The organism is Micromonospora sp. NPDC048830 (genome assembly GCF_043198215.1).
Taxonomy (GTDB): Bacteria; Actinomycetota; Actinomycetes; order Mycobacteriales; family Micromonosporaceae; genus Micromonospora.
Genome location: NZ_JBICUP010000012.1, coordinates 114,324 through 163,172, shown reverse-complemented (window position 1 = coordinate 163,172; position 48,849 = coordinate 114,324). Strand labels below are relative to the sequence as shown.

34 protein-coding genes and 4 pseudogenes (1 of these 38 cut by a window edge) are annotated in these 48,849 nt (G+C 73.2%); 21 read left to right on the top strand and 17 right to left on the bottom strand.

Going from position 1 to position 48,849, the window contains the following annotated elements; translation table 11 throughout:
* Window positions 1-209: 209 nt before the first annotated feature.
* Window positions 210-968, bottom strand: a pseudogene (locus ACGFIZ_RS13655) (TIGR02452 family protein); the annotation flags it as partial.
* A gap of 263 nt (window positions 969-1,231) precedes the next feature.
* Here ACGFIZ_RS13655 and ACGFIZ_RS13650 point away from each other — a divergent pair.
* Complete coding sequence (locus tag ACGFIZ_RS13650) at window positions 1,232-1,621, top strand: APC family permease (RefSeq protein ID WP_393419031.1); 390 nt, start codon at window positions 1,232-1,234, stop codon at window positions 1,619-1,621.
* Window positions 1,622-1,765: 144 nt separating this feature from the next.
* On the opposite strand, the gene ACGFIZ_RS13645 is transcribed toward ACGFIZ_RS13650, so the two are convergent.
* The gene (locus ACGFIZ_RS13645; RefSeq protein WP_393419041.1) at window positions 1,766-2,566 is read right to left on the bottom strand and encodes an ABC transporter permease subunit; all 801 of its coding nucleotides are present in this window, start codon (window positions 2,564-2,566) and stop codon (window positions 1,766-1,768) included.
* 80 nt (window positions 2,567-2,646) lie between these two features.
* Between ACGFIZ_RS13645 and ACGFIZ_RS13640 the strand changes: the two are divergent.
* From ACGFIZ_RS13640 to ACGFIZ_RS13625, 4 genes and pseudogenes are all read left to right on the top strand, one after another.
* Window positions 2,647-2,805 (top strand): annotated as a pseudogene (locus ACGFIZ_RS13640) (response regulator transcription factor); the annotation flags it as partial.
* 187 nt (window positions 2,806-2,992) lie between these two features.
* Entirely contained in the window at window positions 2,993-4,855 is a 1,863-nt protein-coding gene (locus ACGFIZ_RS13635; protein ID WP_393419029.1) for a serine/threonine-protein kinase, read from the top strand.
* Window positions 4,852-7,254: an FHA domain-containing protein gene (locus ACGFIZ_RS13630; protein WP_393419027.1), complete on the top strand. Its 2,403-nt coding sequence runs from the start codon at window positions 4,852-4,854 to the stop codon at window positions 7,252-7,254. Before ACGFIZ_RS13635 ends, ACGFIZ_RS13630 begins: the two co-directional genes overlap by 4 nt.
* On the top strand, window positions 7,251-7,892 hold the full coding sequence (locus ACGFIZ_RS13625; RefSeq protein WP_393419025.1) for a hypothetical protein: 642 nt from the start codon (window positions 7,251-7,253) through the stop codon (window positions 7,890-7,892). The genes ACGFIZ_RS13630 and ACGFIZ_RS13625 overlap by 4 nt, the downstream gene beginning before the upstream one ends.
* A 50-nt stretch (window positions 7,893-7,942) precedes the next feature.
* Here the strand turns inward: ACGFIZ_RS13625 and pepE are convergent, their stop codons facing one another.
* Together pepE and ACGFIZ_RS13615 are read right to left on the bottom strand one after the other, a co-directional pair.
* Window positions 7,943-8,683, bottom strand: a complete 741-nt coding sequence (gene pepE, locus ACGFIZ_RS13620; protein WP_393419023.1) for a dipeptidase PepE — start codon at window positions 8,681-8,683, stop codon at window positions 7,943-7,945.
* Window positions 8,684-8,729: 46 nt separating this feature from the next.
* Window positions 8,730-9,551 carry an IclR family transcriptional regulator gene (locus ACGFIZ_RS13615; protein ID WP_393419021.1) on the bottom strand — a complete coding sequence of 274 codons (822 nt, stop codon included), beginning with the start codon at window positions 9,549-9,551 and terminating at the stop codon, window positions 8,730-8,732.
* A gap of 163 nt (window positions 9,552-9,714) precedes the next feature.
* Between ACGFIZ_RS13615 and ACGFIZ_RS13610 the strand changes: the two genes are divergently transcribed.
* From ACGFIZ_RS13610 to ACGFIZ_RS13580, 7 genes are all read left to right on the top strand, one after another.
* On the top strand, window positions 9,715-10,722 hold the full coding sequence (locus ACGFIZ_RS13610) for an ABC transporter permease (RefSeq protein ID WP_393419019.1): 1,008 nt from the start codon (window positions 9,715-9,717) through the stop codon (window positions 10,720-10,722).
* Window positions 10,715-11,623, top strand: coding sequence for an ABC transporter permease (locus ACGFIZ_RS13605; protein WP_347667086.1), 909 nt, complete (start codon window positions 10,715-10,717; stop codon window positions 11,621-11,623). The genes ACGFIZ_RS13610 and ACGFIZ_RS13605 overlap by 8 nt, the downstream gene beginning before the upstream one ends.
* Before the next feature lie 75 nt (window positions 11,624-11,698).
* The gene (locus tag ACGFIZ_RS13600; RefSeq protein WP_393419017.1) at window positions 11,699-13,270 is read left to right on the top strand and encodes an ABC transporter substrate-binding protein; all 1,572 of its coding nucleotides are present in this window, start codon (window positions 11,699-11,701) and stop codon (window positions 13,268-13,270) included.
* 119 nt (window positions 13,271-13,389) lie between these two features.
* Window positions 13,390-14,715, top strand: a complete 1,326-nt coding sequence (locus ACGFIZ_RS13595) for a M20 family metallopeptidase (RefSeq protein ID WP_393419015.1) — start codon at window positions 13,390-13,392, stop codon at window positions 14,713-14,715.
* 2 nt (window positions 14,716-14,717) lie between these two features.
* Complete coding sequence (locus tag ACGFIZ_RS13590) at window positions 14,718-15,668, top strand: DUF1177 domain-containing protein (RefSeq protein WP_393419013.1); 951 nt, start codon at window positions 14,718-14,720, stop codon at window positions 15,666-15,668.
* Between the two features lie 50 nt (window positions 15,669-15,718).
* Window positions 15,719-17,494 carry an ABC transporter ATP-binding protein gene (locus ACGFIZ_RS13585; protein WP_393419011.1) on the top strand — a complete coding sequence of 592 codons (1,776 nt, stop codon included), beginning with the start codon at window positions 15,719-15,721 and terminating at the stop codon, window positions 17,492-17,494.
* Window positions 17,494-18,210, top strand: a complete 717-nt coding sequence (locus ACGFIZ_RS13580) for an AroM family protein (RefSeq protein WP_393419009.1) — start codon at window positions 17,494-17,496, stop codon at window positions 18,208-18,210. The genes ACGFIZ_RS13585 and ACGFIZ_RS13580 overlap by 1 nt, the downstream gene beginning before the upstream one ends.
* A 68-nt stretch (window positions 18,211-18,278) precedes the next feature.
* Here ACGFIZ_RS13580 and ACGFIZ_RS13575 read toward each other — a convergent pair whose 3' ends face one another.
* The 6 genes from ACGFIZ_RS13575 to ACGFIZ_RS13550 form a co-directional block, all read right to left on the bottom strand.
* Entirely contained in the window at window positions 18,279-19,025 is a 747-nt protein-coding gene (locus tag ACGFIZ_RS13575) for a hypothetical protein (protein ID WP_393419007.1), read from the bottom strand.
* Between the two features lie 215 nt (window positions 19,026-19,240).
* A complete protein-coding gene (locus ACGFIZ_RS13570; RefSeq protein ID WP_393419005.1) occupies window positions 19,241-21,166 on the bottom strand; it encodes a hypothetical protein in 1,926 nt (641 codons plus the stop codon).
* Window positions 21,163-24,921: a DUF5682 family protein gene (locus ACGFIZ_RS13565; protein ID WP_393419003.1), complete on the bottom strand. Its 3,759-nt coding sequence runs from the start codon at window positions 24,919-24,921 to the stop codon at window positions 21,163-21,165. The genes ACGFIZ_RS13570 and ACGFIZ_RS13565 overlap by 4 nt, the downstream gene beginning before the upstream one ends.
* A gap of 56 nt (window positions 24,922-24,977) precedes the next feature.
* Window positions 24,978-26,168 (bottom strand): AAA family ATPase, encoded by a 1,191-nt coding sequence (locus ACGFIZ_RS13560; RefSeq protein WP_393419001.1) that lies wholly within the window; start codon window positions 26,166-26,168, stop codon window positions 24,978-24,980.
* A gap of 50 nt (window positions 26,169-26,218) precedes the next feature.
* Entirely contained in the window at window positions 26,219-31,279 is a 5,061-nt protein-coding gene (locus ACGFIZ_RS13555; protein ID WP_393418999.1) for a hypothetical protein, read from the bottom strand.
* Window positions 31,276-32,133 (bottom strand): DUF4132 domain-containing protein, encoded by an 858-nt coding sequence (locus ACGFIZ_RS13550; protein ID WP_393418997.1) that lies wholly within the window; start codon window positions 32,131-32,133, stop codon window positions 31,276-31,278. Before ACGFIZ_RS13550 ends, ACGFIZ_RS13555 begins: the two co-directional genes overlap by 4 nt.
* A 398-nt stretch (window positions 32,134-32,531) precedes the next feature.
* On the opposite strand from ACGFIZ_RS13550, the gene ACGFIZ_RS13545 reads away from it, so the two are divergent.
* Window positions 32,532-32,984: a hypothetical protein gene (locus tag ACGFIZ_RS13545; protein ID WP_393418995.1), complete on the top strand. Its 453-nt coding sequence runs from the start codon at window positions 32,532-32,534 to the stop codon at window positions 32,982-32,984.
* A gap of 10 nt (window positions 32,985-32,994) precedes the next feature.
* Here the strand turns inward: ACGFIZ_RS13545 and ACGFIZ_RS13540 are convergent, their stop codons facing one another.
* Window positions 32,995-35,181, bottom strand: a complete 2,187-nt coding sequence (locus ACGFIZ_RS13540) for a glycogen debranching N-terminal domain-containing protein (protein ID WP_393418993.1) — start codon at window positions 35,179-35,181, stop codon at window positions 32,995-32,997.
* A gap of 396 nt (window positions 35,182-35,577) precedes the next feature.
* On the opposite strand from ACGFIZ_RS13540, the pseudogene ACGFIZ_RS13535 reads away from it, so the two are divergent.
* A pseudogene (locus ACGFIZ_RS13535) lies at window positions 35,578-35,691 on the top strand (hypothetical protein); the annotation flags it as partial.
* Window positions 35,692-35,766: 75 nt separating this feature from the next.
* On the opposite strand, the gene ACGFIZ_RS13530 reads toward ACGFIZ_RS13535, so the two are convergent.
* On the bottom strand, window positions 35,767-36,264 hold the full coding sequence (locus tag ACGFIZ_RS13530; protein ID WP_393418992.1) for an RrF2 family transcriptional regulator: 498 nt from the start codon (window positions 36,262-36,264) through the stop codon (window positions 35,767-35,769).
* 149 nt (window positions 36,265-36,413) lie between these two features.
* Here ACGFIZ_RS13530 and ACGFIZ_RS13525 point away from each other — a divergent pair.
* Together ACGFIZ_RS13525 and ACGFIZ_RS13520 are read left to right on the top strand one after the other, a co-directional pair.
* A pseudogene (locus ACGFIZ_RS13525) lies at window positions 36,414-37,646 on the top strand (globin domain-containing protein); the annotation flags it as partial.
* A 193-nt stretch (window positions 37,647-37,839) separates the two neighbouring features.
* Window positions 37,840-39,432 (top strand): sensor histidine kinase, encoded by a 1,593-nt coding sequence (locus ACGFIZ_RS13520; protein WP_393418990.1) that lies wholly within the window; start codon window positions 37,840-37,842, stop codon window positions 39,430-39,432.
* Between the two features lie 77 nt (window positions 39,433-39,509).
* On the opposite strand, the gene ACGFIZ_RS13515 is transcribed toward ACGFIZ_RS13520, so the two are convergent.
* Together ACGFIZ_RS13515 and ACGFIZ_RS13510 are read right to left on the bottom strand one after the other, a co-directional pair.
* Entirely contained in the window at window positions 39,510-40,340 is an 831-nt protein-coding gene (locus ACGFIZ_RS13515) for an ABC transporter permease (RefSeq protein WP_393418988.1), read from the bottom strand.
* 2 nt (window positions 40,341-40,342) lie between these two features.
* A complete protein-coding gene (locus tag ACGFIZ_RS13510) occupies window positions 40,343-41,281 on the bottom strand; it encodes an ABC transporter ATP-binding protein (RefSeq protein WP_393418986.1) in 939 nt (312 codons plus the stop codon).
* A gap of 272 nt (window positions 41,282-41,553) precedes the next feature.
* Between ACGFIZ_RS13510 and ACGFIZ_RS13505 the strand changes: the two genes are divergently transcribed.
* The 3 genes from ACGFIZ_RS13505 to ACGFIZ_RS13495 all read left to right on the top strand — a co-directional run bounded on the left by ACGFIZ_RS13505 (window position 41,554) and on the right by ACGFIZ_RS13495 (window position 43,919).
* On the top strand, window positions 41,554-42,576 hold the full coding sequence (locus ACGFIZ_RS13505) for an alpha/beta fold hydrolase (protein ID WP_393418984.1): 1,023 nt from the start codon (window positions 41,554-41,556) through the stop codon (window positions 42,574-42,576).
* A gap of 87 nt (window positions 42,577-42,663) precedes the next feature.
* Complete coding sequence (locus ACGFIZ_RS13500; protein WP_393418982.1) at window positions 42,664-43,221, top strand: TetR/AcrR family transcriptional regulator; 558 nt, start codon at window positions 42,664-42,666, stop codon at window positions 43,219-43,221.
* Window positions 43,222-43,241: 20 nt separating this feature from the next.
* Entirely contained in the window at window positions 43,242-43,919 is a 678-nt protein-coding gene (locus ACGFIZ_RS13495) for a hypothetical protein (protein ID WP_393418980.1), read from the top strand.
* Between the two features lie 119 nt (window positions 43,920-44,038).
* On the opposite strand, the gene ACGFIZ_RS13490 is transcribed toward ACGFIZ_RS13495, so the two are convergent.
* Window positions 44,039-44,212 (bottom strand): hypothetical protein, encoded by a 174-nt coding sequence (locus ACGFIZ_RS13490; protein ID WP_393418978.1) that lies wholly within the window; start codon window positions 44,210-44,212, stop codon window positions 44,039-44,041.
* Window positions 44,213-44,434: 222 nt separating this feature from the next.
* Between ACGFIZ_RS13490 and solA the strand changes: the two genes are divergently transcribed.
* On the top strand, window positions 44,435-45,598 hold the full coding sequence (gene solA / locus ACGFIZ_RS13485; protein ID WP_393418976.1) for an N-methyl-L-tryptophan oxidase: 1,164 nt from the start codon (window positions 44,435-44,437) through the stop codon (window positions 45,596-45,598).
* A 110-nt stretch (window positions 45,599-45,708) separates the two neighbouring features.
* On the opposite strand, the gene ACGFIZ_RS13480 is transcribed toward solA, so the two are convergent.
* On the bottom strand, window positions 45,709-46,881 hold the full coding sequence (locus ACGFIZ_RS13480; protein WP_393418974.1) for a S8 family peptidase: 1,173 nt from the start codon (window positions 46,879-46,881) through the stop codon (window positions 45,709-45,711).
* 236 nt (window positions 46,882-47,117) lie between these two features.
* Here ACGFIZ_RS13480 and ACGFIZ_RS13475 point away from each other — a divergent pair, with 236 nt between their 5' ends.
* Window positions 47,118-47,702, top strand: a complete 585-nt coding sequence (locus ACGFIZ_RS13475) for a suppressor of fused domain protein (RefSeq protein WP_393418972.1) — start codon at window positions 47,118-47,120, stop codon at window positions 47,700-47,702.
* A 139-nt stretch (window positions 47,703-47,841) separates the two neighbouring features.
* Here ACGFIZ_RS13475 and ACGFIZ_RS13470 read toward each other — a convergent pair whose 3' ends face one another.
* Window positions 47,842-48,849, bottom strand: partial view of a carboxyl transferase domain-containing protein gene (locus ACGFIZ_RS13470; protein ID WP_393419039.1) — the 3' portion only. The gene runs 4,461 nt beyond the window's last position; only the last 1,008 of its 5,469 coding nucleotides appear in the window; the start codon falls outside the window, past its right edge — the gene reads right to left on this strand; it ends in the stop codon at window positions 47,842-47,844.

Genomic DNA, 48,849 nt, shown 5'->3' with positions numbered 1-48,849 from the left:
GTTCTACCGGAGTCCCGCTGCCTCTCTACCGGCACCCTCCATCATGCTCAGGCAGCCCTTGACATCAGGCCCAACGCCTTAACTTCACGGCCTTGGGCTAAAGCCGGGGGTTTCCACGGAAGACATTCGATGACGAAGACCCTGTAAAGCTCGTCGGGGCTCTGTACTGTCGTTCCGCCGTGCGTGGCTTCGTTCTCGGGGGAGTGGCGTCAGGGCGACGTGGCGAGATGCCGGTCGGGCGCCGGTCGAAGGACACCGGCGAACGCGGCGTGGGTCGGGGTGGCGGGCTGGCGGTCGAGGACGGCGAACACGACCTCGTCGAACCACGGGCTGTGGCGCAGTGCGGCGGCGAACGCGGTGGCGACGGTGACCGGATCGTTGCCGAACACACCGCAGCCCCATGCGCCGAGTACGAGCCGGCGGTGGCCGTGCGTGGCGGCGACCTGAAGGATCCGCGTCGCCCGGCGGGACAGCGTCGCTGGCAGGTCCGGCAGGTGTTGTGGCTGGTTGCGCGCGAGCGCCGAGCGGTTGGGCGCGGCGGCGGTCAGGAACGACACCGGGTACGGCGTCGGCAGCAGGCTCCCCTTGTCGTCGCGGAACACCGGCACGGCAGGTGAGTAGATCACCCGGTCGCTGTAGGTCAGCTCGGGGTGGGTGCGGTGGTGGGTGTAGAAGTCGCCAGCTACGCGCAGGCACGGGTACAGCGCCGAGCTGCGGGCCAGGCTCTCCTCCTGGGCCTGGGCGCCGTTGAGGAAGCCGCCGCCGGGGTTACGGGCCGAGGCGAAGACCAGGCATGCGAGGTCGCCGCCGAGCCGGTGGGTCGCCGTCAGGGTCGACTCGTTGGTCACTTCGATCGTGGGCGTGACGCCGACCGGCGCGGGAACCGCCACATCCTGCTCGGGGAGGTACAGCCGGGTGCCGGCCACCGCCCGCGCGACCTGGGCGCCGATGACCACCTCGCCGTCGGCGGCACGGTAGGCGCTCCACCCGCGCCGTCCGGACCCGCACTTCGCCGCCGAGGCGGACGCGGCGCGGGAGGCCGGCGTGGACGTGGCCCTGGTCGACCACGACGCTCTGGCTCGTCCGGACGGAGTGGAGCCGGCAGTGGCCCGGGTGACCGGCGGTGGTGAGGCGGTCTATCGCGGCTGGATGCTGACCAGCGCGCAGTACGCGGCGTTCGCCGGTGCGTTGGCGCGGCGCGGGGTGGTCCTGCGCACCCATCACCGTCATCGTGGGCCTGGTGGTGGCCGTGCTCGCCGGGTTCATCCCGCTGGAGGAACTCGCCGAACTGGTCAACATCGGCACCCTTTTCGCGTTCGTCCTGGTCGCGGCCGCGGTCATCGTCCTGCGCCGCACCCGGCCGGACCTGCCCCGCGGCTTCCGCGTCCCCTGGGGGCCGGTCATACCGGTGCTCGCGATGGTCGCCTGCGCCGTGCTCATGCTGTTCCTCGCCGTCGCGACCTGGCTGCGCTTCTTCGCCTGGATGGCCCTGGGCCTGCTCGTCTACTTCCTCTACGGCCGTCACCACAGCCGGCTGGCCTCCGGTCGGCAGGACGGCCGGCGCATGCCCGACCAGCCGGACCTGACCGGGTTCGGCTCCGCGTCGCCGCCGCCGCGATGACCGCCCCCGCCGCCGCGATGACCGCCGCCGCCGTACCCGTCCGGTCGCCCGACACCGCGCCGATCGGGCGGCCCGACGGCGAAGCCCCGGTCGGCCCCGTGTCCGACCCGGACTTCGCCGTCACCTGGTCAGGGACTTCGCCGGTCAGGTGATCCGAGGCTGGATCCGCCAGAGGCCGAGGAGGGTCAGCAGCCCGGCGGCGAGGAGGTAGAGCCCGGACTCCAGGAACTGGAACGGCCAGTAGCGGCGGTGCGGCTGGTAGGTGATCTCGACGTGCAGGTCGAGGTCGCCGAGGCAGCGTGCGGCGGCGCCGAACCTGCCGGTGGCGGGGACGGCCGGGTCGTCCGGGGTGGAGAGGCAGTCGTTGAAGGTGCGGCTGTCGAGCGTACGACCGTCACGGGTACGCAGGTCGCTGACGCCGGTCACCCAGGCCTCCCGGACGGTGATGCCCCTGACCGTGGCGCCGTTGGTGATGCTGCCCAGGGCGCGTGCCTCGTTGATCGCGTCCTCGGTCATGGCCCTGTCGACGGTGAGCGGCGGCATCAGGTGCGGCCGGACCAGATTCGGCACCGCGAACTGGATCACGAGGATGGCCAGCACGGTCATCGCCATCGCCGGCACCGTACGCCGGGTGAGCAGCCCGACGACGGCGCTGAAGACGAAGGCGAACGCCGCGTACGCGAACGGTGCGACGTTGCGGGCGCCGAACACGATGGTGCTGAACCGGGCGTCGGCGACCGCGTCGACCGGGCTGGCCGCCCAGGTGAGCAGGAGGCTGGCCACGCCGGCGGCCGTCATGCTGCCGACGCCGACGACCAGCAGTTTCACGAGCAGCCAGCGGCGGCGGGTGACGCTCTGGTTCCAGACCAGCCGGTGGGTGCCGGCCTCCAGTTCGCGGGCGATCAGCGGCGCGCCCCAGAACATGCCGATGAGAGCGGGGACCAGCCCCAGCAGCGCGGCCAGGAAGAGCAGCAGGTTCTCGTAGTCGGCGGCGAACTGGGCCAGCGCCTGGGTGCAGTCGCCCTGCCCGGGGGCGTACCAACCGGGAGATCGCCGCCGAGCTGTTCATCTCGCTGAGCACGGTCAAGAGCCACGTCTCGGGGATCCAGACGAAGCTGGACGCCCGCAACCGGGTGGAGATCGCCGCGTGGGCGTGGGAGAACCGCGTCGTGGAGGGCGCCTGACGGGCGTCGGACCTCGCCGTCAGCCCGCAATGGACGGCCGCCGGCGGTCGGCTTCCTTTGTGGAACCGATCAAGCCCGTGCTCCCGTGGACCGCGTGACGTGGGGGGTGAGCAGGCCGAACTGCTGTCGTTCGGGGAGCAGGGGGGCGAACTCGAATTACGATTCATGATTTGGCACGATCATCATTGTGTCGGATGCGCAGTACAGCTACGTGGGACCGCCGGACGCGCCGGACCGGTATGAGCTGATCGAGCGGCGCGCCGCTGGTGGCGAGGGTGAGGTCTGGCGAGCTCGCGAGCACCACGGAGACGTGACATTTCCGTACGCGGTGAAGATCCTCCGGCTGCCGGCGGAGGACCGGACCGACCGCGGCCTGGAGGGCCTCCGGCTGCAGGCGGCGCTGGCGACCCAACTCGAACACCCGGCGCTGGTGAAGGTCAAGGAGGTCTTCGTCGGCCCGGCGCCGCATCGGGCCGGAGAGTCCACCACGGACACCGGACCCCGACTGTACTTCGTGATGAAGTGGATCGAAGGCCGCAGCCTCCAGGAGATGCTGGAGAGCGGCGGGGTACGCGGGTTGGACATCCTCGAGCCGCTCGAGCCGATCGCCGAGGCCATCGACTACCTGCACAGCGGCCAGGACACCGACGGCGTACCGGTTCTGCACCGGGACATCAAACCGGCCAACATCCTGGTCTCCGGCAGCGGGCGGGCCTATCTGGTCGACTTCGGCCTGGTCCGGCTGCGCAGCACCAGCGGCACCGCCCGGGTGTACGGCACGGCGCCGTTCATGGCACCTGAGTCCCTGGCCCGGGGTGAGTACACCCCGGCCACGGACCGTTACGCCCTCGGCGCGACCGTCTACTACGCGGTGACCGGCGAGATGCCGGTGCCCGGCGACGTCGACGGCATGACCCAGCGGCTCACCGCGTCACTCGGCCCGGGGCAGGACCGGGTGACCCGCGGGATCCTGTCGATGATCGCGGTGGCCGCCGAGCGCCGGCCGGCCGCAGCGGCGGCCTGGGTCAACGCGCTGCGCGCCGCACCGCCGCAGACCTCGATCGGCGCGGCACCGTCGCTGTCCCCGCCGCCGCCCGCCCCTGAGCCGTCGATCCACTCCCTGCCGCCCACCTCCGGGCCGTCGAGCTACCCGCTGCCGCCCGGCTCTCCGCTGCCGGCAATCTCCGGGCCGCCCGGCTTTCCGCTGCCGCCCACCTCCGGGCCGCCCGGCTTTCCGCTGCCGCCCACCCCCGGGCCGTCGAGCTACCCGCTGCCGCCCGGCCCGCGGCCGGCGGGGGCTCCGGTGCCGTCGGACTACCCGCTGCCGCCCGGTCCGGGGCAGTCAGGCTTCCCCGGGGCGCCCGGCCAGCCCCGGAAGAAGTCCAAGACCCCGATGATCATCGGAATCGTGGCGACGCTCCTCCTGGCCGCCTGCTGCGCGCCGGCGGTGTTGAACCTCGTCCGGTACAACCTGCCCGGCGATCTCGGTGCGAGTCCGACCCCCAGCGTCGACCGTGCCTCCCCGCCGCCCGAGGTGACCGCACTGGAGCCGGTGCTGCTGTCGGTGGCCGACGTCGGGTCCGCGATGAAGGTCGACCGCGAGTCGGTCAAGTCGAGCGCCACCACCAACCCGCTGCACAACGGCCTGAACAAGCTTGGGCTCTGCTCGGACGGCACCGTTCGCGGCGATGCGATCGGGGCGCACAGCAGCAACGGCTACTACGTGGCCACCGGACAGTACCCGTACCTCGGCTCGGCGGTCGCCGGCTTCTACGGCAACGCGGCCGATCCGTTCCTCGACGCCGTCCGCAAGACGGCCGAACGGTGCGGTTGGCGACCGTTCACGGTGCCGAAGCTGGGTGAGGAGTCGCTCGGGATCACCGTCAGCGGCTCCAGTGGCGTCTACGCGATGATCTTCGTCCGGTCGGGTCAGACGCTCTTCCAGGTCGCGATCCAGAACGACTACGAAGGTGGCAGCGTCCAGAGCGACCTGATCAAAATGGCGACGTCGATGGCCAAACGGCTGCCGAAACCCAAGACGAAGCGATGACCGCCTCCGAGGTGGGTGACGACGTGAGCGGCACGCTGCTGGTCGGCGTACCCGGCGGAGGCGGGGAGCGACGGGTCACGGCGGCCGGCGGGCCGTTGCGGATCGGCCGTGATCCCCTCTGCTCGATCGTCCTGGACGACCCGCGGGCCTCGCGGGAGCACCTGGAGCTCACCTACCGGGCCGGGCGGTGGCACCTGCGTGACCTCGCCAGCCGCAACGGCACGTTCCTCGACGGCCGCCAGGTGCACGAGCTGGAGCTCGCGGTCGCCTGCGCGGTGCGGCTCGGCAACGCCGACGACGGTCCGGTGCTCACCTTCCGTCCGGAAGGGCTTCCCGCCGTCCCGCCGACGGTGACCGGTCCGGCACCGCCGGCCCCGTCGGCCGGGGCGCCGCCGAGCGGGTCCGAATCCGCGGCCGAGCCACCACCTGGCGTACGATTCGCGCTGGGCCGGACCCCCTCGGCCAGCTACCCGACCGCGGACCGGATCCGGATCGGGCGGGCGCCGGACAACGACATCGTCCTCGACGACCTGCTTGTCTCCCGCTACCACGCCGACCTTGTCCGGGACGGTGCCGGGTTCCGCGTCGTCGACCTGGGTACCCGCAACGGCACGTACGTCAACGGGCGGCAGATCCAGCAGGCGGTGCTGAACGGCGGGGACCTCCTCTCGTTCGGGCACCACCAGATGGTGTTCGACGGCATCACGCTGCACGACTACGTCGACGCCGGCCGGGTGTCGCTGCGTGCCGAGGGGCTCGGTGTCACGGTCGGCGCGCGGAACCTGCTCTCGGGGGTCTCGTTCGAGCTGGACGAGTGCAGTCTGCTCGCGGTGGTCGGCCCGAGCGGTGCCGGCAAATCGACGCTGCTGGGGGCGCTGACCGGCAACCGCCCGGCGCAGGCCGGCACGGTGCGCTACCAGGACCGCGACCTCTACGCCGAGTACGCCGACCTGCGGCACCGCATCGGCCTGGTGCCGCAGGACGACATCCTGCACCGCCAGCTGACCGTACGCCGTGCCCTGCGCTACGCGGCCGGGCTGCGCTTCGGCGCCGACGTGACGCCTGCGGAGCGGGACCAGCGCATCGACGAGGTACTCGCCCAGCTCGCCCTCACCGCGCACGCCGACCAGCGCATCGACACGCTCTCCGGTGGACAGCGCAAGCGCACCTCGGTGGCGCTGGAGCTGCTCACCGAGCCCTCGCTGCTCTTCCTCGACGAGCCGACCTCCGGGCTGGACCCGGCGCTGGACCGCGATGTGATGCACGGGCTGCGCGAGCTGGCCGATCGCGGCCGGACCGTCGTGGTGGTGACGCACAGCCCGCTGCACCTGAGCGTGTGCGACCGGGTGCTGGTGCTCGCCCGCGGCGGCAAGGTCGCCTACTTCGGCCCGCCGGACGAGCTGCTCGACTTCTTCGGGGCGGCCGAGTACGCCGACGTGTTCACCGCGGTCGCCGCCGAGCCGGACGTCTGGGCCGCCAAGTTCGCGGCCACCCGCCCGCCCGTCAAGACCGCACCGCCGAGCGAGCGGGCGGCGGCCACCGCGTCACCGCCGCGCCAGGGATGGTGGCGGCAGCTGGAGATCCTCGCCCGCCGTACGGTCGCCGTCACCCTCGCCGACCGGTTGTACGCGGCGCTGTCCCTCGGCCTGCCGGTCGGTCTCGCCGCCCTGCTGCATGTGGTCCCCGGTTCCGACGGTCTCGGGCTGCCCGCACAGCCGCCCGGACGTAGCACCGAGGCCGCCCAACTGCTGGTCATCCTGATCATCGGCGCGATCTTCATCGGGCTGGCCGGCGGCATCCGGGAGTTCGTGGGGGAGGGCGCCATCTACCGCCGGGAACGGGCGGTGGGCATGGCGCCCGGCGCCTACCTGAGCGCGAAGCTGGTCGTGTTCGCCGTACTGAACGCGTTCCAGGCGGCACTGTTCGTCCTGCTCGGCATGGTGGGCCGGCCGGCGCCACCCGAGGCGCTCGTGCTGGGCGTGCCGATGGTGGAGCTGATCGCGGTGGTCTGGCTGACCACACTGGCCGCCACCGTGCTCGGGCTGCTGGTCAGCGTCTACGTGTCCACGAGCGAGCAGACGATGCCGGTGCTGGTCGGGCTCGTGATGGCGCAGCTCGTGCTCTGCGGCGGGCTGTTCGCCGTGGTCGAGCGCGCCGGTATCGAACAGCTCTCCTGGCTGGCTCCGGCCCGCTGGGGGTACGCCGCCGCAGCCGCCACTGTGGACCTGCGCGCGATAATGGTGAAGCCCACGCCGGACGCGCTCTGGGCGCACACCACCGGCGCGTGGAGTTGGGCGGTGGCTGTCCTGGCCGGCCAGACCGTCCTGCTGACCGCGGCGGTGCGGTGGGCGCTACGCCGCCACGAGCCCGTACTGGAGAGCCGGAGGAACCGCACGTGAGTCGCCGTAAGGATTCTGCCGCCGCCCTCGACGCCGTTCTGCGCGACGGCTGGAGCAGTGCGTGCCGGCTGTACGAGCACCTGGCGCGCGGCGGCCAGTTGGCCGCCCTGCCGCCCAGCGGACTGCGGCTGGGTCAGGACGAGACGATCTTCAGCGACACGGTGCTGGGTTACGCACGCTTCTACGGCACGGCCGTGCAGTACCGGGAGAGCAGCAGCTTCTGGTTCGGCTCGACGGGCTTCGTGCTCGCCGGCATGGCCACTGACGCCATCAGCAACGCCAGTGCCCGAAGCCGCGCCCAGGCGATGGCGGCGGCGCAGTGGCGGGACCAGGCGCAGGTGCGGATGATCCTGACCAACCAGCGGTTGCTCGGGGACCGCCGGGGCAACCTGCTGAGCTTCTGGCACAACGGCGTACAGGAATTCACCGCCGACCTGACCCAGTGGTCGTTCATCCTCCGCTACCAGGAGGGCAATCCGCTGATGCTGCACGGCCCGGCGGCGCCGTGGTACGCGGTGGCGGTCGCCTGGCTGGTCTTCGGCCCGCAGGCCATGCACCTGCCGGCGCTCGCACCGATAAGCGCAGCCGTCGCGCAGCGTGCCCGCGCCATCACCGGCGAGATCGTGTCCGACCAGTAGCGCTCCGCCGGTCACCTCGGGATGGCGGTCCGCCGCGCAGGCTGTCGGCGTCAACGGCCGACGTCGAACGAACCCACCTTCTCGACGAGCCAGGTCACGTCGGCGCCACTCGGCACCTCGACCGGCTCGGACCCGCGGCGGAAGACCCGCCCGCCGGCGGCCACGCCGTCGAGTCGCATCGAACCGCCGCGCACCCGCAGCCAGGTGCCCTCGCGCATGCCGAGCACGGGGACGTCGTTCTCCTCGAGGAACTGGGTGAGCCGCTCCTCCCGGGTCTCGCCCTGGTGCGTCGAGGCCGGGTCCGGGTCGAGGTAGTGGGGGTTGATCTGGAAGGGCACGAGGCCGAAGGTCTCGAAGGACGGCGGCTGGACGATGGGCATGTCGTTCGTCGTACGCAGGCTCGGCGTCGCGACGTTGGTGCCGGCACTCGACCCGAGGTAGGGCATCCCCTCGGCCACCCGGGCGCGCACGACGCCGATCAGGTCGAGCTCGTGGACCGCCTTGACGAGGCGGAACGTGTTGCCGCCGCCGACGAAGACGGCCTCGGCGTCGGCGACCAGGTCGCGCGGCGTGCCCTCGTGTGCCCCCGTGACGGTGATGCCGAGCGGCTCCATGGCCCGCCGGACGGTGTCGGTGTAGCCGTCGTGGTCCGCCAGCGCGAAGGGGACGAACACGATCGACCGCCGGCCGTCGAGCGCCTCGAGGATCGCGTCGCGCGCATGCTCCAGGTAGGCCCGCCCCGGGGCTGTCGAGTTGGACAGGAGCAGGAGGTTCTGGTGGCCCTTGGCCATGGTGTGTCTCCTCGATGCGGCCGGTTGAGGCTCGTCGGCGCGGCGCTCAGGCCCGGGCCGTTCTGGTCTGCCGCGGTGCGGTTGCCGAGTTCGCCCGGCCCTCGAGCAGGGCGGACAGCTGCTCCGCCGCGGCCTGCAGTGCGGGCAGATGGTCCCGGATGTCGTCAGGACGCGCCGGGTACTTGCTCTCGCCGAGGCTGAGCGAGCCGACGGGCCGCCCCCTGAGCATGATCGGTACGGCGAGCGCCCTGGTGGCGTAGTCGTACTCGCCCTCCGAGTAGGCGTAGCCCTGCGCGGCGGTCTCGACGAAGAGCCGTTCGAGCTCGTGTTCGTCGATCCTCGTCAGCTCGGTGAACGTCGCGAAGACGCGCCCGGAGATGAGGGCGCGGCGCTCGTTGCTGTCGACGAAGGCGAAGTAGCCGCGGGAGGTGGCTCCCGCGTTGGCCGGGTACAGCTCGCCGACGAGCGGATGACTGCGCAGCGGTTCACCACCGTTGACGGCGGCGACGCACCGGACGTGGAGCCCGTCCGGAACGGCGAAGAGGGCCGTGCGGTCGGTCTGGAAGGCGAGCGGCTCGAGCACCCGCTGCGCCAGGGTGGCCAGCCCTCCCGTGCGCTCCCAGACGGCGGCCATCCGCCACATCGTCGGTCCGAGGCTGTAGCGCCGGGTCACCGGATCGGCGCTGAGGAAGCCGCGCGCGGCGAGCGCGGCGAGGATCCGCTGCGCGGTCGACTTGTCGATGGCGAAGGCCTCGGCAAGCTCCATGACGCCCCAGTCGCGGCGCCGCTCCGTGAACGACAGGAGCACCTCCAGGGCGCGGTCCACGGTCTGGAGCGGCGAGCGGGGGCGGGCGCCGTTGTCTGACATGGGTCCTCCGGGATGGGTGGGACGGGTCAGAACCTACCGCACCCTGAGCCAGCTCGGGATGCCCTCTCAAATACAGAGAAAATATTGCACGCAGACGTCGGGCGAGCGAATCCTTGGCGCCGAGACCCAGGTCAGGCGCCTGAAGCGCAGATTGGAGGTGGCCGTGAACCACGTCGTGCGACGAGTCCTCACGATGATCCCGGCGCTCCTCGGTGTCGTGCTCTGCATCTTCCTTCTCACGCGTGTGCTGCCCGGTGACCCGGCCCGGACGCTGGCGGGGGAGCAGGCCGACCCGGCGACCGTCGAGAAGATCCGCGTCGAGATGGGCCTCGACCAGCCGCTGGTCGCCCAGTTCATCTCCTACGTGCGCGACCTCCTCGCCGGGGACCTCGGCTTCGCGTGGCACACCGGGCAGCCCGTCCTCACGGACTTCGCCTCCCGGCTGCCGGCGACGGTCGAGCTCGCCATCGTGGCGATCTTCATCTCGCTGCTCGTGGGGGTTCCGATCGGCGTCGTCAGCGCGACGCGCCGCGACCGGCCGATCGACCACGCCAGTCGCGTCTTCTCGCTGATCGGGGCGTCGATGCCGCTCTTCTGGCTCGCCCTCATCGTGATCTTCGTCTTCTACAACAGGCTCGGGTGGGAGCCGGCTCCGCTGGGCCGCATCGCCCAGGGCGTGAACCCGCCGACGTCGATCACCGGGCTCTACCTCCTCGACTCGCTCCTGACCGGCGACGTCGTCGCGTTCAAGTCGTCGCTGGCCCACATCATCTGGCCGGCCCTGTGTCTCGCCACCGGGAGCACGGCGATCATCGCCCGGATGACCCGGTCCGAGATGCTCGAGGTGATCAACCAGGACTACGTGCGCACCGCCCGCTCCAAGGGCCTGCCGCCGGCCAAGGTCATCCTCAAGCACGCGCTGAAGAACGCCGCCCCGGTCATCGTGACCGTCGTCGGCCTCCAGTTCGGCCAGCTCCTCGGCGGGGCGGTCATCACCGAGACGGTCTTCAGCTGGCCGGGCATCGGCTTCTACGTCGTCCAGTCCGTGCTCGCCACCGACTACGCGCCGGTCCAGGCCTTCACGCTGCTCGCCGCGGCCGTCTACCTGACGGTCAACCTCTGCGTCGATCTGTTCAACGCCCGCCTGGACCCGAGGATCGAGAATGCCTGACACCACCGTGTCCGCCACCGCGACCGGTCACCGGGCCGCGTCGCCCGGCCCGGCGGGGTCGAGGCCCACGACGGCCTGGCGTCTCCTGGTCCGCAACCGCCTGGCGATGGTCGGTCTCGTCTTCATCGCGATCTGGACCATCGGCGCTCTCGTGGCCGGGCTGCTGCCGTACACGCCCACCGAGACGGGGACGGGAGGGCTGCTCGAACCGCCCTCCGCCGCGCACCTCTTCGGCACGGACAACTTCGGTCGCGACATCCTCGCCCGGGTTCTCGCCGGCGGGCGGATCTCCCTCTGGACCGGGCTCATCGCCGTCGGGATCTCGCTGCTCATCGGCGTCCCGATCGGCGCCGTCTCCGGCTTCGTCGGCGGGGCGGTGAGCGCGGTGCTCATGCGGGTGATGGACGTGCTCCTCGCCTTCCCGTCGCTCGTGCTGGCCATGGCGATCGCCGCCGCCCTCGGCCCGGGCCTGGCGAGCGCGATGGTCGCCGTGGGCGTCGTCGGCATCCCCGAGTTCGCCCGCATCGTCTACAGCCAGACCCGCTCGCTGCGGGAGCGGGACTTCGTCGAGGCCGGGCGCGCCATCGGCCTGCGTGACCGGACGATCCTCATCCGCCACATCATCCCGAACACCGTCGCCCCGATCCTCGTCCGATCGACCCTCGGCATGGGCTACGCGATCCTCACGGCCGCCTCGCTCAGCTTCATCGGCCTCGGCGCCCAGCCGCCGACGCCGGAGTGGGGCGTCATGATCTCGGACGGCCGCGGCTACATCATCAGCGGCGAGTGGTGGATGACGGTCTTCCCCGGCATCGCCATCGCCACCTCGATTCTCGGCTTCAACCTCATCGGCGACGGCCTTCGTGACGTCCTCGACCCGCGCCTGCGGACGAGCCGATGACCCGGTGCGGACCTGCCACGGACGCCAGCCCATCCGCCCACCCCATCCCCCACCTCTGACCTCAAGGAGAACAGTGTGAAGCGCAGCGCCACCCTGGCCGCCGCGGTCTCCGTGATCTTCGTCGCGGCGGGCTGTGGAGCCAACGCCAACCAGGGCGGTTCCTCGCAGGCCGACGGAGCCAAGGACACCCTCGTCGCCGCCTACTCGGAGGGCGGCAAGACCCTCAACCCCGCCGAGGCGAACGACGTCACGTCCGACACGTTCGTCGTGGCGGCCTACGACCAGCTCGTGACGTACGACCGCACGACGACGAACGGCAAGCCGACCGCCAAGACGGACAAGATCGTGCCGATGCTCGCGGAGTCGTGGAAGGCGAGCGCCGACTCGAAGAGCTACACCTTCACCCTGCGGCAGGGCGTGAAGTTCGAGGACGGCTCGGCCCTCGACTCCGACGACGTCGTCAAGAGCTTCGACTTCATCAAGAAGTCGAAATCGGCGAGCTTCCTCTACGGCATGGCCGGCATCGACACCGTGACGGCGGTCGACCCGCAGACGGTGAAGATCGACCTCAAGGCGCCGAACCACCTCTTCCTGCAGATCCTGCCGATGTACTCGTTCTCGATCATCAACATCGACAAGGTCGACGCCGAGGGCGGCGCCAAGTGGCTCGACACCCACACCGCGGGCTCCGGCCCGTACCGGCTGACGAAGTGGGACCCGGCGACCGAGGCGGTGCTCGAGCGCAACGACACCTACTGGGGTGACAAGCCGGCGCTGCGCAAGATCAACACGAAGTTCATCGGCGAGGCGAGCAACCGCGTCCAGCTCCTCGGCAAGGGCGAGGTCGACCTCGCCCTCGAGGTCCCGGCGAAGGACGTCGACAGCCTGTCGAAGCAGTCCGGCGTCACCATCGACTCCCGGGCCAGCAACAAGGTCCTCTTCTTCGGGATGAACAACGCCATCAAGCCGTTCGACAACCCGAAGGTCCGGCAGGCCGTCTCGTACGCGATCCCGTACGACAAGCTCATCAGCGACGTCATGAAGGGCCAGGCGTCGCCGATGCGCTCGTCCGTGGCCAGCTCGACCCCGGGCTTCAGCGACGCCGGCTACGTCTACTCGCACGACCTCGACAAGGCCAAGGCGCTCCTCGCGGAGGCCGGCTACGCCAACGGGTTCAGCTTCGACTTCACCCTCGGCAGCGGCTTCGACGACTGGTCGGACGACGCCGTCCTCATCCAGGCCGAGCTGGCGAAGATCGGCGTGACGATGAACATCAACAAGATGGCGCGTCCGCAGTTCCTCGAGGCGCTCGCGACCAACAAGGTGCAGAGCTACATCACCCGCTGGACCTCGTTCGTCAACGACCCGGGCTACCACCTCGGCCTCCTGCTGACCAGCGACGGCACGAGCAACTACGCCAACTTCCACAACGCCGAGGTCGACAGGCTCTGGAAGCAGGCCTCGACCGAGACGGACCAGAACGTCCGGAACGAGCTGTACGGCAAGGCGCAGGAGATCATCAACACCCAGGCGCCGTGGGCGTACCTCTACGAGTACAACATCGTCGTCGCGCAGCGCGAGGGCGTGCAGGGGTACACCTCGTACCCCGACGGCATCATCCGGTTCTTCCAGATGAGCAAGGGCTGACGCCCTGAGGAGAGGCGCGCCGCCGGGCCCGCCGCCATCCCGACGCGCCCGGCGGCCGCCTCCTCCACACCACCGCGAACCCACCTCCCCGCAGGCGAATACGACACCTGGAGCCTGACTTGACCACGACATCCCCCGCCTGGGAGACCCGGGTCCTCGACGAGATCGAGCGCACCCGGGACGAACTGCTGACGCTCGCCGGAGACCTCATCCGCATCCCGAGCGAGAACCCACCGGGGGACTGCACGGACGTCGGCAGGTTCATCGCCGACCACCTGCGCGCCGAGGGCCTCGACCCCGAGGTCCACGACGCGGGCGATGGTCGCCTCAGCATCGTCGTCCACCGTGCCGCGAGCAACGCCGCGGTGGACGACGATCCCACTTCGGCGCGCCACCTCGTGCTCGCCGGCCACACCGACGTCGTCCCCGTCGGTGACCTCAGCCGCTGGACGTTCCCACCCTTCGCGGGTGACATCGTCGACGGCTACCTCCGCGGTCGCGGGGCGAGCGACATGAAGGCCGGCCTCGCCGGCGTCATCCACACGCTCGTCGTCCTCCACCGCCTCGGTGTCCCGCTCGCCGGGAAGCTGTCGCTCGCGGCGGTGCCCGACGAGGAGCAGGGCGGCTCGCGCGGGGCGGACTGGCTCCTCGACCAGGGCGTCCTCGACGGCGCGACCGGCGCGATCATCGCCGAGCCCGCCGAGCGCACGCACCCGACGATCGGCCAGAAGGGCAGCAACTGGTTCCGGATGACGATCGACGGCAGGCCGGGGCACGGCAGTCTCCAGCCGCTGCACGGCGTCAGCGCGAACCTCCTCGCGGCCAGGGCCGTCGTCGCCCTGCAGCGGCTGTGGGACATGAAGCCGTCCCCGCCCGAGGACGTGGTCGAGCTCATCGAGCGGTCGAAGACGTTCGCCGAGGAGCGCGAGGGCTACGCCCCCGGCATCGGTGCCGTCTTCGAGCACGTCACCGTCAACATCGGCACGATCCACGGCGGCACCTCCTCGAACGTCGTCGCGGACCGCTGCGTCGTCGACGTCGACACCCGCGTGCCGATCGGGTTGTCGCGCGCCGAGGTCCTCGCCCGGGTCGACGAGCTGCTCGCCGAGGCGGGCGTCGAGGCGACGATCGAACCGATCGGCTTCCGCAGCGAGCCGAACTGGACGCTGCCGAGCGACCCCGTCGTCACCGAGCTCGTCGCGGCCCTGCGCGAGCTGACCGGCGACCCCACCGCGGAGGGCGTGCTCCAGTGGGCGTCCTCCGACGCCCGCACCTTCCGCAGCCACGGCATCCCCGTGCTCCAGTACGGGCCGGCCGAGCTGGCCACCATCCACGGCTTCGACGAGAGGGCGCCCGTCGCCGACGTCGTCCTCGCCGCGAAGACCTACGCCCTGACCACCCTCCGGTACCTCGGCGTCGCCGAGACCGCTGTCGAAAGCGAATGATCGTGCTGTCCCACGTCCTCACGGCCCTCGACCTCCTCGACCGTCCCGACGCCTCGGGCAAGCTCGTCGCCGAGCACCTGCGCGCCCTCGGTGACGACGCCTGCTCGATCACCGTCGAGACGGTGGCGGGCGAGCGCGGCTCGACCGACTTCATCCAGGTCACCGTCCCGGGCAGCCGTGGCAGGACCGTCGGCGGCGACGCCCCGACGCTCGGTGTCGTCGGGCGCCTCGGCGGCATCGGCGCCCGGCCGGAGCTCATCGGCTACGTGTCCGACGGCGACGGGGCCACCGCCGCCGTCGCCACGGCCGCCAAGCTCCTCGCGATGCACGCCCGCGGCGACATCCTGCCCGGCGACGTCGTCATCTCGACCCACATCTGCCCCGACGCGCCGACCCGGCCGCACGACCCCGTGCCCTTCATGGACTCGCCCGTCGACATCACCGCGATGAACGAGCACGAGGTCACCGCGGAGATGGACGCCGTCCTGTCCATCGACACCACGAAGGGCAACCGCATCGTCAACCACCGCGGCGTCGCCATCTCCCCGACGGTCCGCGCCGGTTACATCCTCCCCGCGAGCGCCGACCTCGTCAGCGTCCTGGAGACCGTGTCGGGCGAGCCCGCCGTCGTCTTCCCGCTGTCGACGCAGGACATCACGCCGTACGGCAACGGCCTCTACCACATCAACTCGATCCTCCAGCCGGCCGTCGCGACGGCCGCGCCCGTCGTCGGCGTGGCCATCACCACGGTGACGCCCGTGGCCGGCTGCGCGACCGGCGCGAGCCACGAGGTCGACATCGCGCTGGCCGCGCGCTTCGCCGTCGAGGTCGCCAAGGGCTTCACCGCGGGCGTGGTGTCCTTCCACGACGAGGCCCAGGCGGCGCTCCTCGAGAGTCTCTACGGCCCGGCCACCCACCTGCAGACGACTGGAACAGCCCCCACGCAGGCCTGAGCGGACGCCCGCGCCCGAGCCCGGCGGCCCACGGAACAAGGAGCACGGACATGGCTGAGACCCTGCTGTCGATCGAGAACCTCTCGATCCGCATCGACACGTCCCGCGGCCCGATCCATCCGGTCCGGAACCTCGACCTGACCATCTCGCGCGGCGAGATGGTCGGACTGGTCGGCGAGTCGGGCTCGGGCAAGAGCGTCACCGCCATGTCGATCACCGGACTGCTGCCGGCGCGGCAGGCGCGCATCACCGGCGGGCACATCCGCTTCGCCGGGCGCGACCTCGCCGCGCTGTCGGATCGGCAGCTGCGCGAGATCCGCGGCAGGGACATCGCGACGATCTTCCAGGAGCCGATGACCGCGCTCAACCCGGTCTTCACGATCCGCGACCAGCTCACCGAGCCGTTGCGCCGGCACCTGCGCCTCGGTCGCCGGCAGGCGGCGGACCGGGCTGGCCAACTGCTCGACATGGTGGGGATCCGCAACACCGCGCGGGTCCTCGCCGGCTACCCGCACGAGCTGTCCGGCGGGATGCGCCAGCGCGTCATGATCGCCATGGCCATGGCGTGCGAGCCCAAGCTGCTCATCGCCGACGAGCCGACCACGGCGCTCGACGTGACGACCCAGCTGCAGATCCTCGACCTCATCATGGACCTGCAGGAGCAGCACGGGACGGCGGTCCTGCTCATCACGCACGACCTCGGTGTGGTCGCCCAGACCTGCCAGCGGGTCGCCGTGATGTACGGCGGTGAGCTGCAGGAGACGGCGCCGACGGAGCAGCTCTTCGCCGCGCCGCGGGCCGACTACACGAAGCGGCTGCTCAGCTTCATCCCCTCCGCCAACGAGCACGTCGTCGAGGCGGTCGAGGCGCTCGCCGAGGGAGTCGCCGCGCCCGGTTCGGCTCGCGTCGGGACCCCCGCCGCCGCCCGCCCCGAGGAAGCCGACGACGACGCGCCGGTGCTGCTGGAGGTCACCGACCTGACGAAGGTCTTCACCGGGCGGCGTCGCCGGCTGGGACGTCCGGCCGAGGCCGTCAAGGCGGTCGACGGCGTGTCCTTCCGGGTCCGCCGTGGCCGCACGCTCGCCATCGTGGGCGAGTCCGGTTCGGGCAAGTCGACGACCGGTCGGGCGCTGCTGCGCCTGCACGAGCCGACGTCGGGGGCGGTCACCTTCAACGGGGTCGACCTCCTCGCGGCGGGTGACGACGAGTTGCGTCGCCTCCGCGCCCAGATGCAGATCGTCTTCCAGGACACGTACGCCTCGCTCGACCCGCGGTGGACGATCCACCGGGCCCTCGCCGAGCCGCTGCGGCTGCACACGGACCTCGACGACGCGGCGATCCGCGCCCGCATCGTCGAGGTCCTCGAGACGGTCGGCCTGCGGGAGGAGGACATCGACCGCTTCCCGCACGAGTTCTCGGGAGGCCAGCGCCAGCGGATCGGCATCGCGCGGGCCCTGATCCTCAACCCGAGCCTCGTCGTCTGCGACGAGCCCGTGTCGGCACTCGACGTGTCGGTGCAGGCCCAGGTGCTCGACCTCATGAAGCGGTTGCAGCGGGACCTCGGACTCACCTACGTCTTCATCTCGCACGACCTGTCGGTCGTCGAGATGATGGCCGACGAGATCGTCGTCATGAGCCAGGGCCGCGTCGTCGAGCGGGGCAGCGTCGAGCAGATCTTCACGGCGCCGCAGCACCCCTACACGAAGGCGCTCCTCGCCGCGATCCCGGTCGCCGACCCCACCGCGCGGGTCGACCGGGCCGTGCGGCGCCGCATCGTCGAGCGGGGCGTCGCGGCCGCCGACCTGCCCGAGAAGGCGGTGGCCTGATGCACGGGGCGGCTGCGGGCGGGGCAACCGGCGTACGGCCGAAACTCGGTCTCGTCACGATCGGCCAGGCACCCCGCGTCGACCTCATCCCCGACGTCGAGGCCGCCCTCTCCGGCGTCGACTGGGTGGAACACGGCGCGCTGGACCTCCTCGACGCGGACGGCGTCGCCCGGCTCGCACCGCGCGGCGGGGAGCGTACCCTCGTCTCCCGGCTGCGCGACGGCTCGCGCGCCCGCCTCGGCGCGACGAGCATCGGCCCGGCGCTCGACGACGCCATCGGGCGGTGCGTGGCCGACCGCTGCGGCGCGGTCCTCGTGCTGTGCACGGGCCGCGTCGAGCACGGCCCGGCGTCGGTGCCGGTGCTGCACGCGGAGGACCTCGCCCACGACCTCATGGTGCGGCTCGTCGGCGCGGGGCGCCTGGGCGTGCTGTGCCCCGTGCCGGAGCAGTTGACCGACATCCGCCAACGGTGGGGGGAACGCCTGGGCCGTCCGGTCGTCGCGGCGGCCGTGGATCCCTACACGGCTGGACCCGACGAGGTGGCGACAGCCGGCCGGAGCGTCGCCGCCGGGGGAGCCGACGTCGTCTTCCTCGACTGCATCGGCTACACCCAGGCGCAGCGGCAGCTCCTCGCCGCCGAGGGCGTCCGGGCCGAGACCGCCCGCCACCTCGCGGTGACGGGCGCGCTGGACCACCTGTCCGCCACCTCGCGCTGACCGGGAGTCCGCACCGGGTCGGTGGCCCGCCGGGTCCGCCCGGTCGGGTTCGCGGCCCGGTACGCCGGTCAGGCCCACTCTCCCTCGAACAGTGGGGTGACCGGGCGTTCCCGGCGGCCGATCCGTAGGTCCCCGAAGACGGTGCTCCGCTGCGCCCGGTCGACCTCCGCGTCCAGGTCGATGTGCAGTTCCTCGGACGCGTCGTGGGCGGCGCCGATGAGCACGAGTTCGGTCCCGGGGTGGTCGAGGAACGCCGGCGGGTCGAGCGGGGCGAACCGACGACCGTGGAACCTGCGCTGCAACGCGCCCGGCAGTCTGACCTTGCGGGACCCCTGGAGCCCGACCCCCGGCGGGGAGGGCGCCTGCGGGTTCTTCACCGTGACGATGTAGCTCGCCTCCGACTCGATGTTGAGGTCGTGCTGCGCCTCGCCGAGCCGCAGCGGCAGTTCGAGCTCGTACGCCAGGTGGGTGTGGTCGTCGTGCCGGGCGATCACGTACGCGCCCTCGGCGGCGGGCCGGGCCGGCGGCTGCTCCCGCCGGCCGCGGGTCCGCGTCCGGTACGCGCGCGCCCGCAGTGCCTCGTGCAACTGCTCCGGCCGGTCCACCACCTCGTCGACGAACGCCCAGAAGCGGTCGTGCTCCTCGATGTCGGGCAGGCGTTTCCGCCCGACCACCAGCAGCCGCAGGTGCCTCCCGTGCCACGGGTGCAACACCACCAGCAGCCGCTGCACCTCCTCCAGGGAGTCGACGTGCTCCTCCTCGACGCGGGGTCGGTAGAGGAAGTAGATGTCCCCGTCCTCCAGCAGTTCGGCCATTCGCCCCGCGTACCCGCGACGGCCGCCGACCAACGGCCTCAGACGACACCGAACAGCACGGCCGCGGACGCCCCCGACGCCGACATCCGCGCCGGTGGACGCGCCCGCCCGAGGTTCGGGCGGGCGCCAGGGCACAGGTGGCCGCGTCACGTTCTGCGCCCACCTCGCCTGCCATCCGCCGGCCCGCAGCTCGATCGCCCCCGGATCCCGGCGGGTCAGCCGGCGGGTGGGGCGGTCCAGGAGGACCGGATCAGCTCCCGCTCCGTGGCGGCGAGGTGGGCGGCCGCGGCGAGCCACGCCCAGGCGTACCGGTCCGGGTCGGGATCGGTGAGCCGGCCGAACGCGTCCCGGCCGCGCCGGTCGGACTCGTCGGCGAGCCCGGCGGCCACCGCGGCGGCGGTGGTGAAGCCGGCGCGGCGCAGCGGACCGACCAGCCCGGCACCCTCGCCGCGGGCCGCCTCGGCGACGGCCCGGCGACCGCCGGAGACGGCCAGCTCGACCAGCCTGCGGACCCGCCACAGCGGGGACTCCGCGACCGCGTCGGCGCCGACCGCGAGAACCGGCTCGGTCGTCGCGGCCGCGTCGCCCGGCGGCAGGTGGCTGCCCTGGAGCTGGTCGTAGCCGAGGTCCGCCCGGCCCTGCCAGTCCGCCGGCAGCCGCAGCGTCGCGGCGGCACCGGGCACCGGGCCCACCGCGAGCGGGCGCAGGGTGCTGGCCCGGTCCGGGTCCAGCCGGCCGACCACCCGGATCCGCAGACCCGGCCGGGAGGCGAGCCGCCGCAGGTTGGCCACGTGGGCCAGCACCGGGTGGGAGTTGACCGGCACCAGCCGGATCACCGGCCCGTCCGGCACCGGCGCACGGTCTCCTCCGGCGTCGGTCGCCGGCGCCAGCTCGCGGGCCAGCACCTGGTCACCGACGGCGCCCACCACCATCAGGTCGCAGCCGAGCAGCGCCGTCCCGGCCCGGGCCGGGTCCTCCGGGTCGTCGGCGGCGAGCTGGGCGGTCACCACCTCGGCGAGCGGCCGGGCGAACAGTTCCGCCAGCGGCCCGCCGGACCAGTCGGTCCCGGGCAGCGGGGTGGCCCGGACCCCCTTGCCGGCACCGAGCCGGCCGTCGGGGGAGACGGTGGTGCCGGTGATCCGCAGACCGCCGCGGGCCAGCACCGCGTGGTTGACCGCGACCGCGCCCATCTCGGTGACCGCCCGGGCGCCGTTCTGTGCCCGCTCCGGGCCGCCCGGTTTCACGTCGCCGAAGGAGAGCCGGCGCCCGTCGGCGGCGACGAGGTGGGTGACCACGCCGGCGTACCCGGTCGCGCTGATCACCGGTTCCCGGCAGACGCCGTACACCTCCAGCGTGCCGTCCGGCTGGTAGGCCCGCCGGAGGACGCCGACCAGCGCCGGGTCGGGATCGCCGGCGGCCAGCCGGCCGGCCACGTACAGCAGGTCGTGCAGCACGTCGACCAGCTCGGCCAGCCGGTGGCCGGCCTGCCGTCCCCGGTGGGCGCGCAGGCCGCGTACCGCGCGCAGCGCGGCGCTCTCGGCCCGCGGCAGCCCCGCCAGCCGGGCGCCGTGCGCGGCCCGCAGCAGTTCGGCCTGGGGGATCGCGCCGGCGGCCGGCACGCCGGCCGCGAGCACCGCGGCGGCCGCCCGCCACAGCGCGCCGGCGGCGGCCCGTTGCGCCTTCGTCGGTGCCGCGCTCCGGCCGGCACGACCGGCCGGGCCGGCCGACTTTCCGGTGCGCCCCGTCCGGCCGGTGGCCGCGCCGGCGCCGTCCGGGCGGGACGACGCGGCGGCGGTGGACGCCGGATCGGGGTGGCCGGCCGGGTCGGCGACCGGGCAGGCGACCAGGACCGCCGTCCGGTGCAGGCAGCGGGGCGTCAGCAGGCAGCTGCACCGCGCCTGCTGCGGGTCGGTGACTGCGCCGGTCGGTCCAGGCGTCAGGGTGACCAGGGCCTCGGGGCCGCAGTCGACCGACACGCCGCCGTCGACCCGGCCGACCGGCACCCCGGCCAGCCGCTCGACGGTGGCGTCCAGCCGCTTGTGCAGCCGGGGCGGCAGGGCCGCCACCGCCGCGGCGGCGACCCTCGGCAGCACCGGCGGCAACCGGTCGGTGTCCGCGATGGTGGTTGTGCGGTCCGTCAACGTGATCCTCCGCGTACGCGGTCGCCCACCCAGCGGGCGAGTTCGAGCGGGCTGAGAGCGGCGACCGGCATTCCGGCCGCGACGAGCTGCTGGGCGACCGGCACCGAGTAGCAGGGCACTCCTGCGTCGTTCAGCGCGGCGCAGCCGAGCAGGTGCACGCCGGAACCGGCCAGCGTGCGGACCTCGCCGAGCAGCCCGGCCAGCGGGTAGCCCTCCTCGAAGTCGCTGACCACCGCGACGATGGTGCGGCTCGGCACGGTCACCAGCGAGCGGGCGTGGGCCAGCCCGGCGGCGATGTGCGTACCGCCGCCGACGCGCACCTCCAGCAGCAGCGACAGCGGGTCGTCGACCCGGTCGGTCAGGTCGACCACCTCGGTGGAGAAGGCAAGGAAGTGGGTGGACAGGGTGGGCACCCCGGCCAGTACGGCGGCGGTCAACGCCGACCACACCACCGACGCCTCCATCGAGCCGGACACGTCGACCACCAGCACCAGCCGCCAGTCGGCCTCCCGCCGCGTCCGGGTGTTGAAGACCGGCCGCTCCGGCACCACCACCGTCCGGCCGTCGCCGAGCCGCTGGGTGTGTGCCAGGTTCGCCCGCAGCGTACGGGCGAGGTTGATCCGGCCGCCGGGGCGGCGGGACGGACGCGGGTTGGTCAGCCCGGTCAGCGCCGGGCGCACCTGGGTGGCCAACTGCCTGGTCAGCTCCTCGACCAGCCGCCGCGCCAGTGGCCGCAGGGTGGCCAGCTGCGCCTCGGGCAGGCCGCCGGCCAGCGACAGCACCGAGGTCAGCAGCTCCATCGAGGGGCGTACCGCGGCCGGGTCGAGCTCGGCGAGCACGTCGGTACGGCCGCTCTCGACAGCCCGGGCGATGACCTCCTCGCGTACCGCGGTGCCGAACAGCGCCTCCAGTTCGTCGGCCCACTCGCGCGCGGTCGGGAAGGAAGCATCCTGGCCGCCGCCGGACGTCTTGCCGAGGTCGGTGGCGCCCTCGCCCTGACCCGCCCCGTACAGCTCGTCCAGCGCGCGGGCGTAGCGGCGGGCGTCGGCCGGCAACCGGTCGGGCTGGCGGCCGAGCAGCAGCCGCCACCGGTCCGCAGGCGTGAGCCGGGCGGCCGGCGTGTCCGGCCCGGGTTCGGCGCCGGCGGGGGCGTCGGCGGAGCCGGCCGGCGTGCCCGGGATCGGGATGCCGCGGGCGACCAGGGTGGCCCGGCCGGCCGCGTCGGCGGCGGCCCAGCGGCCCAACAGCTCGGGCGGGGCCGACAGGGCCAGGTCGAGCCGGTCGCCCAGCCGTTCGGCGACGGTGTGCAGCAGCCGGTCCCGGGCCGCCGGGGTGAGCACGTCGAACCCGCCGCGCAGCGCCGGCAGCCGGTCCAGGAACTCGGCGTCGGTGAGCCGCTCGATCCGGTCCAGCAGCGGGTCCAGCGCGGCCGGGGCGGACTGCAGCAGCGGGTGCGCCGCGGTGAGCAGACCACCGAGCAGCCGGTGCAGGTGCCGCCGGGTGTCCGGTCCGGTCGCCGCGTCGATCCAGCCGGCCACCCGGGTGCCCAGGGTCTCCAGATCGGTCAGGTCGAGCAACACCCGGGCGGCCAGGGCGGCGCCCTGGATCAGCGGCGAACCGGCCCTGGCCAGGTGGCCGAGGGCGTCGTCCAGGCGCAGGCCGATCCGGTCCTCACCGGCCCGGACCGCGAGGTCGACCAGCGCGGCGGCGTCGGCCGGGGAGTCGCTGCCGGCCAGGCCGGGCAGCCCGCGGACCGCCGCGTCCAGCAGCACGACGGCCAGCTCGGCCGCCCGGGCCCGGCCGTCGGCGGTGGTGCCGGGCAGGTGCTCCCGGCGCAGCGCCTCCAGCAGGTCCAGTGCGGCCAGCAGCTCGGGCAGCGTGCCGGTGCCCGGCAGCACCGCGGCGGCCAGTTCGAGCCGGTCGGTGACCAGCTCGGGCAGGTCGCACCGGGCGGCGTCGCGGAGCCCGGTGAGCAGCTGCGCGGCGGTGGGGCCACCGTCGGCGGCCTCCCGGCGGAACCGCTCCCGCAGGGTGCCGGCCGCGGCCAGCGCCGCGGTCACCCCGCGTACGCCGACCAGGTCCAGCCGGGCCGCCACGGACGGCGTCCAGCCCAGCTGCCAGCGGGTGGTCAGGGCGGCGCCGTCGCCGGTGCCGGACACCGCGATCGGCTCGCCGTAGCCGACGCCGCAGACCTGGAGGCGGTGCAGCAGGATCTCCCGCCGCCCGTCCAGCTCGGTGCGCAGCGGGTCCAGCCGCACCTCGCGGGACTTCGGGCTGTCCGGGTTGGGCAGCCGCAGCGCGGCGAGTTCGGCCTCGACCGCGGGGCCGAGCCCGGACCGCGGCGTACCGGGGGCGATGCGGCCCCGCTCGGCGCCGACCAGCACGGTCTCCAGCGCCCTGGCCAGCGCCCGGCCGCGGCCGAGCAGTTCGCCCTGGCCGAGCACGGTGGTCACCGCCTCCAGCAGCTCGCCCCGGCCGGGGGCGGGCAGGTTGCGCAGCCGGGCCAGGTCGCCGGCCAGCCGCACCGCCTCGGCGGCCTCGCCGGTACCGGCGGTGTGACCGGCCGCGCGCAGCTCCCGGCACACGTCGGTGACCGCCCGGGCGGCGGCGGCCCGGATCCGTTCCGGGTCGCCCGCGGCGGTGAAGACGGCCTGCTGCCAGCGCGGGTCGCGGATCCCGGCCGGGTAGCCGGACCGGGAGTCGAGCAGGTCGAACGCGTACGGCACCAGCGAGGTGACCGCCGTGTCGCTGGTGGCGGCCGGCCCGGGCCGGGTCGCCACGGAACGGACCGGTCCGGCCGGGGCGGCGCCGGGCCGGGCGGGCGCGGCGGCGACACCGGCGGTCAACGCCGGAGCGGCGGCGCCGGCAGCCGGGACGCGGATGTCGGGTGACGGGGCGCCGACGTCGGGTGACGGGGCGCCGAGCAGGGCCGGGGCATGGAAGGCGCCGACGACGGCGGCGACCCGCCGGCCGTCCGCGCCGGCCTCGGCCAGCACCCGGCGCATGTGCCGCTCGCGGGCCAGGTCCCGGGCCGGTACGCCGTCGCCGCCGGCGCTGTCGGCACGCATCGCCCAGCCGACGCCGAGGGCGGCCCGGCGGACCGCCTCGGGCGGGCAGCCCGGGGCGCGCACCTCGACCACCCGGTCCCACAGGTCGTCGCCGTCGCGGCCGGTGCCGCTGGCGCCGAGCGCGGCGGCGTAGCCGGTCCGGCGCGGGCCGGGCGCCGTTTCGGCGGCGTCCGGGTCGGTATCGCCCCCGGCGTCCGGCTCGGAACCGACCGTCGGCTCGGAACCGACCGTCGGCTCGGAACCGACCGTCGGCTCGGAACCGACCGTCGGCTCGGAACCGACCGTCGGCTCGGAACCGGCGGCCGGGGCGGTGGTGTCGGCGGTCCAGCCGGGGTCGGCCAGCGGCAGGTCGCAGCAGACCACCTCGACGCCGCGCTGCCGGGCCCAGCGGATCGCGGCCAGCTCGGGGGAGAAGTCGGCGAACGGGTAGAAGCCCATCGGCCCGTCCGCGCCGTGGCTGCCGACCAGGGCCAGCGGCGCCCGGGCAACCGGGTCGGACAGGTACGGCAACCAGCGCTGGAAGTCGGCCGGCAGCTCGACGCAGACCACCTCGGCCCCGGCGGCGTCCAGCAGCGCCGGGACCACCGCCGCGAGGGCCGGGCTGTGGTGCCGCACCCCGATCAGGTACGGCCGGACCGATCCGGCGAGCGCGTCGACCACGGCGCGCGGATCGGCCGTCGTGTCCACCGTCGACGGACCGGCGGGCGGCGAGGCCGCACCGGTCGATGTGCTGGATGGGGTCCTCAACGCAGGCTCTCCCGCAGGTCCCAGAGCCGGCGCCACATCGCGGAGCCGTCCTCGGCGCGGCGGCGCACCGGGCCGTCCCAGTAGCCGAGCAGCCGGGCGTGGTCGTTCTGGTCGTCCTTGCGGACCACGCCGAGCAGGTGCCCGGGCACCAGGTCGAGCGCGTCCTGACCGGGCAGGTACGCGGCGGACAGGCCGAGCGACACCGCCACCTGCACCGCCTCGGCGGTGGACATCACCGTGCCGGGCCGTTCCACGTCCCAGCCCTCGCCCGACCGGCCGGAACGCAGGTCGCGGAACACGGTGACCAGGGCGTCCAGCACCGCGTCGTCCACCGCGTACGCCGCGCCGGCGCGCCGCACGGCGGCGGTGGCCTGCCGGCGGACCAGGTCGGTCTCCGTCTCCGCGTCCGCGATCGGGTGGATGGTCTCGAAGTTGAACCGGCGCTTGAGGGCCGAGGACATCTCCGACACGCCCCGGTCCCGCAGGTTGGCGGTGGCGATCACGGTGAACCCGGGCACCGCGCGGATCAGGCCGCCCTCGGTGCCGGCCAGCTCCGGCACGTTCATCCGCCGGTCGGACAGGATGGACACCAGCGCGTCCTGCACCTCGGGCAGGCAGCGGGTGACCTCCTCGATCCGGACCACCCGGCCGGTGCGCATCGCGGTCAGCACCGGCGAGTCGACCAGTGCCTGCGGGGTCGGACCCTGGGCGAGCAGCAGGGCGTAGTTCCAGCCGTACCGGAAGGCGTCCTCGGTGGTGCCGGCGGTGCCCTGCACGGTCAGCGCGCTGGTGCCGCAGACCGCGGCGGCCAGCAGCTCGGACAGCATCGACTTGGCGGTGCCGGGCTCGCCGACCAGCAGCAGGCCCCGCTCACCGGCCAGGGTGACCACGCACCGCTCGACCAGGCTCCGCTCGCCGACGAACTTCGGCGCGATGGTCATGCTGGCCGGCAGCTCCGTGCCGTCCGGGCCGGTGCGCCGGTCGGCGGGCAGCGTCAACGCCTCGCCGTCGCTGCCCTGGACGAAGGTGACCACGGCGCGCGGGGTCAGCGCCCAGCCCGGCGGCCGGGCGCCGTCGTCGTACGCGGCCAGGAAGGCCAGCTCGTCGGCGTACCGCTGTTCGGCGGAGAGGACCTGGGCGGGGGTCTCCGGTGCCGCGGTGGGGCGGACGTGTTCCGTCACGGTCACGGGTGTGTTCCTCGATCTCTCTGGCTCGGAAGGGGTGTTCGGGGCAGGGGTCAGCGGCGGGCGCCGCGGGTGGGCAGGTTGTCGAAGCGGGGCCGGTCGCCGTCGCGGAGGCGCTGCCAGGCCCGCCGGTACAGGTCGGCGGCCGGTTCGAAGGGCACGGTCACGCCGAGCCCGGCCGTACCGTCCGGCGCGGAGTCGAACAGGGCGACCTTCCAGCCCTCGATCGGCGCGTGCCCGCCGCGGCGTTCCAGCCACGGGCCGGGCAGGAACAGCGACCGGCCGGCCCGGGGCCGGCTGGCCTCGACGACCAGGTCGGTGCCGGCCAGCTCGGCGCGGGCGGCCTTCAGCCGGGCCGGCCTCCAACCGGTCCACTTCGCCGTGTTGCGGTCGGTCGGGTCCGGCATGGCCAGCAGCATCAGGTACACCGCCGCGGCGTCGGCGCCCAGGCCGTGCTCCCCGGCCACCTCGGCAACGAGATCGGACACCGAGCGGGTCGGATCCTGCGGCCACCAGGTCCCGTCCGCCGCCCGCGCGCCGCCGTCCGGTTCCCCCGGATCGCCGAGCAGCGCCGCGAACCGCGGGTCGCGGACCAGGCGCAGCGCCACCTCCATCGGGTACGGCTTGGCCGCGTCCTCCCGCAGCGCCGGCAGGTACGGGTCCGTCCCCTCGGCGTCGAGCAGGTCCGGCCGCAGCGCGGGCGACGGTTGGCTGTCGTAGGTGGCCAGGACGATGGCGCCGTACCGTTCCCAGCCGGGGCCGGTCTCCGACGGGGTGCCCGCCACCTGGCGGAACGCGGGCAGGGAGACGTACTGGTCGAGGTCGAGCAGCAGGCCGGGGTTGGTCAGCCGGTCCCGGATCACGGCCAGCGCGGCCGGCAGCGCGGCCCGGCACGGGTCGCCGGCCGGCGTGTGGTGGGCGACCCAGGCCGCCACGGCGACCGTGGAGCGCAGCACCTCGCCGGTGAAGCCCGTTGCCCGGTCGTCGACCTGCCCGGCCCGGTCGCCATTGATCTCGAAGCCCAGGTCGGTGCTCAGCTCGACCGAGCGGGCCGGGTCGAGCAGCGCCGGCAGCGCCTTCGCGGGGTCCCAGCCGGTGCGGATCGCGCGCACCGCCTCGGCGAGCAGCTGCTCGGGCACCACCACCCGGCGTCCCAGAGCGGCGTTCCAGACCGCCGCGGCGGCCGCCACGTCCGGACCGTCGGTCCACAGCCGGGCCGGGTCGGCCGGCAGCAGCGCCGAGAGCACGGCCCGCCGGAGCGGCGCGCTGGCCTCCTTCAGCACACCGAAGGCCAGCTTGACCTCGCCGACCTGCCTGATGCCGAGCGCCCTGCGCAGCTCGGTCGGCACGGTGCCCGCCGAGTCCGCGTACGGCATGCCGGCCAGCACCAGCTTCGCGGCGGTGGCGGTGACACCGGTCAGCTCGGCGAACTGCTCGGCCGCCTCCGGCCGCCAGGGCAGCGGGCCGCGTGCGGCCCACGCTTCGAGGAAGCCGGCCAGCCAGCCGGCCGGCCGCTCGTCGCCGACCGGCGCCGAGGACCGTACCGTGTACGGCTCGGGCACGGCGAACACGCCGGCCGGGTCGTGGTACAGCGCGTCGAAGGAGTGGCCGGTGGCCGTGCCGCCGGAGTCCAGGACGGCGATGAACGCCCCGTCGGGCAGCGGCAGGATGCCCGGCGTGACGTACCGGCGCGTGCCGTCGGGGTTGTCCAGCTCGCTGTCCAGCAGGTGCAGCGTGAACCGGCGCCACCGGGCCGGCTCGGCCGCCGCGCCCAGGTCGAGCCGGTCCAGCTCGGTGAGCAGGGCGCGCAGCGTCTCCCGGTGTTCGTCCGGGGTGACCGCCGCGGCGGCCCGGTAGGCGACGGCCGCGACGCCGCCGAGCACGCGCGACCAGTCCAGGGCGTTCGGCAGCGACGGCCCGTCGAGGTGCAGCCGTACGGCGGGTTCGCCCCCCGTGGTGGCGGAGCGCTGGGCGGTGAACGCCTGGAACTGGGTGAAGGCACGGGGCGAGCGGTTTCCTCCGTAGACCGTGCCGCGCAGGCCGTCCAGCGCCGCGTTGAGCTGCTCGTCGGTGGGTCCGGTCGCGGTGGCCACCGGCGCCGCCTTCGGGGCGGACAGCGCCCTGGTGAGCCGCTCGGTCACCGCGTCCAGGTCGGTGCGTACCCGGGCGGCCAGCCGCAGCGCCCCGGCCACCCCGGCCAGCACCGCGTCGTGGCTGACCGTCGGCAACATCGAGCGGACCAGCTCGACCAGCTCGTCCCTGTCGCCCTCGTCGCCCGTGGTGGACGGTCCGGAGCCGGCGGCGCCGGCCGGCGCGCCGACCAGGGACGCCGCGACGGCGGCGTGACGACCGGTGACGGCCTGCGCGGCTGTGGGCGACCGGAAGCGGGCGGCCGTCTGCGCCGCGGCCCGCGCGGCCGCTTCGGCCAGGGCGGCGCGACGTTCGTCGAGGGCGGCCTTGAACAGCGCGGCGGCGGTGTCCCGGTCCATCCGGCGCAGGGCGGCGGAGCCGGCCGGGTCCCGGGGCAGCAGGTGACCGAGGAACCGCTGCCCCGGCAGCGGAACCGCGTCGGGGGTGTAGCTTCGGCTGCCGGCGGCGGCCGACACCACCCCGTCCGGGTCGACCAGGGCGAAACCCTTGAGGACGGCCCGCGGCCGGTCGTCGCCGGGCAGCACCAGCGCCGCGATCGGCTCCTGGCCGGGGGCCACGGTGACGGTACGACCGGCCAGGTCCTCACCGCGTACCGAGCCGTCCGGCAGGGTGACCACGCGCCAGCCGAGCAGGCCGTCCACCGGAACGGCGGCCGGGGTGGCCCGGTCGGACAGGGCCGGCCGCAGCCAGCTGGCCGACTCCTTGAGGTGGCTTTCGGCGACCGGTAGGTCGGCCAGGAACCGGGGCAGGCTGCGCCGGCCGTGGGTGTTGCCGGCCGGGTCGTACTCTCGCCAGCCGTGCTCGCCGTCGTTCTCGCCGCGGCGGTAGACCCAGTGGGAGGTGCCGTCGGTGATGACCGGCAGCTCCACCGGGAGGGTGGTGTCACCCGCGTGCAGCACGCCGCCGCCGGTGGTCCGCCCGCCGCCGGGCAGCGGCAGGGTGATCTGGTTCGCGCGCGGCTGGCTGCCGTGGTGGTTGCCGTGGACGGGCTGCGCCTCATCGGGCGACGAGTGCCAGTAGCCGCACAGGTTGTAGCCGAGCGCCTTGGAATGCCAGCAGACCAGCAGGTGGCCGTCGACGTACTGGTAGCCGGGCCGGCCCCACACGTCGCCGGCCGGGATGCGCAGGTCGTGGCGGAGCACGATGCCGTCGGCGCCGAGCACCCGCACGGTGGTCGGCCCGCCCAGGATCACGTACGGCCAGGCTTCCTGCCGGGTCACCTCGACCCGGTGGTCGCCGCCGGTCACCTCCTGCCAGGCCAGCTCCCAGTCCGGCCAGCCCAACTCGTCGATGATCCCGCCGCGCAGGCTGCGGGCGACCCGATCGGCGAGGTCGACGCCGAGGGCGCGCCCGAGGTCGCCGCCCTGACCGGCGTCGCCGGGCCGGTCGAGGTCGTCGAACACCAGGCGCAGCGCCTCGACCGGGAGCTTGCCCAGCCAGCTCACGGACTCCGGCAGGTACGGCAGCCCGGCGGCGAACCGGTCGCGGATCCGGGCCCGCAGCCAGTCGGTCAGCAACGGCCGGATGCCCGGCGTCCCGACCAGCCGGCGCAGGGCCTGCTGCTGGTCGTCGAGCTGGTCGAGGCCCCGGCGCAGGGCCCCGGCGAACCGGTCGTCGCCGGCCACGGCGAGCAGATCCCGTTCTCCCTCGACCTTGACCCAGTGCGCCAGGTCCAGGGTGTCGCGCTCCTTCGGCGGGGCCACCGGCAGGTCGAGGGCGAGCAGCAGGTCGAGCAGGTCCAGGTCGCCGTCGGCGGCCAGGGTCTCGCCGCTGTCGGCCAGCTCGGCGCGCAGCCGGTCGGCCATCCGCTCGACGAGTGGGTACAGCTGCGGCACGCGGCGGCGGTGGTGGCCGGAGTTGGCCCGGCTCACGAAGCGGCGCAGCCAACCGACGGAGCCGTCCTGCGGGCGGGCCGCGTCCGGCACGTCGGGGTCGAACAGTCCGGCGAGCGCGCCGGTGTCGGTCAACAGGGCCAGCCACGGGACCAGGTTGTTCCGGTCGGCGGGCATCAGGTCGAGCAGGCTGCCGCGGATCGCCGGGTCGCGGCCGGTCAGCGCCGTCACCGCCGGCAGGTGCGCCTTCCACCAGCCGGCCGGCGTCTCGGCGGCCACGGGCAGCCGGAGCAGCTCGGTCAGGTAGGCCGCCTCCCGGTCGGCGACGGCGGCGGCACCGGCCCTACCGGCGGCCTTGGCGGCGGCCCGGACCAGCCGGTTCACGGCGGTGGCCGCCTGCGCGGACGGCACCACGCCGGCGGCCGAGGCCCGCAGCGCCAGCCGGCAGAACCGGTCCAGCGCCTCGCCGGCCGGCAACTGGGCGGACAGCTCCTTGGCGTAGCCGGCCAACGCGGTCGCGGACACCACCCTGGCCGACGCGAACTCCAGGTAGACCTCGTCCAGCCGGTGCAGGTCGACCGGCAGGCCGTGCTGCGCCTCCGCCTTGCGCGCCTTGTTGAACAGCTGCGTCGCGTAGGTGTCCTGCCCGGCGGCCAGGAACACCCGCGCCGCCTGCTCGTAGAACGTCGGCAGGAAGTGCGGCAGCGTGCGGGCGAACCGGTCGGCGACGGCTTGGTGCCCGTCCAGGGCGGCCTTCGGCCGCGACCGTACCTGCTTGGCCAGCTTCTGCAGCTCCGGCACCACCGCCAGCGCGTGCCGGCCGTCGGCCGGGTGGTGCACCAGCACCCATTCCGGGAAGGCCAACGGGCGCCGCGGGCCCAGCCCGACGACGGCCGGCTCGGCGTCCGGGCTCAGGCCGAGGAACCCGACGGCGATGTCCTCGCCCTCGCCGAGGGCGGCGTCGACCAGGCGGACCACCGGCCGGTCGTCGAGGGCCGGGTGCCGGTAGGTGCGGGCGGTGAGCGGCACCGCCCGGTCGCCGGTCCCGGTGGCGTCGGTCGGCAGCACCGCGCCGGCGGTCAGCAGGCTCTCCGCCGAGTCCTCGCCCGACACGGTCGTCATCCCGGTCATGCCTTCTTCCCCGTTCCGGTCACGGCGCCGGACAGGGCCGTCGCCATCCGCATTCCTTCCGACCAGGCCACCGGCCCGACGTCGGTCAACCGCAGCGTCGGTCCGTCCACGACCGACCAGGAGAGGGTGCCCAGCGTCGCCTCGGAGTCCCAGTAGTCCTCGTCGAACCACATGGCCGCCTCGACCGTGCGGCCGGCATCCCAGACCCGGCACCTGACCTGCGAGCCGGAGACCCGGAAGCCGAGCGTGGCGGCCCGGGCGGCCAGCCGGTTGGGGACCGTGGTGCCCCGGAAGTCGGTGACGGTGGTGTCCCGGTCCTTCAGGTCGGCGGGTTTGCCCCAGGTGCCCCGGTGCAGTTGCTCGACCCGCTGGGTGATGTCCAGCTCGTCGGCGAAATCGCGAAGGTCGGCCAGGTCGGTCAGGCGCACCGGGTGGGGCAGCGTGGCGTTGGCCGGCGAGAGCCGGACGGTCTCCCCGTCGAGGTTGACCACGCGCAGGTCACCGGTGTGGGTGACGTCCCGCAGGAAGCCCGGCTCGGCCGGGTCGTCCCCGAGGACCACGAGGTCGTGCAGCGCGTCCCGCCAGGCCGGGTCCGGCCAGACCCGGGCCAGCAGTCCGGTCGGCACCGGCAGCGAGGACACCACCCAGGCGTCGACCCGGGCCAGGCACTCGGCGGCGTGCCGGTCCAGCCACTGGGCGAGCTGGCGCAACCGGTCCACCTCGGGGTCGTCCCGCAGCGCCTTCGGCAGGGTCTTCAGGGGACGGCCGGTGGCCCGCGGGCCGACGGACCGGGCCGCCACCTTTCCGTCCACGAGGGAGATCTCGTACGAGTCTCCCACCGGTAGCCAGCCCATCAGGAATACCCTCCGCAGTGGCAAATTAGCCAGATTTCGCGATGAATCGGCCACGATCAACAACGCAGCGCACGCTAACAGTAGTGACCGACACGACAGGGATCCGTCGGTGGGCGTACCGGGGTCGGGGCCGGCGACGAGGAAAAGCCGAACCCTCGGAAGCCGCAGGTCCGACCGATTCGGGGTGCGCCGCGCACGGTCCGGCGGCGGCCCGATGGCAGGCGGGGAAGTGATCCAGGTCATACCTGGGCAACCGCAGGCCATCCCCACCGGCGCGGCCGATCGCGGCGCCGGGTGGTCCTCCATCCCCTCGTGTACCTCTCGCCGACGGGGACGAGGTCACCATCGGCCGGCCGGACATCGACTCGTACGGGATCTTCCCGCCGGACGACGCCGAGGTGGTCCGCCGGCTGGCGGCCGGGGACACCCCGCGCGAGGTGGACCGGTGGTACCAGGCGGAGTGCGGCGAGAGCGCCGACATCGAGCACGTCCTCGCCGCCCTGGACGAACTGGGCTTCATCGCCACCCCGGAGCAGGCGCCGGTCGACCTGGCGCCGGTGCGCTGGCAGCGGCTGGGTGCCGCGCTCTTCCCGGTGCCGGCCTGGATCGGCTACGGCGCGTTGGTGGCCTGGGCGGTGGTCGCGATGGTCCGTTCGCCCGATCTCGTGCCGAACTACTGCAACCTGTTCTTCACCGACTACTTAACCCTGGTTCAGCCTCGCGTCGACGTGCTCCGGGTCCAGTTCGAGCACCCGGTCGAAATCGCCCGGCTGGACCAGGAACTCGAACCCGGCGAGCAACTGCCGCCATCTTCGAGGCGACCTCGCAGCAGCTGGTACCCACCGCTGTAGAAGCCGACGATTATGGTTCCGGCGCGAAGTGGAACTCTTCCGGGGAGGGGCGTATGTGTCCCTGGGTGCCGCGAGCTTCTAGGTTCCACAGCTTGAGGAAGGCGTGCGTGTTGGTCAGCGTGATCCGGCCGATCTGTTCGGGGATGTCAGGGTCGAGGGTGAGTTGGCCGTTGCGGGGCTCGAGGCCGAGCAGGATGCGGTTGAAGAGGATGGGTGCCCCGGCGGACCAGGCCTGTGGGCTGCAGGCGGTGGGGTAGGGCACGGGAGCCCTGCTGTGCGATCGGTCGTAGCCGGAGAACGCTTCGGGCAGCCGGTAGTTGCTGAACGTGGCGGCTTCCAGCATCGCCAGGATGATTCGGTTGGCTTCTTTGCGGAAGCCGTAGCGGGCGAGTCCGTGGGCGATGATCGAGTTGTCGTGCGGCCAGACGGTACCCGTGTGGTAGCCGATCGGGTTGTAGCCGCGTTCGGCGGCGGAGGTGGTCCGTACGCCCCAGCCGGAGAACATGTCCTCGGACATCAGTTGGCGGGCGATGACGGCGGCGCGGTCGGGGGGCACGATGCCGCTCCACAGCAGGTGGCCCATGTTGGAGGTCATCGAGTCGATCTGCTGTTTGTCGCCGTCCAGGCCGACGGCGTAGTAGCCACCCCGATCGTCGATCCAGAAGTCCCGATTGAACCGGTCGCGCAGTTCGTCCGCCGCGGCACGCAGCCGCCGGGCGAGTTCCGGGTCCTGAAGTGGGCCGTCGGCGAGCTCGGCCAGCCGGAGTTTCGCGTCGTAGGTGTAGCCCTGAATTTCGCAGGTCGCGATCGGCAGCACGGGGATCGACCCGTCGGCGAACCGGATGCCGTCCCACGAGTCGCGCCAGCATTGGTTGCCGAGCCCCTGCGGTGAGCGGGTGGCGTATTCGACGTAGCCGTCGCCGTCGAGGTCGCCGTACTCGTCGATCCACCGCAGCGCCGCGTACGCGTTGTCGCGCAGCCCGCGGACGAATTCGTCTTCGCCGGTCCAGCGCCAGTATTCCGACAGCAGGATCAGCCAGAGTTGGGTGGCGTCGGCGGTCCCGTAGTAGGGGTTGTGCGGTTTGATGCCGAGCTGGGTCAACTCGCCGCTGCGGATCTCGTGCAGGATCTTGCCCGGCTCCTCGTCGCGGAACTCGTCGACCTTTCTGCCCTGCTCCCCGGCGAGTGACTGCAAGGCCTCCCGCGGCAACCGTGGACCACTGCCGATGAGCTGGTAGGCGGTGATCAACGTATCCCGGCCGAACAGGGTGAGGAACCAGGGCGTACCAGCAGCAGGAAAGATGCCTGGCTGGCGCAGGCGCCGTACCTCGATCTGTATGGCGAGTTGATCCATCGCTCCCTGTTCCCATGTGCGATGCAGCATCTCGTTGTCGCTGCACAGCTTGGGCAGGATGGCCCGCCATTGGGCGCGCCGGTCAGTCGCGCCGCGACCGAAGACCTCGTCGAATGGTCGGGATGGCGGGCGCAACTCCTCCGGCCGCGCCCGCAGCGGCACGTGTACCTCGCACTCCCACTCCTGGCCCGGCGCCAAGCGAAGGTCCCACACCAGCGCGTCGCCGTCCACCCGGCTGGCTGCCGGATGAGCCTCCACCACCGTGCGTGCCTCGAACGTGTCATTGCGATACGTGAACACCAGCCGTGAGCCGTCCGACGCGTGGGCGCGGGTGATCTGCGCCGACCGGTCTCGGACCGTCTCCTTGATCTCGAAGAGATCCGCGAAGTCGGTCCCCACCGTCAGTCGAAGCTCGATCGGCACCGGCTCACCAGTGAAAATCTGCAACCCGATCCGTTCGTGCAGGCCCCCGTCGACGAACCGCTGCCGGCGCACCCCGACGTGGTTCGCCGGCAGACCGGGCAACTCCGGGTTGGTCAGGAAGAACGCCGCCGCGGACGGCTCTTCCTGACCAGAGCGCAGCACCATCAGCGGCGCCCCGTTGAGGGTCAACTCCCACCGATCAACGAAGCGGGTGTCGTCGTGTACCAAGCCACCGATCGACCCGGCGGAGACATTGCCGACCACGTCGGAATACATGAACGTATGCGCCTGCAGCACCGCGACCGCGTTCGGCCCCAACTCGGGCGGAAGGCTGCGCACCAGCCGGGCGGGGATCTGATCTTCCGGCGTCAGATGCGGGGTGGGGTCCGCCGGGGTCGCTCGACGGCCGATAGCAGCCACGACAACACCTCCGTTCGACGGGGAGTCCCGAAATTCCAACTCACCCACCTGAGGCGCATCCCCATCACGCCGCCAAATAATCTGCAAGGATTAGGAGTTGTACGTGACCTTGCTACCGTCCACGCCCTCGACACTCTCGTTGACCTTGGCTACGCGGGGTCGGAGGCGGTGACCCGGGGTGGCGGCTGGACGGAAAGTGACTCGTAGATGGCCTTCTGTTCGGGCTTGAGTGGGGTGGTCCGCACGGCGGGGTCGGCGAGGGTTGCCTGTGTGTGACTCTCCCGAGTTGCCGGTTGATGCCCAAGCCCACCTGGGCCGCCGGGCAAACTCCGCTGGTCCTGGGACGAGCAGGCTGGCTCGTGGGCCACGACCGCAGACCGGTGGCACGTCGGCTTCGTGGATCTGTCCAGCGGACACGGTCTGCTCGCCCAGGTCGACGGCCGGACCACCGCCGCGGTCACCGGCTGGCTGACCGCCCGCCCGCAAGGGTGGCGCGACCAGGTCCGGGCGGTGGCGATCGACATGTGCACCGTGTTCAAGAGCACCGTCCGCCAGGTGCTGCCACCCGCGCTGCATGCGCGCCGGTCAGGTCGTGCCGGGTGCGGCCCCCTGCGGGGCGTCGGCGCGCGACGGCGGGGCGTCGGGGGCGGGGCGGGCGCGGGGCAGGCCGAGGGCGAGCAGCACCGGGCCGGTCGGCCCGTCGACGAGGCCGCCGAGGGTCACCCCGTCGAGCACGGCGAGGAAGGCGTCCCGGGCCCGGCGCAGCTCGCCCCGCAGCCGGCAGGCCGTACGCAGTGGGCAGGCGGTCTCGTCGCAGGAAACCACCTCGTCCTCGCCCTCGAACGTCCGGACCACCCGCCCGACCGTGACGTCGTGGCCGCCCTCGGCGAAGGCGACCCCACCGGCGCGGCCCCGGATCGTGACCAGCACGCCGAGCCGCTGCAACCGCTGCACCACCTTCGCGACGTGGTTGCGGGGCAGCGCGAGCTGGCCGGCCAGCTCGTCCACGGTCATGCGCCGCTGGCTCGCGGCGGTGAGCATGGCGATCCGCAGGGCCATGTCGGTGGCCCGGTTGAGCTTCACGTATCGACCCTAACCGGCACGGAAGCCGTCCACCACGGGCCGGCGGGCCGGGCCTGTGATCCACCTGACCCCCGATCCGGGACCTTCGGCCCTGAAGAGGTATCTGAAATACCTGTTTTGCTGGCGGGGACCGAACGGTTCAGCGAAGAAGGAGGCACGTCGTGCTCTCGGGGTCCTCAGCAGCAGTGGTGACGGCGACCCTGCCCGCCGTGCAGGCGCACGGTGAGGCGATCACCGGCCGGTTCTACCAGCGGATGTTCGACGCCCATCCGGAGTTGCTCGACATCTTCAACCGGGGCAACCAGGGGACGGGGGCGCAGAAGGCCGCGCTCGCGGCGGCCGTGGTCGCGTACGCGGAACACCTGACCGGCGGCAGCGACATGCCGTGGGGCCCGGTGCTGGACCGGATCGCGCACAAGCACGCCTCCCTCGGCATCACCCCCGGCCAGTACACGGTCGTCGGCCGGCACCTGCTCGCCGCCGTCGGCGAGGTGCTCGGCGACGCGGTCACCCCCGAGGTCGCGGCGGCCTGGGACGAGGTGTACTGGCTGCTGGCCTGCGAGTTGATCGCCCGGGAGGCCCGCCTCTACGCCGGGGCGGGGCTCGCCGAGGGCGAGACGGTCTGGCGGGACTGGCGGGTCACCGGCCGGGTCGCCGAGGCGCTGGACGTCGTCTCGTTCACCCTGGTCCCGGCCGACGGCGGCCCGGCACCCAGCTTCGTCCCCGGCCAGTACGCCTCGGTCGCCGTCGACCTGGACGGCGGTCGCGGCCAGCAGATCCGGCAGTACAGCCTCTCCGGCCGGCCCGGGGCCGACCACTGGCGGATCACCGTCAAGCGGGTACGCGGCACCGGCGGCGCCCCCGACGGCATGGTCTCCACCTTCCTGCACGAGCACGTGACCGAGGGCGCCATCCTCCGGCTCAGCCCGCCCTTCGGCGAGGTCAGCGCGGTCGCCGGGGAGGGCCCGCTGCTGCTGGTCAGCGCCGGCATCGGCCTCACCCCGGCGATGGCCGCGCTGGAGCACCTTGCCGCGACCGCGCCGCAGCGCCCGGTGGTGCTGGTGCACGCCGACCGGGCCGGCGCGGCGCACGCGTTCCGCGGCGAACTGCCGCGCCTGCACGCCGCGCTGCCCAACCTGCGTATCGCCCTGTGGTACGAGGACGTCACCGACGCCGAGCTGGGCGGGCTGACCGCGGAGGTGGCCGGCGGCCGCGTCGACCCCGCGCTGATCCCGCTCTCCTCCGACGCCCACGTGCACCTCTGCGGGCCGCTGCCGTTCATGAACATCGTCCGGGGCGGCCTGCTGCGCCGGGGCGTGCCGGCGGAGCGGATCGCGTACGAGGTGTTCGGCCCCGGCATGCTCCGCGACGAGCGGCACTGATCCTCCGCGGCCGGTCGGCAACCGGTGGTGGGGTGCTCCGTCCCACCACCGGTCGGGTCGGCGGTCAGTTCCATCGACTCGTACGCAGGATCCACGCCGCCGGCCAGCCTGCCGGGAACCCGTGCGCCCGTGCGCCGGTCGGCCTGACTTTCGGCAGTAACGCCGCAGGTGGTGAGCTTGTACCGTCGGCCGCATGGCAGGTTGGTGGCGCGGCGCTCCGCAGTGGTGGCTGCCCTTCCCTCGGTCCGCAGGCCCGTTTTCCCGCGCAGACGCCGGATTCTGGGCGAAGCTGCTGCTCGACGCGTCGCTGTGGGCGGCCCTGTCGGCGCCGATCGCCTGGGACCTGGTCGCCGTCCCCATCGGGCCGCACGCCGGCTGGCGTCTGGCGGGCTCGCTCCTGCTGCTGGCCCTGGCGGTCGCGCTCAGCAGGCGCCACCCACCGATCGCCCTGCTGGTGGTCGTGGTGCCGACCATGTTCGAGGGCAACTTCGTGTTCGCCGTACCGGTGATGAGCTATCTGATGGGCCTGCGGATGACGCGGGCGCGGCCGGCCGCGTACGCGTTCGCGGTGATCGCGGGGGCCGGCACCGTGCTCACCGTCGGCCTCCGCGGCGCCGGCCTCACCACCTGGTTCTTCCTCACCACGACGCTGTTGTTCGTCGGGGTGTTCCCCTGGCTGGTCGGCCGCTGTCGCCAGCAGCAGCGGACGCTCGTGCACGCGGGCTGGGAGCACGCTGAGCTGCTCGAACGTGAGCAGCGTGCCGTCGCCGAGCGGGCCCGGGCGCGCGAGCGGGCCCGCATCGCCCAGGACATGCACGACTCCCTGGGCCATGACCTGAGCCTGATCGCCGTGCGGGCCGGCGCCCTGGAGTTGACGGCCGATCTCGACGAACGGCACCGGCGGGCGGTGGGGGAACTGCGTGCCAGCGTCACCGCCGCGATGGAGCAGCTCTCCCAGATCATCGGTGTGCTCCGCGAGGACGCCGCGCCGGCCCCGACCCGGCCGGCGGCCGAGGGCGTTGCCGACCTGGTGGTGCGCTCCCGCGACGCCGGAATGCCGGTCGGGCTGCGATGGGAGGGCTCCACCTCGCCGGCGCCGCCGATGGTCGAGCGCGCCGTGCACCGGGTGGTGCGGGAGGCGCTGACGAACGCCGCCCGGCACGCGCCGGGTGCCGCGGTGACCGTCCGGCTGACCCGTTCGGCGGAGCAGACCGTGGTGAGCGTGGCCAACGAGCAGCCGCCGGGCCGGCCGCCCGGCGTGACCTCGACCGGGTCCGGCCTGCTCGGCTTGCGCGAGCGGGTGCGGCTGGCCGGTGGCGCGCTGAGCGCCGGAGCACGGGGCGGGGGCTTCGAGGTCGTCGCCCGCGTGCCCCACAGCGGCAGCGCCGCCACCGACGAGCCCGATGAGGGGACGGCCCGGCCCGCGCCCGCGTCCCGGCTGCGTGAGGCGCGGCGACGGGTACGGCGCAGCCTCCTGGTCGCCGTGACCGCCCCGGTGGCGGTCGCCGGCGCCCTGTCGCTGGCGTACTACCCGTTCGCCACGTTCAACGCCGTCCTCGATCCGCAGGAGTTCGACCGGATGCGGATCGGGCAGCACCGTTCCGATCTGCAGGGGCTGCTGCCGGCCCGTCAGGTCGTCGAGCGGCCGGATCCGGCGCGGTGGCGGCTGCCCCCGGGCACGTCGTGCGAGTTCTACACCGACGGGAACTTCCCCCTCGGCCAGGCCGCCTACCGGCTCTGCTTCGCCCAGGGCCGGCTGGTGACCAAGGAGCGGATGTTCAATTGACGAGTGCGAAGCGGGGCTGGTGGGCGAGGCCGGGTGGCGGCGGTCCGCGCCGGACCGCTGCCACCCGGACGCCGGGATCACGCGTCCCGTGACCGCAGCGCGGCGTACCCGGCGAGCATCGCGGCCACCGCCCACGCGACAAGGAGGGCGAGGCCGACCGCCGGCGGATAAGGGTCGCTGCCGCCCCGCATGAAGTGGTATCCGGCCACCCCGGGCAGCCCGTCGACGATCCGGTTGACGAACTCGTTGTCGAGGACGCCGAGCGCCGTCGGCACCACCATGATGATCATGAACACCGTGGTCAGCGTGCCGACCGCGCTGCGCAGCGCCGTCCCGACGCCGAGGGTGAAGACGCTGATCAGGGCCAGGTACGTGGCCACCGCCAGCACGTCGCCGACGGTTTCCGCGACCGGGAACCGTCCCCACTCACCGAGTACCGGGTCGGCGACGGCGGACCCCAGCGCCCCGAGCAGCGCGCCCACCACGAAGGTGACCGCGGCGACCACGGCGGTCTTGGCCAGCAGCACCCGACCCCGGGACGGGGTCCACTGCAGGGTGGCCCGGATCGTGCCGGTCGCGTACTCGGCGGTGATCACCAGCATCGCCAGGGCGATCACCGTGAACTGCGCCAGGAGGACGGAGCTGATCGCGACGGCGCCGAGGGCGGTCACGCCCGGGTCGTCGGCGGGGTCGGTGTTGGTGTTCTCGTTGACCACGTAGATGGCCTCCTGCCCGGCCGCGGCCGCCATCAGCAGGGCGCTGGCCAGCAGGTTCCACCAGACCGAGCGCACGGACCAGAGCTTCGTCCACTCGCTGGCGACCGCGCCGCGCAGACCGCCGCTCAGACCGCCGGTGAGACCGCCGCGCTGGGCCGACCGGCGGGTGGTGGGCGGCACCGTCGTGCTCATCGTCATACCCGCGCTTTCGGTCCGGTGACTGCCGATGCCCCGTACTCGACGTCGTCGGCGGTCAGTTCCATGTACGCCTGTTCCAGTGACGCCTCGCGCACGCTCAACTCGTGCAGGCGTACGCCGACGTCGTGCGCCACGTTGCCGACCCGCTCGACGCCGGCGCCGGTGACGACGAGCGCCTCCTCGCTCTCGTACTCGACCGTGGCGCCGGCCGCGATCAGCCGGCGCCGCAGTTCGGCCAGGCCGGCCGCTTGCGGGCTGCGCACGCGCACCGCGGTCCGCGAGCTGCCCGCGATGACCTCGGCGATCGGGGCGTCGGCGATGAGCCGGCCCTTGCCGATCACCACGAGCTGGTCGGCGGTGAGCTGCATCTCGCTCATCAGGTGGCTGGACACGAAGACGGTCCGCCCCTCGGCGGCCAGGGACCGCATGAGCTCGCGGACCCAGCGCACCCCGTCGGGGTCGAGCCCGTTGACCGGCTCGTCGAACATCAGCACTCCCGGGTCGCCGAGCAGCGCCCCGGCGATGCCGAGGCGCTGGCCCATGCCGAGGGAGTAGGTGCCGGCCCGCTTGCCGGCGACCCTGGTCAGACCCACGGTGTCGAGTACCTCGTCCACCCGGTGGGCGGGAATGCCGTTGCTGCGGGCCATCGCCAGCAGGTGCCTACGTGCGCTCCGTCCCGGGTGCACCGCCTTGGCGTCGAGCAGCGCACCGACCTCGCGCAACGGATGACGCAGGGCCGCGTACCGTCGGCCGCCGACGAGCGCCTCGCCGGCGGTGGGCCGGTCCAGCCCGAGGATCATGCGCATCGTGGTGGACTTCCCGGCGCCGTTCGGGCCGAGGAATCCGGTGACCCGACCCGGCGCGAGCTCCAGGGTCAGGTTGTCGACCGCTGTCGCCACGCCGAAGCGTTTCGTCAGCCCACGTAATGTGATCATCAATTCTCCCGTGGATTTCCCGATGGTGCGTCGACGGTAGGAATCCACCCGGGTGCGGCACCGCCGCCGATCGGCACCGCTGCGCCCCTACGAAAGTGAGGGTTCCCGGCGGCGGTGGCCGCGATGGCCGTAGGGGCGATCCCTGGCTCACGGAGAGCCCGTCATCCGCCGGAAGACCGAGGGCCGACCGTCGCGTCAGCGACGCGCGTCGTACGGCGGGCGCGACCGCAGGACGATGGCGCGAGGGCGGCGACCACCTAGCGTCGTGAGCCGTGGAAGAAGATCTCGAGCGGACCGAGGTGCCCGGCACCGGCCGACCTGCCGGACCACGGTGGCGGCGCGCCCTGCTACGGGTTATCGCCGGCCTGGTGGCGGCGTTCGCGGTGCTCAGTGGCACCGGGTGGACCTACGAGACGTTGTCGAGGCGCGACGACGGCCGACAGCATCCGGCGCCGGGCCGGTTGGTCGACGTCGGGGGTCACCGGCTGCATCTGAACTGCACCGGAGTGGCCGGCGACGCGCCGACGGTGGTCTTCGAAGCGGGGCTCGGCGAGTCGTCCACGACATGGGCGACGGTGCAGGGAAGGTTGGCGGACACCGCCGGGGTGCGGGCGTGCAGCTACGACCGCGCCGGCTACGCGTGGAGTGAGCCGGGACCCGGCCGGCGGGACGCCGGGCGGCTGGCCGAGGAGCTGCACACGCTCCTGGACAGGGCTGGTGAACGGGTGCCCTTCATCCTGGTGGGCCACTCGGTCGGTGGTTTCGTGGTGCGCCTGTTCGCCGACCGCTGGCCCGCCGAGACCGCCGGCATGGTGCTGGTGGACGTCACCGACGAGCGCGCGGTCGGCGCGTTGAAGGCGAGCTCGCCGGTCATCCGTACGCAGATGACGGCCTTCCGGTTCGCCGCCCGGATCGGCGTCGTGCGCCTGTTCCCGGGCCTCGCCGTGCCCGCCGCGGCGCCTTCGCCGGTACGGGAGCACGCCGCGGTCGTCTACCGCAGCACCAGCATGGCCGCGGCCGCCGACGAGGCCGAGGCGTCTGTGGACAGCGCCCGCATGGTCGCATCGACGGTCCGCCCGCAGGCGTGGCGGGACTGGCCGGTGGTGGTGATCTCCGCGGCCGGGCAGCCGCGCGAGGTGCTGGAACGCCACGCCCGGCTGGCCGCGCTGTCCAGCGCAGGACAGCACGTGGTCGCGGCCACCGAGGATCACTACGTGCACTACGGCCAGCCCGAGCTGGTCGTCGACGTGGTGCGGAGAACGGTCGAGGCGAGTGGTTCGAACCGGCCGCGTTGACGGCCTAGGCTATTCGATGTAGCCTTATGGCTATGAAGGTTAGCCGTAGCTCGCGTCGGACCGGCCCCGGCGGCCGGGAACGCGATCATGCCTAGGGCCGGGCTGTCCACCGGGGCCGTCGTCGACGCGGCTCTCGACCTCGTCGACGACCGGGGCCTGGACGCCCTGACCCTGGCCGCGGTCGCCGAACGCACCGGAGTCGCCGCGCCCTCGCTGTACAAGCACGTCGGTGGCCTCGCTCAACTGCGGACGCTGATGGCCGTACGGATCATGGAAGAACTGACCGAACGCTTCACCGCCGCGTTGGTCGGCCGCGGCGGCGACGACGCGGTCGCCACCCTGATGCGCACCTACCGCCGCTACGCGATCGAACATCCGGCCCGCCACGCCGCGATCCCGCCGGATCCACTGCACGACCCCGCCCTGGCGAACGCCGGCGCCCGGCTGTTCGAGGTCTTCCTCGCGGTGCTGCGTGGCTACGGGCTCGACGGCGCGGCCGCCATCCACACCACCCGCTGCCTGCGGGCGATCGTCCACGGCTTCGCCTCGATCGAGGCGGCCGGCGGCTTCGGCCTGCCCGAGGACCTGGACACCACCCACGAGCAACTGATCCGCATGTTCATCGCAAGCCTGCCCCGCACCTGACCTCGACGATGGAGAACGACGTGTCCACACGCCCCGCCCGCACCCGGCTCGGCGCTTCCGCCCTCGCTGTCGCCGGCGTCCTGTTCGCCCTCTACCCGGCGACCCGACCATGGCACGACGAAGCCACGGTCGACGGCGCGACCCGGGCGATGAGCTCCGACTGGTGGGTCGCCTCGCACCTGTTCGCCATGATCGGCTTCATCCTGGTGACGCTGGGTCTGCTCGCCGTGCGCGACGCGGTCAGGCACACCCGGGCCGAGCGGCTCGCCTTCGCCGCCGTCGTGACCGGTTGGATCGGCGTGGGGCTGGTCCTGCCCTACTACGGCGCCGAGGACTTCGGCCTGCACGCCGTCGCCGGCAAGTACGCCGCCGGCCAGCCTCTCGATCTGCTCGACCTGGTCGACACGGTCCGGTACGCCCCGGCCGCGATCACGACGTTCGGGATCGGCCTGATCGCGCTCGCGGTGTCGGCGATCGTGACCGCCGTGGCGATCTGGCGCTCGGGGGTGCTGCCGCGCCTCAGCGGCATCCTCTTCGCGCTCGGCTTCGCCCTCTTCCTCCCGCAGTTCTACACGCCCGCGGCCGTCCGGGTCGCACACGGCCTGCTCATAGCGGTCGGATCGGTCTGGCTGGCGCTGGCTCTGTGGAGCGCGGGACGAACGTCGCCGGCCGGGAGCCGGTCGGGGGCCGCTTCCTGACGTTCCGGCGCCTCCTCGGCGAGGCCACGGAACGCTCCGCGGTCCGCCGGACGTCGCCGAACGGGCGGTTGCGGAACGGGGAGGCCCGCGTCGGGTCGCGGGCCTCCCCGTCAGCTCCGTCAGAAGCAGGTGCCGATGCCACCGATCGCGGGGTTCGCCCGGTCGTGGTAGTGGATCGTGCCGGCCGGGTCGGCCATGAAGCCGCCCCAGATGGTGCACTGGGAACGGTCGCTTCCGGTGCGACCCGACGGGTCCCTCGCCTTCGCCTGACCGTGGCCACCCGACCACGCCACCGGTGATCCTTGGCGGCCGGACGTCTTGTCCGGACCGGGCATGATTGCCCCTGTGAAGATCACCAGCGTCGGCCACTCCGGTGGCCAGGCGCCCTGCCGCTGCCGTAATCCGGCCCACTGCCATGCCGTGGGCCACTGCCACAGTGAGGTCGGCAAGCGGCGTCAGGGACACGTGGCAGGCTGCCGGGGGAGCAGGCGGCGGTTTCGCGAGGAGGATGCAGCGTGGCAGCGTACGACGTCATCGTCGTCGGGCTCGGCGGGATGGGCAGCAGTGCCGCCTACCACCTGGCGTCGCGCGGGCAGCGGGTGCTCGGCCTGGAGCGGTTCGGCCTGGCGCACAACCTGGGCTCCAGCCACGGCGGCTCGCGCATCATCCGGCAGGCGTACTTCGAGGACCCGGCCTACGTGCCGCTGCTGCTGCGAGCCTACGAGCTCTGGGAACGCCTGGAACGCGACACCGGGCAGGACGTCATCTCGCAGACCGGGGGCCTGTTCCTCGGCCCACCCGACAGCCGCACCTTCGCCGGAAGCCTGCGTGCCGCCCGGGAGTGGGACCTACCCCACGAGATCCTCGACGCCGCGGAACTCCGTCGCCGGTACCCCACCTTCGACCCGGGGCCCGAGGAGATCGCGCTCTTCGAGGCGAAGGCGGGCTTCGTCCGCCCCGAGGCGACCGTGGCCGCGCACGCCCGGCTCGCGGCCAGCCACGGCGCCGAGCTGCGGTACGACGAGCCGGTGTCGCGCTGGGAGGTGCTGCCCGGTGGCGGCGTACGGGTGGCGACCGCGGCCGGGCTCTACCACGCCGAGCGGCTCGTCATCTGCCCCGGCGCCTGGGCGCCGCAACTGCTGGCCGACCTCGGCGTGCCGATCACCATCGAACGGCAGGTCATGTTCTGGTTCCAGCCGCAGCACGGGGTGGCCGCCTTCGCGCCCGAACGGCATCCGATCTACATCCACGAGGACGCCGCCGGCAGCCAGGTCTACGGCTTCCCCGCCATCGACGGGCCGCAGGGCGGCGCCAAGGTGGCGTTCCTCCGGCGCGGGCAGGTCTGCACCCCGGAGACCGTCGACCGGCAGGTGAGCCCTGCCGAGGTCAGCGCCATCCAGGCCCACCTGGCCGGCGTGCTGCCCACCCTGCCCGGGCGCTACCTGAATGCGGCGACCTGCATGTACTCGCTGACCCCGGACCAGCACTTCGTCATCTCGGCGCACCCGCAGCATCCGGAGGTCGCCGTGGCGTGTGGGTTCTCCGGCCACGGCTTCAAGTTCGTGCCCGTCGTCGGGGAGATCCTCGCCGACCTGGCGATGTCCGGCTCGACCGAGCATCCCCTGGGCCTCTTCGACCCGCGGCGGTTCCCCGGCCCGGCGGACAACTCCGAGGACTAGGCCCTACCGCCTCGTCTGTTCTGCTCCGGCGATGCCCGCGCGGAGGCTCCCACGAACGGCGCGTGGGGCGGCCGGCGGGGAACCGGCCGCCCCACGCGGGCGGTGAGGCGTCAGAGGCCGTTGGTGAACACCAGCCGGTTCGGCGTACCGGCCAGGTCTCCCTGGACGACCCCGGTGGTGGCGCCGCCGACCAGCCAGTCGTGCAGGGCGGCCTGCGAGGTGTCGCCGTTCGCGCTCTTGTAGAGCGCGGCGATCCCCGCAACGTGCGGGGTGGCCATCGAGGTGCCGTTGAAGACGGCGGTGGTGTTGTTCGGCTGGGTCGACAGGATCGCCGAGCCGGGGGCGTAGAGGTCGACGCAGGCGCCGGTGGAGGAGTAGCTGGCGCGGGCGTCGGTGCTGGTCGTGGCGGCGACGGCCACCGCGGCGGTCACCGCCCGGGGCAGCCGGTCGCAGGAGTCCGCGCCGGTGTTGCCCGCCGAGGTGGCCAGGAACACCCCGGAGTTGATCATCCCGGTGATCGCGGTGGCCATCGTGTCGGAGTACGTCCAGTTCCAGGACGTGTTGGCCACCGCCGGCTTGGCCGCGTTGGCGGTCACCCAGTCGATCGCGGCGATGGTGGCCGAGGTCTTGCCGGACCCCTGGCAGTTCAGCATCTTCACGGCGTGCAGGCGGACGCCCTTGGCCACCCCGTACGTCCGGGAGCCGATCGTGCCGGCGACGTGGGTGCCGTGCCCGTCGCAGTCGGTGTTGCGCCGGTCGACGGCGTTGTAGTCGAAGCTTGCCCGCCCCTCGAAGTCCGGGTGGGTGACGTCGATGCCGGTGTCGATGACGTAGGCGTGCACGCCGGCGCCGGTCGCGGTGGTGGTGTAGCTCGCGGACAGCGGCAGCGTCCGCTGGTCGACGCGGTCCACACCCCAGGACGGCGGGTTCGCCTGGGTGCCCTCCGTGACGTCGTCGAGCCAGGCGTCCTGCTCCACGCCGAGCACCGCGGGATCGCGTCGCAGCGCCTGCACCTGGCCGGCGGTCAGTTCGGCGGCGAATCCGTTGACCGCCCGCTCGTAGACGAAGTGCGGCGTGACCGCCAGGGCACGGGCGAGGCCGCGCGGGTCGGCCTCCGGCCGCAGCCGCACGATGTACTCGCCCGCGACCGGCCGGACGCCGGGCGCGGCGGACGCCGCGCTGAGCGGTGCGAGCCGCTCCGCCGCGGGTGCCGCCGCGGCCGGTACGGCGACCAGGGCGCTGCCCGCGGCCACCAGCGAGGCCATCAGGACCCGTGATCTCATGTTGCCTCCCAGACTCGCCCGGCGTCATCAGGGTTGGGGCGATGACGTCCGTGGTGAGCAGGCAGGCTAAGTGGACAGATGTTGAGACGTCAATGGCCTGCCCCGGATTGGTCGTCCCGAGGCGGGCGTTTCGGTGTCAACCGGTTCCGACCGACTACCCGATCGACGTTCGGCGACGAGGCACTAGCCTGGCCACGTCGGATGATCGGCGTCGCGAATCCCTGGAGAGGAAGCTCATGGCCGAGACGGAGAACGAGGCTCCTGGCTGGACCGCGATCGAGGCGGCGGTGGCCACCAGGGTGGCTGACGAGGACCCGCTGCACTGGGGGACCAACAACCTCCCGGGACACGGCCTCTACGGCCTGGGCGCGTACCGTTCCGCCGACCACTGGTTGCTGGTGACGTTCGGGATGACGGAGCTGTTCGCCAAGAGCAGCGACGATCCGGACGTCAGCGGCTGGGGATACGAGCTGACGATGCGGGTCCCCATGGACGACGAGCAGCCGCCCGCCTGGTCCCTGCGCCTGCTCGAACGACTGGTCGGTTACGTGTTCACCAGCGGCAAGTCGTTCGCCGAGGGCCACCGCATGGACCCGGGCGGCCCGATCACCGGTGAGGCGACCAGCCGGCTCCGCGCGGTGGCCTTCGCCGCCGACCCCGAACTGCCGCCCATCGACTCCCCGTACGGCTCGGCGCGGTTCCTGACCGTCGTCGGGATCACCACCGACGAGTTGGAGCGCATGAAGGCCACGACGGCGGCCGCGGTGCTCAGCGAGCTCGCGGAGCGCTCGCCCGCGCTCGTGACCGACCCGGCGCGCTGACCGGGTCGCGCCCCGCACGCCTGGCGGGAGCCAGTCACCTACGTCTACCTGGTCGGCAGCTCGACCTGCGGCTGGGAGAACGGCTCGCCCGAACCGCGCCGGTGACGCGGTTCGGGCGAGCCGGGTCCCTACCTCCTGCTCACGACCTGCGCAGGTGCGACTCGATGGCCTCGATGACGCGTGGCCGCAGTTCGGCCGCGCGGATGACGGCGTCGACGGAGCCGACCTCGACGGCGCGCTGGATGTTGTGCACGCGGTCGAACTCCGCGGCCACCTCGCCGAGCTTCTCCGCCCGCACCGACGAGCGGAGCTCGTCGAGTTCCGCGGTCAACGCGGCGCGGTCCGTGCCGGAGGCGGCCGCGGCGCGGGCCTCCAGGTCGCGTACGCGCGGGTCGGCCGCGGTGCGGCGGTCGACGTCGCCGGAGAACACCACCGCGGCGGCGGGAGCGCCGCCGAGCACCGACGCGAACGAGCCCTCCAGCGCCAGCACGGTCATGTTGGGGTTCAGCGCCTTCGAGAACACCACGAACGCCCCGCCGTGGTACCGCGAGATCACGCAGAACACGATGGGCCCGCGGAAGTTCACGATGGCGCGGCCGATCTCGGCGCCGTACTCCAGTTGGAGCTTGCGCATCGACTCGGGCGAGCCGTCGAAGCCCGACAGGTTCGCCAGCACCACCAGCGGCCGGTTGCCGCTGGCCGCGTTGATCGCCCGGGCAGCCTTCTTCGACGACTGCGGGAACAGCGTGCCCGCGGTGTAGGTGTCCGGGCCGTCGGTGGGCGGGAAGCCGCGCCGCGGCACCGCCCGGGACTCGATGCCGAGCAGGCACGTCGGGATGCCACCGAGATGCACGTCCTGCACCACCGCGGTGTCCGCGTCGGCCATGCCCGCCCAGCGTTCCAGCACGGGATGGTCCTGGTCGGAGAGCGCCCGCATCACGGCCCGGATGTCGAACGGCTTCTTGCGGTCCGGGTTGGCCGCGGCGGAGAAGATCTCGCCGACGGTGGTGAAGTCGCTGCCGGCCACGGTGTGCGGGAAGGCGGAGACGTCGCGGTCGACGGGGTCGGTGGTGCCCGCCCGCCGCGGGGCGTCCTCGCCGGGCGCGACGTACGTGTGGTCGTAGTGCGCCATCAGCACGTCCCGCGC

What these genes read in the sequence shown, in the direction of transcription:
- ACGFIZ_RS13630 (WP_393419027.1), top strand. Translation starts at nt 4,852, where the DNA reads ATGACCGCCTCCGAGGTGGGTGACGACGTGAGCGGCACGCTGCTGGTC.
- pepE (WP_393419023.1), bottom strand. Translation starts at nt 8,683, where the DNA reads ATGGCCAAGGGCCACCAGAACCTCCTGCTCCTGTCCAACTCGACAGCC.
- ACGFIZ_RS13615 (WP_393419021.1), bottom strand. Translation starts at nt 9,551, where the DNA reads ATGTCAGACAACGGCGCCCGCCCCCGCTCGCCGCTCCAGACCGTGGAC.
- ACGFIZ_RS13605 (WP_347667086.1), top strand. Translation starts at nt 10,715, where the DNA reads ATGCCTGACACCACCGTGTCCGCCACCGCGACCGGTCACCGGGCCGCG.
- ACGFIZ_RS13585 (WP_393419011.1), top strand. Translation starts at nt 15,719, where the DNA reads ATGGCTGAGACCCTGCTGTCGATCGAGAACCTCTCGATCCGCATCGAC.
- ACGFIZ_RS13580 (WP_393419009.1), top strand. Translation starts at nt 17,494, where the DNA reads ATGCACGGGGCGGCTGCGGGCGGGGCAACCGGCGTACGGCCGAAACTC.
- ACGFIZ_RS13575 (WP_393419007.1), bottom strand. Translation starts at nt 19,025, where the DNA reads ATGGCCGAACTGCTGGAGGACGGGGACATCTACTTCCTCTACCGACCC.
- ACGFIZ_RS13555 (WP_393418999.1), bottom strand. Translation starts at nt 31,279, where the DNA reads ATGACCGGGATGACGACCGTGTCGGGCGAGGACTCGGCGGAGAGCCTG.
- ACGFIZ_RS13550 (WP_393418997.1), bottom strand. Translation starts at nt 32,133, where the DNA reads ATGGGCTGGCTACCGGTGGGAGACTCGTACGAGATCTCCCTCGTGGAC.
- ACGFIZ_RS13520 (WP_393418990.1), top strand. Translation starts at nt 37,840, where the DNA reads ATGGCAGGTTGGTGGCGCGGCGCTCCGCAGTGGTGGCTGCCCTTCCCT.
- ACGFIZ_RS13515 (WP_393418988.1), bottom strand. Translation starts at nt 40,340, where the DNA reads ATGAGCACGACGGTGCCGCCCACCACCCGCCGGTCGGCCCAGCGCGGC.
- ACGFIZ_RS13510 (WP_393418986.1), bottom strand. Translation starts at nt 41,281, where the DNA reads ATGATCACATTACGTGGGCTGACGAAACGCTTCGGCGTGGCGACAGCG.
- ACGFIZ_RS13500 (WP_393418982.1), top strand. Translation starts at nt 42,664, where the DNA reads ATGCCTAGGGCCGGGCTGTCCACCGGGGCCGTCGTCGACGCGGCTCTC.
- ACGFIZ_RS13480 (WP_393418974.1), bottom strand. Translation starts at nt 46,881, where the DNA reads ATGAGATCACGGGTCCTGATGGCCTCGCTGGTGGCCGCGGGCAGCGCC.
- ACGFIZ_RS13475 (WP_393418972.1), top strand. Translation starts at nt 47,118, where the DNA reads ATGGCCGAGACGGAGAACGAGGCTCCTGGCTGGACCGCGATCGAGGCG.